At 54.9% G+C, this 57,671-nt stretch carries 49 protein-coding genes (1 of these 49 running past the window's edge); 25 read left to right on the top strand and 24 right to left on the bottom strand.

Annotated elements, in window-relative coordinates; genetic code table 11:
• Positions 1 to 3, top strand: the end of a protein-coding gene (locus GO984_RS21295) for a DUF1489 family protein (RefSeq protein ID WP_138163714.1). The gene continues 429 nt to the left of window position 1, outside the view; 3 of the gene's 432 nt are visible here — the last part of the coding sequence; its start codon lies beyond the left edge, outside the window; the stop codon is at positions 1 to 3.
• A gap of 52 nt (positions 4 to 55) precedes the next feature.
• On the opposite strand, the gene hisG is transcribed toward GO984_RS21295, so the two are convergent.
• The 3 genes from hisG to hisS are packed head-to-tail and all read right to left on the bottom strand — an operon-like array spanning position 56 to position 3,329.
• Positions 56 to 754 carry an ATP phosphoribosyltransferase gene (gene hisG, locus GO984_RS21290; RefSeq protein WP_157024566.1) on the bottom strand — a complete coding sequence of 233 codons (699 nt, stop codon included), beginning with the start codon at positions 752 to 754 and terminating at the stop codon, positions 56 to 58.
• Complete coding sequence (locus GO984_RS21285; protein WP_138163712.1) at positions 751 to 1,839, bottom strand: ATP phosphoribosyltransferase regulatory subunit; 1,089 nt, start codon at positions 1,837 to 1,839, stop codon at positions 751 to 753. Before GO984_RS21285 ends, hisG begins: the two co-directional genes overlap by 4 nt.
• Complete coding sequence (gene hisS, locus GO984_RS21280; RefSeq protein ID WP_157024592.1) at positions 1,839 to 3,329, bottom strand: histidine--tRNA ligase; 1,491 nt, start codon at positions 3,327 to 3,329, stop codon at positions 1,839 to 1,841. The genes GO984_RS21285 and hisS overlap by 1 nt, the downstream gene beginning before the upstream one ends.
• A gap of 139 nt (positions 3,330 to 3,468) precedes the next feature.
• Here hisS and GO984_RS21275 point away from each other — a divergent pair, with 139 nt between their 5' ends.
• Entirely contained in the window at positions 3,469 to 3,663 is a 195-nt protein-coding gene (locus GO984_RS21275) for a SlyX family protein (RefSeq protein WP_138163709.1), read from the top strand.
• Between the two features lie 129 nt (positions 3,664 to 3,792).
• A complete protein-coding gene (locus GO984_RS21270) occupies positions 3,793 to 4,407 on the top strand; it encodes a hypothetical protein (protein ID WP_157024565.1) in 615 nt (204 codons plus the stop codon).
• A gap of 121 nt (positions 4,408 to 4,528) precedes the next feature.
• On the opposite strand, the gene GO984_RS21265 is transcribed toward GO984_RS21270, so the two are convergent.
• Both GO984_RS21265 and dnaE read right to left on the bottom strand, forming a co-directional pair.
• Positions 4,529 to 4,960: a nuclear transport factor 2 family protein gene (locus GO984_RS21265; RefSeq protein WP_157024564.1), complete on the bottom strand. Its 432-nt coding sequence runs from the start codon at positions 4,958 to 4,960 to the stop codon at positions 4,529 to 4,531.
• A gap of 602 nt (positions 4,961 to 5,562) precedes the next feature.
• Positions 5,563 to 9,075 (bottom strand): DNA polymerase III subunit alpha, encoded by a 3,513-nt coding sequence (gene dnaE, locus GO984_RS21260; RefSeq protein WP_157024563.1) that lies wholly within the window; start codon positions 9,073 to 9,075, stop codon positions 5,563 to 5,565.
• 355 nt (positions 9,076 to 9,430) lie between these two features.
• On the opposite strand from dnaE, the gene xdhA reads away from it, so the two are divergent.
• The 8 genes from xdhA to GO984_RS21220 all read left to right on the top strand — a co-directional run bounded on the left by xdhA (position 9,431) and on the right by GO984_RS21220 (position 19,368).
• The gene (gene xdhA / locus GO984_RS21255) at positions 9,431 to 10,801 is read left to right on the top strand and encodes a xanthine dehydrogenase small subunit (RefSeq protein WP_157024562.1); all 1,371 of its coding nucleotides are present in this window, start codon (positions 9,431 to 9,433) and stop codon (positions 10,799 to 10,801) included.
• A complete protein-coding gene (gene xdhB, locus GO984_RS21250; protein WP_157024561.1) occupies positions 10,798 to 13,116 on the top strand; it encodes a xanthine dehydrogenase molybdopterin binding subunit in 2,319 nt (772 codons plus the stop codon). Before xdhA ends, xdhB begins: the two co-directional genes overlap by 4 nt.
• Complete coding sequence (gene xdhC, locus GO984_RS21245) at positions 13,106 to 14,041, top strand: xanthine dehydrogenase accessory protein XdhC (RefSeq protein ID WP_157024560.1); 936 nt, start codon at positions 13,106 to 13,108, stop codon at positions 14,039 to 14,041. Before xdhB ends, xdhC begins: the two co-directional genes overlap by 11 nt.
• A complete protein-coding gene (locus GO984_RS21240) occupies positions 14,038 to 15,555 on the top strand; it encodes an ATP-binding cassette domain-containing protein (RefSeq protein ID WP_167740461.1) in 1,518 nt (505 codons plus the stop codon). Before xdhC ends, GO984_RS21240 begins: the two co-directional genes overlap by 4 nt.
• 66 nt (positions 15,556 to 15,621) lie before the next feature.
• Positions 15,622 to 16,704 carry an ABC transporter permease gene (locus GO984_RS21235; protein ID WP_157024559.1) on the top strand — a complete coding sequence of 361 codons (1,083 nt, stop codon included), beginning with the start codon at positions 15,622 to 15,624 and terminating at the stop codon, positions 16,702 to 16,704.
• A 1-nt stretch (position 16,705) separates the two neighbouring features.
• Entirely contained in the window at positions 16,706 to 17,626 is a 921-nt protein-coding gene (locus GO984_RS21230; RefSeq protein WP_157024558.1) for an ABC transporter permease, read from the top strand.
• Positions 17,627 to 17,721: 95 nt separating this feature from the next.
• Positions 17,722 to 18,795, top strand: a complete 1,074-nt coding sequence (locus GO984_RS21225; protein ID WP_157024557.1) for a BMP family ABC transporter substrate-binding protein — start codon at positions 17,722 to 17,724, stop codon at positions 18,793 to 18,795.
• A gap of 123 nt (positions 18,796 to 18,918) precedes the next feature.
• On the top strand, positions 18,919 to 19,368 hold the full coding sequence (locus GO984_RS21220) for a DUF4279 domain-containing protein (RefSeq protein ID WP_157024556.1): 450 nt from the start codon (positions 18,919 to 18,921) through the stop codon (positions 19,366 to 19,368).
• A 285-nt stretch (positions 19,369 to 19,653) separates the two neighbouring features.
• Here GO984_RS21220 and GO984_RS21215 read toward each other — a convergent pair whose 3' ends face one another.
• Both GO984_RS21215 and GO984_RS21210 read right to left on the bottom strand, forming a co-directional pair.
• Entirely contained in the window at positions 19,654 to 20,097 is a 444-nt protein-coding gene (locus tag GO984_RS21215; RefSeq protein WP_157024555.1) for a CBS domain-containing protein, read from the bottom strand.
• A 352-nt stretch (positions 20,098 to 20,449) separates the two neighbouring features.
• Entirely contained in the window at positions 20,450 to 21,055 is a 606-nt protein-coding gene (locus GO984_RS21210; RefSeq protein ID WP_157024554.1) for a CDP-alcohol phosphatidyltransferase family protein, read from the bottom strand.
• 282 nt (positions 21,056 to 21,337) lie between these two features.
• Between GO984_RS21210 and GO984_RS21205 the strand changes: the two genes are divergently transcribed.
• Complete coding sequence (locus tag GO984_RS21205) at positions 21,338 to 22,741, top strand: MATE family efflux transporter (protein ID WP_157024553.1); 1,404 nt, start codon at positions 21,338 to 21,340, stop codon at positions 22,739 to 22,741.
• A gap of 53 nt (positions 22,742 to 22,794) precedes the next feature.
• On the opposite strand, the gene GO984_RS21200 is transcribed toward GO984_RS21205, so the two are convergent.
• Both GO984_RS21200 and GO984_RS21195 read right to left on the bottom strand, forming a co-directional pair.
• Positions 22,795 to 24,030 carry an HlyD family secretion protein gene (locus GO984_RS21200; RefSeq protein ID WP_157024552.1) on the bottom strand — a complete coding sequence of 412 codons (1,236 nt, stop codon included), beginning with the start codon at positions 24,028 to 24,030 and terminating at the stop codon, positions 22,795 to 22,797.
• Positions 24,023 to 24,472, bottom strand: coding sequence for a hypothetical protein (locus tag GO984_RS21195; RefSeq protein WP_209279454.1), 450 nt, complete (start codon positions 24,470 to 24,472; stop codon positions 24,023 to 24,025). The genes GO984_RS21200 and GO984_RS21195 overlap by 8 nt, the downstream gene beginning before the upstream one ends.
• Before the next feature lie 203 nt (positions 24,473 to 24,675).
• Between GO984_RS21195 and GO984_RS21190 the strand changes: the two genes are divergently transcribed.
• The 3 genes from GO984_RS21190 to GO984_RS21180 all read left to right on the top strand — a co-directional run bounded on the left by GO984_RS21190 (position 24,676) and on the right by GO984_RS21180 (position 26,851).
• Positions 24,676 to 25,752, top strand: a complete 1,077-nt coding sequence (locus GO984_RS21190; RefSeq protein WP_157024551.1) for an NAD(P)/FAD-dependent oxidoreductase — start codon at positions 24,676 to 24,678, stop codon at positions 25,750 to 25,752.
• On the top strand, positions 25,752 to 26,402 hold the full coding sequence (locus GO984_RS21185; RefSeq protein ID WP_157024550.1) for a DUF938 domain-containing protein: 651 nt from the start codon (positions 25,752 to 25,754) through the stop codon (positions 26,400 to 26,402). Before GO984_RS21190 ends, GO984_RS21185 begins: the two co-directional genes overlap by 1 nt.
• A gap of 113 nt (positions 26,403 to 26,515) precedes the next feature.
• Positions 26,516 to 26,851, top strand: a complete 336-nt coding sequence (locus GO984_RS21180; RefSeq protein ID WP_157024549.1) for a carboxymuconolactone decarboxylase family protein — start codon at positions 26,516 to 26,518, stop codon at positions 26,849 to 26,851.
• 81 nt (positions 26,852 to 26,932) lie between these two features.
• Here GO984_RS21180 and GO984_RS21175 read toward each other — a convergent pair whose 3' ends face one another.
• Genes GO984_RS21175 through GO984_RS21165 form a run of 3 tightly spaced genes read right to left on the bottom strand, consistent with a single transcriptional unit; the run spans position 26,933 to position 29,012 of the window.
• Positions 26,933 to 27,559: a class I SAM-dependent methyltransferase gene (locus GO984_RS21175; RefSeq protein ID WP_157024548.1), complete on the bottom strand. Its 627-nt coding sequence runs from the start codon at positions 27,557 to 27,559 to the stop codon at positions 26,933 to 26,935.
• A 10-nt stretch (positions 27,560 to 27,569) separates the two neighbouring features.
• Complete coding sequence (gene pssA, locus GO984_RS21170; RefSeq protein WP_157024547.1) at positions 27,570 to 28,316, bottom strand: CDP-diacylglycerol--serine O-phosphatidyltransferase; 747 nt, start codon at positions 28,314 to 28,316, stop codon at positions 27,570 to 27,572.
• A 3-nt stretch (positions 28,317 to 28,319) separates the two neighbouring features.
• Complete coding sequence (locus tag GO984_RS21165) at positions 28,320 to 29,012, bottom strand: phosphatidylserine decarboxylase (RefSeq protein ID WP_157024546.1); 693 nt, start codon at positions 29,010 to 29,012, stop codon at positions 28,320 to 28,322.
• 416 nt (positions 29,013 to 29,428) lie between these two features.
• Between GO984_RS21165 and GO984_RS21160 the strand changes: the two genes are divergently transcribed.
• A complete protein-coding gene (locus tag GO984_RS21160; RefSeq protein WP_245231204.1) occupies positions 29,429 to 29,977 on the top strand; it encodes an HNH endonuclease in 549 nt (182 codons plus the stop codon).
• A gap of 159 nt (positions 29,978 to 30,136) precedes the next feature.
• Here GO984_RS21160 and GO984_RS21155 read toward each other — a convergent pair whose 3' ends face one another.
• From GO984_RS21155 to GO984_RS21125, 7 genes are all read right to left on the bottom strand, one after another.
• Entirely contained in the window at positions 30,137 to 32,635 is a 2,499-nt protein-coding gene (locus tag GO984_RS21155; protein WP_157024544.1) for a GcvT family protein, read from the bottom strand.
• 231 nt (positions 32,636 to 32,866) lie between these two features.
• Complete coding sequence (locus GO984_RS21150) at positions 32,867 to 33,247, bottom strand: hypothetical protein (RefSeq protein WP_157024543.1); 381 nt, start codon at positions 33,245 to 33,247, stop codon at positions 32,867 to 32,869.
• A gap of 115 nt (positions 33,248 to 33,362) precedes the next feature.
• A complete protein-coding gene (locus GO984_RS21145; protein ID WP_157024542.1) occupies positions 33,363 to 33,626 on the bottom strand; it encodes a hypothetical protein in 264 nt (87 codons plus the stop codon).
• A 125-nt stretch (positions 33,627 to 33,751) separates the two neighbouring features.
• Positions 33,752 to 35,155 carry an FAD-binding oxidoreductase gene (locus GO984_RS21140; protein WP_157024541.1) on the bottom strand — a complete coding sequence of 468 codons (1,404 nt, stop codon included), beginning with the start codon at positions 35,153 to 35,155 and terminating at the stop codon, positions 33,752 to 33,754.
• 155 nt (positions 35,156 to 35,310) lie between these two features.
• The gene (ggt, locus tag GO984_RS21135; protein WP_157024540.1) at positions 35,311 to 37,095 is read right to left on the bottom strand and encodes a gamma-glutamyltransferase; all 1,785 of its coding nucleotides are present in this window, start codon (positions 37,093 to 37,095) and stop codon (positions 35,311 to 35,313) included.
• A gap of 99 nt (positions 37,096 to 37,194) precedes the next feature.
• The gene (thpR, locus tag GO984_RS21130; RefSeq protein ID WP_157024539.1) at positions 37,195 to 37,746 is read right to left on the bottom strand and encodes an RNA 2',3'-cyclic phosphodiesterase; all 552 of its coding nucleotides are present in this window, start codon (positions 37,744 to 37,746) and stop codon (positions 37,195 to 37,197) included.
• Between the two features lie 15 nt (positions 37,747 to 37,761).
• Positions 37,762 to 38,748 carry an NAD(P)-dependent oxidoreductase gene (locus GO984_RS21125; protein WP_167740460.1) on the bottom strand — a complete coding sequence of 329 codons (987 nt, stop codon included), beginning with the start codon at positions 38,746 to 38,748 and terminating at the stop codon, positions 37,762 to 37,764.
• Between the two features lie 283 nt (positions 38,749 to 39,031).
• Here GO984_RS21125 and GO984_RS21120 point away from each other — a divergent pair, with 283 nt between their 5' ends.
• From GO984_RS21120 to GO984_RS21105, 4 genes are all read left to right on the top strand, one after another.
• Positions 39,032 to 39,487, top strand: coding sequence for an SH3 domain-containing protein (locus GO984_RS21120; RefSeq protein ID WP_138163728.1), 456 nt, complete (start codon positions 39,032 to 39,034; stop codon positions 39,485 to 39,487).
• A 254-nt stretch (positions 39,488 to 39,741) separates the two neighbouring features.
• Positions 39,742 to 40,761, top strand: coding sequence for an ABC transporter substrate-binding protein (locus GO984_RS21115; RefSeq protein ID WP_157024537.1), 1,020 nt, complete (start codon positions 39,742 to 39,744; stop codon positions 40,759 to 40,761).
• 149 nt (positions 40,762 to 40,910) lie between these two features.
• The gene (locus tag GO984_RS21110; RefSeq protein ID WP_157024536.1) at positions 40,911 to 41,678 is read left to right on the top strand and encodes an ABC transporter ATP-binding protein; all 768 of its coding nucleotides are present in this window, start codon (positions 40,911 to 40,913) and stop codon (positions 41,676 to 41,678) included.
• Complete coding sequence (locus GO984_RS21105; RefSeq protein ID WP_157024535.1) at positions 41,671 to 42,480, top strand: ABC transporter permease; 810 nt, start codon at positions 41,671 to 41,673, stop codon at positions 42,478 to 42,480. The genes GO984_RS21110 and GO984_RS21105 overlap by 8 nt, the downstream gene beginning before the upstream one ends.
• Positions 42,481 to 42,609: 129 nt before the next feature.
• On the opposite strand, the gene GO984_RS21100 is transcribed toward GO984_RS21105, so the two are convergent.
• A complete protein-coding gene (locus GO984_RS21100) occupies positions 42,610 to 43,302 on the bottom strand; it encodes a nitroreductase family protein (protein WP_157024534.1) in 693 nt (230 codons plus the stop codon).
• Positions 43,303 to 43,479: 177 nt separating this feature from the next.
• On the opposite strand from GO984_RS21100, the gene GO984_RS21095 reads away from it, so the two are divergent.
• Positions 43,480 to 44,256: a helix-turn-helix transcriptional regulator gene (locus GO984_RS21095; RefSeq protein ID WP_157024533.1), complete on the top strand. Its 777-nt coding sequence runs from the start codon at positions 43,480 to 43,482 to the stop codon at positions 44,254 to 44,256.
• Between the two features lie 12 nt (positions 44,257 to 44,268).
• Here the strand turns inward: GO984_RS21095 and GO984_RS21090 are convergent, their stop codons facing one another.
• Positions 44,269 to 45,549, bottom strand: coding sequence for an adenylate/guanylate cyclase domain-containing protein (locus GO984_RS21090; RefSeq protein ID WP_157024532.1), 1,281 nt, complete (start codon positions 45,547 to 45,549; stop codon positions 44,269 to 44,271).
• 21 nt (positions 45,550 to 45,570) lie between these two features.
• Positions 45,571 to 45,846 carry a nitrate/nitrite transporter NrtS gene (gene nrtS, locus GO984_RS21085; RefSeq protein WP_209279453.1) on the bottom strand — a complete coding sequence of 92 codons (276 nt, stop codon included), beginning with the start codon at positions 45,844 to 45,846 and terminating at the stop codon, positions 45,571 to 45,573.
• A gap of 450 nt (positions 45,847 to 46,296) precedes the next feature.
• On the opposite strand from nrtS, the gene GO984_RS21080 reads away from it, so the two are divergent.
• Positions 46,297 to 48,192, top strand: a complete 1,896-nt coding sequence (locus tag GO984_RS21080; RefSeq protein ID WP_157024531.1) for a methyl-accepting chemotaxis protein — start codon at positions 46,297 to 46,299, stop codon at positions 48,190 to 48,192.
• Positions 48,193 to 48,476: 284 nt separating this feature from the next.
• On the top strand, positions 48,477 to 50,690 hold the full coding sequence (locus tag GO984_RS21075) for an NADP-dependent isocitrate dehydrogenase (RefSeq protein WP_157024530.1): 2,214 nt from the start codon (positions 48,477 to 48,479) through the stop codon (positions 50,688 to 50,690).
• Positions 50,691 to 50,789: 99 nt separating this feature from the next.
• Here the strand turns inward: GO984_RS21075 and GO984_RS21070 are convergent, their stop codons facing one another.
• The gene (locus tag GO984_RS21070; protein WP_245231203.1) at positions 50,790 to 52,574 is read right to left on the bottom strand and encodes a TRAP transporter permease; all 1,785 of its coding nucleotides are present in this window, start codon (positions 52,572 to 52,574) and stop codon (positions 50,790 to 50,792) included.
• 74 nt (positions 52,575 to 52,648) lie between these two features.
• Positions 52,649 to 53,608, bottom strand: a complete 960-nt coding sequence (locus tag GO984_RS21065) for a TAXI family TRAP transporter solute-binding subunit (protein ID WP_157024529.1) — start codon at positions 53,606 to 53,608, stop codon at positions 52,649 to 52,651.
• A gap of 312 nt (positions 53,609 to 53,920) precedes the next feature.
• On the opposite strand from GO984_RS21065, the gene GO984_RS21060 reads away from it, so the two are divergent.
• Both GO984_RS21060 and GO984_RS21055 read left to right on the top strand, forming a co-directional pair.
• Positions 53,921 to 56,281 carry a methyl-accepting chemotaxis protein gene (locus tag GO984_RS21060; RefSeq protein ID WP_157024528.1) on the top strand — a complete coding sequence of 787 codons (2,361 nt, stop codon included), beginning with the start codon at positions 53,921 to 53,923 and terminating at the stop codon, positions 56,279 to 56,281.
• Between the two features lie 227 nt (positions 56,282 to 56,508).
• Positions 56,509 to 57,671: Tll0287-like domain-containing protein (locus GO984_RS21055; protein ID WP_157024527.1), on the top strand; the 1,163-nt coding region annotated here is incomplete at its 3' end.

Below are 57,671 nucleotides of genomic sequence, written 5' to 3'. Positions count from 1 at the left end.
TAGAGAGTGGCGTTACCGAACCGGGAAACCTCCGGCAACGCCATTAAATCTAACCTTAGGATTCGCCGCGCAAAAGCGCCAACATCTGCTTCAGCGCAGCCTTTTCTTTGTCGGTCATCACAACCGACCGGCTGCGCCACAGGGTGGCCTGCGACTTCAGCACCGGTCCGTCGCTCAGGATCTTCAGGTGGTTGGCCCGCAGGGTTTCTCCGGTTGAGGTGATATCCGCGACCATTTCAGCAGTCTCATTCTTGACCGTGCCTTCGGTAGCCCCCTGGCTATCAACCAACTGGTAATCAGCCACACCACCGTCGGTGAGGAATTCCCGCACCAATCGATGGTATTTTGTCGCGATCCGCAACCGGTGCCCGTGCCGCGCCCGAAACGCTGAAGCCACCGCATCGAGATCATCCACCGTATCCACATCCACCCAGGACTGCGGCACCGCGAGGATCAGATCGGCCTGTCCAAAGCCCATTGGTTCGACCTGTTCGACCTGCTGTTCCCACCGCGGCAGTTTTTCGTGCACAAGATCCGTTCCCGTGACACCAAGATGAATACGCCCCGCCGCCAATTCACGCGGGATTTCACCCGCAGACAGCAGTACCAGATCAACACCATCAACGCCGTCGACCCGACCGGCATATTCCCGGTCCGAAGCGCTGCGCGACAGGGTCACACCGCGCTTTTCAAACCATTTGAAAGTTTTTTCCATCAGCCGTCCCTTGGACGGCACACCCAGTTTGAGGCTCATGACTGTGCCTCCTCTAACATCAGGATCAAATCCGGGCGCAACACGCCACCGACAGCAGGGATTTCGGCCCCCTGCCCGAGCTGTCGGGTCAGCGCATCATAGCGGCCACCACTGGCAATAGGAGGCAAGTCAGGGCGTGCCTCGGCATAAAACCCAAAGACAAACCCGTCGTAGTATTCCATCGAAGTCCGGCCAAAGGAGACTTCAAAGTCAAGGTTTTCAACTGACACACCGCGCGCAGCTAAGGCCGCAGCGCGGGCTTCCAGTCGATCCAGCGCTGGGGTGATCGCGGGCAGGTCAACAGCGATATCGCGCAGCTGCTCCAACGCATAGGGCACAGTTTCGCGCACCGCCATCAGGGCCTCAAGCGCCAGCATTTCATTCTCGGAAATTGGCGCGACTGTCGCATCTTCGCGCAAGGCTTCAACCCGCGCATCAATCTCAGCCCGGCTACGCTTGCCGATTTCAACCGACGTTCCTGTCAACGGTCCTTCCGTCGACAATAGTTTTTTGCGGCTCTCGGGCAGCTCGACCCGACCTGAGAAACGGTCCAGCAAGGCACGAAACCGGCGTGGTCTCCAGATATGGCGCATCAGTGCGGCCTTGCGTCGGTCTGTAGTGTTCAATCCCTGCACAGCAGCCATCAATATACCGATGTCGCCGGTGGCTGCCCGCAGGTTCAAACCTCGAACCTGCAATGCAATCATCGCAAACACTTCGGCATCCGCCGAGGCCGGATTGTCGCGATCAAAGATCTCGTACCCAACCTGAACATATTCATTCATCCGATCTGGATCTAATTCCTGACGCCGGAACACTTCACCCGAGTAGGTATAACGTGCTGGTTCGGCACCGTCGCGCATATGCATCTGCACAACAGGGACCGTGAAATCCGGGCGCAGCATCTGCTCACCGCGCAGCGCATCAGTGGTCACATAGGCACGAGCACGAATATCCTCGCCATATAGGTCCAGCAAAGTACCAGCCGGTTGCAACAGGGGCGGATCAACCACCAGCCCCCCTGCAGCTTCAAAACTCACGCGCAGCCGGGCGGCGCGGGCCTGAATATCAGAACGATTTGGCATTACTGATCCTGCCCATCCAGAATTTCACGTACCTTAGCAACCAGTTGGTCGCGCGGGACTTCAAACTGGCTGGGGCGCTCTTTCCATTCTTCCAGCGTTGCACTTTCGGCAATTTTGGCACCAAGGATCAGGTCCTTGATCTGCACCACGCCCTTTTCCTTCTCGTCGCCACCTTCGATAATGGCGATGGGCGAGTTCCGCTTGTCTGCATATTTCAGCTGGTTGCCAAAGTTCTTGGGGTTGCCCAGATAAACTTCGGCCCGGATGCCCGCATTGCGCAGCTCGGCCACCATGGCCTGATAGTCCGCCATGCGTTTCTTATCCATCACAGTGACCACAACCGGCCCCTTAGGATCGGCGGTAATCCGACCCTTCTCGCGCAGCGCCGCCAACAGACGATCCACGCCAATGGACAATCCAGTGGCAGGCACTTCTTGCCCGGTGAAGCGTTTGACCAGGTCGTCATAGCGTCCACCGCCGGCAACAGACCCAAACTGCCGCTTGCGCCCCTTGTCGTCTAGAATTTCAAAGGTCAGCTCAGCCTCGTAGACCGGGCCAGTGTAATAACCCAGACCACGTACAACGGATGGATCAATCTCAATCCGGTCCGGACCATAGCCACCGGCAGCCAGCAATTCACCGATCTGTTCCAGCTCGGCAATGCCTTCGGCACCCACCTTACTTTCGCCAACCGCAGACCGCAGATTATCCAGCGTGCCAGCTGCATCAGTCGCCTTTGAGGTCAAGAAAGCCAGCACCGGTGCAGCTTGTTCATCGGACAGACCAACACCGTCGATATAGGCCCCCGAAGCATCCAGCCGCCCCTTGGTCAACAGTTGCCGCACACCGGCTTCGCCCACCTTGTCGAACTTGTCGATGGTCCGCAGCACGTCGTCACGCTTAGGATCATCCGCCGCTAGGCCCATGGCCTCCAGCACACCGTTCAGAACTTTACGGTTGTTGATACGCACCAGATAGTCGCCGCGAGGTATGCCGACGGTTTCCAACGTATCCGATAGCATCATGCAGATCTCGGCATCTGCCGCCATCGACGCGGTGCCGACAGTATCCGCATCACACTGATAGAACTGGCGATAGCGCCCTGGTCCCGGCTTTTCATTACGCCACACCGGCCCCATTGCAAAACGGCGATAGGGTGTCGGCAGGTCATTGCGGTGTTGGGCATAGACCCGTGCCAATGGCGCCGTCAGGTCATAGCGCAACGCCATCCAATCGCCGTTCTCTTTTTCGTCAAACTCTTGCCAGGCAAACACACCCTCGTTCGGACGATCAACGTCAGGCAGGAACTTGCCCAGCGCCTCGACCGTCTCAACAGCGGCACTTTCCAGCGCTTCAAACCCATAGCGATGATAGACCCCGGCAATCGCATGCAGCATCTCGGTGCGCTGAGTGACCTCGGCGCCGAAATAATCGCGGAACCCCTTGGGCGTCTGGGCCTTGGGGCGTGGGGCTTTCTTTTGCTTAGCCATGGGTATGGTCCCTTTGGGAGTGGTGTCGCCGCGCGGTCTATCCGATGCATGTAACAACAGCAAGGTATAGGCAGTGGCAGACCGTTGCCCCATCAACCTTTCCCGCCTATGACAGCCCTACCATCCGCAGGAGAGCCCCATGCAAGACCTAGAAGAACAAATCGCCCATCTGACCCGCACGGTCGAAGACATGAGCGATGTAATGGCCAAGCAGCAAAGTGAAATTGCCACGCTGACCCGGCGCGTACAGATGTTGATGCAACGAGAAGCTGGCCGCGATCAGGATGCAGGCGGCAGCGCCACATTTGGCAACGAACGCCCACCACACTATTAATCAATCAGGGTTTTGACCCATTTATATTCCCCTTGATTTCTAACGGACCGCGACACAGGCTGAACTTGTTTTCTGACGCTGGCTCGCCAGCCCTGTGTTTTGTGTACGAGTATTTCAAGGAGATGTGCCATGGCACCATCCAATGATCCGGTAAAGTTTGTCGAAGAGGCAATCGTCGAGCACCAAAAACGCGTGCTCAATTTTTATAAATCGGTATGGAAGCGGGTAAAATCCTACCTGACGCCATTGCAGAAATTTTTGAAAAACGTACTTTCGGCAGCTAAAGATCTAGCCCAAACAGTTGGCAAAAAGGTCATTAGCCAGCTTACCGATACGATCCGCGCCATCTTGAACTTTCTGTCACCAATTGAAAAATTGCTAAAAGATATCATCCAACTGGGTAAGCGTATTCTGGCAACCATCCGCAAAAAGGCCGACAAAAACGAGGTCATTCGGTTTTTGAAAACCGTCGTGCGCAAGTACGTCGAAACCTTCACGAAAATTGTCGGGCTGATCACTGACCTGTGGAAAGAACTTGGCATTCTGGATGCTGTGTTGGCAGTTTTCAACAAATTCCGGTTGGTTCTGAGCATGGCATTTGGCTGGTTCGACCAAGTTACGGGCGTTCTGACTGCAATTGGGAAAGTCAGAAAACAGTTGCAAAAAGCAATGAAGTCGCTCCTGAAAGAGCGCAAAGAGGCCCTACGGCTGGTCAAAGACGTCGCCAAGCTCAAAGTTCCATAAGTTGATTGATTGCCAACTTATAGAGGCACCAAAATGTCGGACGTTAACAGAACACAGATCGAGAAGACCACTATTCTGGTCTTCACTAAGACTTGCTTGAGGAGCGCAAGCACCTACACCACTAGGCCCAGCGGAGTTTTTGCCCTGTCAAACAAGCCATCAGGGCATCATTGGGCAACTGCCCCAACTGCTCAAACAAAGCGAAACCATCAAACTTGGTGGTCATCTCAACAATGCGGTTATCCTTGATCCGCGCCATCATCAGCCCGCCCGCACGCACCGGCGTCACACCACCCAGACCATCCGCCGTCATTTCATAATCAATGCTGCACCAATCCCCATCTTCCAGACATCGGGAAATGCTGAACCGCATCGGCCCAACCAAGCTATGCATGATCTTGACCAACTCCGGCAGCTCACTTCGCGGCGCAATAACACCGTCGAACACCGTGTCTTCACCAACTTCAGGCGACAGTAAATCATCTAGCGCCGACACATCTGCATCTTCCCAAATCCGGGAAAACCAACTCTGCATAATCTCAAGTTTGGTCATGAAACACTCATCTGGTTTACAATATGCGACTCAGATACACCTATAGCCCACAAGATCGCATTCCAAGGTTAAAGGCAGGTTTAATCACATTATCAGGAACCAGCGACATCTGCTTCACAGCATCACAAGGCCCGACTATCCAGCTCCCCAAATTCATCTGCACACTCGCACCAAACGCAACCTGCCCAAAACGTGACCACCGCAAGAATTTCCAGTCCAAAAAAACACCAATCCAAGTTCGGGGAAAGGAAAACCACCCGAACTTGATTGCGCTCACGCCGCAGGGCAGCATTGTGAGGGCCATAAGGTGATCAGAAACAAACCATCCAAGTATTGTAACTGCTCACCCCTAAAAGAGACGGATTGCCTGCGTTGCCTCCTCAAGGCGCCAGCAATCAAGCGACGTCCGATAGGGAGAGGCTGGGTGGGAAACTGCCCAGCCACGCTTCCAACAGAGCACGAATCCCGGTTGTGGCCTCAGAGAAACGCCTAGAATTGGAAGCCCGGCACCGCCGGGCCGCGCCTGACCTCCCCCCCCCGGGAAGGCGCTTTGCACCTCCCCAAGGTCAGGCACGTCCCTCAGTTGAACGAAGCCCCCCAGCCTAAATCTCTTCAACATCCTCCACGCCATCAAGCGATTTAATCGCACCTTTGATCTGCGGATTGATCGGGAAGTACTGCCCCAAATCCAGTTCCACATCCCCTGGCAAAGTAGAGTCACGCAGGTACATCAGCACCTCGCCACGGCTGGCGTTCTTGGCCGCAGCGCGGGCCTCTTCCAGCACCGTCGCCACGGTCGCCACTGCGGCAGGTTCGGTCACATAAACCCGCAGACTACTATTACCGGCATCAGCCACAGCAGCGTCAATGGGGCCGACAGATCGCGCCAGCAGTTTCAGCTGGTCAGCTTCCACCGTCGCCTCGGCGCTCAGCACAACCTTGCCACCGGTCACCAGATGTTCGCGGCTTTTCTCTAGCGCTTCGGAAAATAGCGTAATCTCAAACCCGCCAGTCGTATCCGATAGTTGGGCAAAGGCAAAGCGGTTGCCACGCGCCGATTTACGCTCCTGACATCCAGCGACAACCCCCGCCATCTTGGCTAGAAACGGCCCACGCTTGGCCTTTTCAAGAACCTCATCCAGCGTCATCACGCCTTTGCGTTTCAACGCGGGCATGTAGTCATCCAACGGGTGGCCAGACAGATAAAAGCCAATCGCCTTGAACTCTTCGCTCAACCGTTCAGCAGGCAACCAATCCGGTGTGCCGGACATACGCGGTTCGGGCAGATCCTCACCCGCATCGCCAAACAGCGATACCTGGTTTGAATTCTTCTGCTCATGGATCGCATTCGAGTAGCTGACCAAGGGTTCCAAGCTGTCAAACACCCGGCGGCGGTTAGGGTCCAGCTGGTCAAAGGCCCCAGCCCGTGCCAGCATTTCCAATGGCCGCTTGCCTACTTTTTTCAAATCCACCCTGCGGGCAAAGTCATACAGGGTCGCAAAGGGTCGATCCTCGCCATAGGCACGACGCGCATCGGTCACCAGCTTCATCGCCTCAACGCCGACGTTTTTCAACGCGCCCAGCGCGTAGATCAACACCCCATCGATTACGTTGAACATCGCCTCCGAGCGGTTCACGCAGGGCGGAATATAGGGCAGACCCAGCCCCTTTTTCACCTCTTCGAAAAACACCGCCAGCTTATCGGTCAGGTGAATATCGCAGTTCATCACCCCGCCCATGAACTCCACCGGGTGGTTCGCCTTGAGCCAGCCGGTCTGGTAGGACACCACTGCATATGCCGCCGCGTGGGATTTGTTGAACCCGTAGTTGGCGAATTTTTCCAACAGGTCGAACACTTCCGAGGCCTTTTTGGGCGGCACGCCATTTGCCGCCGCGCCCTTTTCAAACTTCGGACGTTCAGCGTCCATCGCCTCTTTGATCTTCTTACCCATCGCACGGCGCAACAGGTCAGCCCCGCCAAGGCTATAACCCGCCATCACCTGGGCAATCTGCATCACCTGTTCCTGGTAGATGATGATACCTTGGGTTTCGGCCAGCAGGTGGTCGATCAGCGGGTGAACCGAGGTGATCTCTTTCAGCCCGTTCTTGACCTCACAATAGGTCGGGATGTTTTCCATCGGGCCAGGACGATATAGCGCCACCAGCGCCACGATGTCCTCGATACAGTTGGGCTTCATCCGCTTTAGCGCATCCATCATACCGCTGGATTCCACCTGGAATACCGCCACCGTTTTAGCGGCTGCATAAAGCTTATAGGTGGGGATATCATCCAACGGGATGGCGTTGATTTCGTTCACCGCGCCTTCGGGTGGATCATACAGCTGGGTGCCATCAGCGGCAATATGCAGATCACGCCCCTCGCCCTTGATCAAATCCACCGCACTTTGAATCACGGTCAGGGTTTTCAGACCCAAAAAGTCAAACTTGACCAGCCCGGCCTGTTCCACCCATTTCATGTTAAACTGGGTCGCCGGCATGTCGGATCGCGGATCGCGGTACAGCGGCACCAGCGCATCCAGCGGCCGGTCGCCAATCACTACCCCCGCCGCGTGAGTACCAGCAGAGCGCAACAGACCTTCGACCTGCATGCCGTACTTCAGCAGCCGGTCCACAACCTCTTCGTTGCGGGCCTCTTCTCGCAAGCGCGGCTCTTCCTTCAGGCTGTCCACGATGGACATCGGCTTGACGCCTTCAACCGGGATCAGCTTGGACAGCCGGTCCACTTGGCCATAGGGCATCTGTAGCACCCGCCCCATGTCGCGCACCGCCGCCTTGGACAGCAGCGCACCAAAGGTGATGATCTGCCCAACCTTGTCGCGACCGTACTTCTCTTGCACGTATTTGATCACCTCTTCACGGCGATCCATGCAAAAGTCGATGTCGAAGTCGGGCATAGATACCCGTTCTGGGTTTAGGAAGCGTTCGAACAGCAGCGAATAGCGCAGCGGGTCAAGGTCGGTAATCGTCAGCGCATAGGCCACCAGCGACCCCGCACCCGAACCGCGCCCCGGCCCCACGGGAATGTCGTGATCCTTGGCCCACTGAATAAAATCGGCAACGATTAGAAAGTAACCGGGGAATCCCATGCCTTCGATGATATCCAGCTCGAAATCGAGCCGTTTTTGGTATTCCTCAACCGTCACCGCGTGCGGGATCACTGAGAGGCGCTTTTGCAGGCCTTCGTTGGCGATACGACGCAGTTCAGCAACCTCGTCATCGGCAAACTTGGGCAGGATCGGATCACGTAAATAGGCCTTAAAGGCACAGCGCTTGGCTATCTCAACTGTGTTCTCAATTGCTTCGGGCAGGTCGGCAAACAGCGTGACCATTTCCTCTTGGCTCTTGAAGTAATGCTGCGCAGTCAGCCTGCGCCGTCCTTCGACCTGATCAACATAGGCGCCCTCGGCTATACAGATCATCGCATCATGGGCTTCGTACATCTCGGTATTGGGGAAATAGACATCATTGGTCGCGACCAGCGGCAGATCCATCGCATAGGCCATTTCCACATGGCCACGTTCGGTCAGTTTCTCCGCTTCGGGCTGGCCACCTTCACCCGGATGGCGTTGCAGCTCCACATACAGCCGGTCAGGGAATATCGCCTTGAGCCGGTCCATCAGCTCTTGCGCGGCGGGCCGCTGTCCCATCTGCAACAGCTGCCCCACAGGGCCGTTTGGTCCACCGGTTAGACAGATGACACCACCGGAATTCACCTCCAGTTCATCCAGCGTCACATAGGGTAACTCGCTCCCCTGCCGCATATACAGGCAAGAGTTCAGCTTCATCAGATGCTCATAACCCGTCTCGTTCTGCGCCAAGAGCACCATAGACGCAGGAGGCCGGGGCCGCTCACCCGGTGCGGGTTCGGCAAACCGCAAATCCATCTGGCAGCCAATGATTGGCTGCACACCAGCACCACTGGCTGAAACGGAAAATTCCAACGCCGAAAACAGGTTGTTACTGTCCGTCACCGCAATCGCGGGCATGTCATGCTTTTTGCACAAATCAGGCAGCTTTTTTAGCCGCAACGCCCCCTCTAGAAGGGAGTATTCGGTGTGGGAGCGCAGGTGAATGAATCGAGGAGTTTGGGTCATAAAGGCAAGTTAGCCCATTGCGGACACCCTGTGAAAGCTGATTATCCGAGTCGCTTCGCCCTCATTTTGACAGAATATCCACGCCCATTGTTCTGCTTTTGTTGAAAGTGTTATATAAGCGTTAAGAAGAGAAAATCCCTCAACTCTATGAAATTTAACGGGAACAACCTAAAAATTGGTCTTTTGGACACATCAATTCACCTCGTAATACTGCAGCGCAGAGTGACTTTTCCTTGCCAGACTAAGGATCTGCTTTCTACGCTAAGGACAGCAAGCGACAATGCCCGCCATTTCTTCTACGTCGCATCGAAGGATGGCAATTCGGCAAAACAATGTAACGCGACGGGTTTCAACAATGACAATCACCTTTCACTTAAACGGTGAGGAGGTAACGCTGCCGGACGCAGAGCCGACAGTGACGCTGTTGGATTGGCTTCGAGAAGAGCGCCACCTTACAGGAACCAAAGAAGGCTGCAACGAAGGCGATTGCGGCGCCTGTACAGTTATGGTGACGGATCCCAACGGCTCCAAATCCCTCAACTCCTGCATTCTATTCCTGCCACAGCTTAACGGCAAATCCGTGCGCACCGTCGAAGGTGTCGCCAGCGACACTGGTGAACTGCACCCGGTGCAGCAGGAAATGATCACCCATCACGGCTCGCAGTGCGGCTTCTGCACGCCGGGTTTTGTGATGTCGATGGTCACCGCCCACAAAAACGGCGCCACCGATCACGACGACCAACTGGCCGGCAACCTGTGCCGCTGCACCGGCTATGCCCCAATCATCCGCGCCGCCGAAGCAGTTGAGGAACAGCCAGTTCCCGTCTGGATCAAGAAAGAAGGCACCGAGCTGCCTGCCCCAGCCAACGCTGGTGAATTTTCGCCGCGCTCATCCGATGAGCTGGCCAAGGTCTATGCCGACAACCCAGATGCAGTTCTGGTCGCGGGTGCCACCGATGTGGGCCTTTGGGTCACCAAGGGCATGCGCCAGCTGGATCCGGTGATCTTCCTCGAAGGCTGCGCCGATCTGAAACAGATCGAGGTCACGGACACTCGTGTCCGTCTGGGAGCCATGGTCGACATGAACGCCATGCGCGAGGTGATCGAACCGCTGCACCCATCATACGGTGAAATGATCCGCCGCTATGCCTCGATGCCAGTCCGCAACGCCGCCACGGTTGGTGGCAATATCGCCAATGGCTCACCCATCGGGGATAACCCGCCAGCTCTAATCGCTCTGGGGGCCACTCTGCATCTGCGCAAAGGTGACAGCCGCCGCGACATCGCGCTCGAAGACTTCTTTATCGAATACGGTAAGCAGGACCGTGCAGCGGGTGAATTTGTCGAGGCCGTCAGTTTCCCGCGCCAAGCCGACACCCTGCGCGTCTACAAAATCTCCAAACGGTTTGACCAAGACATCTCGGCCGTGCTGGGTGCCTTTAACGTAACCGTGGACAACGGCACCGTTGCCTCTGCCCGTATCGCATTTGGCGGCATGGCGGGTACCCCGCACCGTGCCACCCACGTTGAAAACGCCTTGATCGGCCAACCCTGGACCGAAGAGACCGTCACCAAAGCCATGGCTGAATTTGGCAAGGACTACACCCCAATGACCGACATGCGTGCCTCGGCTGACTATCGCCTGGACAGCGCCAGCAATCTGCTGGCTCGCTATTTTGCCGAGATGAACGGCGAAACGACCTCGGTTCTGGAGGTGGCGATATGAACGACCTGAGCAACAAAGGCCCCGTCGCCAAGCCCTTGCCCCATGACGCAGCCCTGCTGCATGTGACCGGCAAAGCCCGTTATATCGACGACATACCAATGCCCGTTGACTGCCTGCATCTGGCCTTTGGCACCTCTCCCATTGCCAAGGGCCGGATCCAGTCAATGGACCTGTCCGAGGTCAAGGCCAGCAAAGGCGTGGTTGCAGTGCTGACCGCCGACGACCTGCCCTTTACCAATGATGTTTCGCCGTCGATCCACGACGAACCGCTGCTGTCTGACGGCACCGTTAATCATGTCGGTCAGCCGGTGTTCCTGGTTGTCGCCACAGGCCACAACCTTGCCCGTGCCGCCGCGAAAAAGGGTAAGATCGACTATGTCGAAGAAACCCCGATTCTGACCATGGACGAGGCGATGGCGGCCAACAGCCGGTTTGAGGATGGCCCGCGAATCTACACCAAGGGTGATCCCGCCGCCGCGATTGATGCTGCCCCACGCAGTGTCAAAGGCACGTTCGAGATCGGCGGCCAAGAGCACTTCTATCTTGAAGGTCAGGCCGCTTTGGCCCTGCCGCAAGAAGGCTGCGACATGCTGGTGTCCAGCTCGACCCAGCACCCAACCGAGATCCAGCACAAGGTGGCAGAGGCCATCGGCCTGCCAATGCATGCAGTCCGGGTTGAAACCCGCCGTATGGGTGGCGGTTTTGGCGGCAAGGAAAGCCAGGGCAACGCGCTGGCGGTCTCCTGTGCCATTGCCGCACGCCACACTGGCAAGCCCTGCAAGATGCGTTATGACCGTGACGATGACATGATCATCACCGGCAAACGGCACGAGTTCCGCATCACCTACCGCGCTGGTTTTGATAATGACGGCCAGCTGCTGGGGGTCGAATTCCATCACATGACCCGCTGCGGCTGGGCGCAGGATCTGTCCCTGCCCGTGGCCGACCGCGCCATGCTGCACGCCGACAACGCCTATGCCATCCCGGCCATTCGCATTGAAAGCCACCGCTTGAAAACCAACACCCAAAGCGCCACCGCCTATCGCGGATTTGGTGGCCCTCAGGGGATGGTTGGGATCGAGCGCGTGATGGATCACATTGCCCATGATCTGGGGCTGGATCCGGTCGAGCTGCGCAAACGCAACTACTATGACGCGCCCAACAACCGGGTTCGGGCTGACAACACCACGCCATATGGCATGGAAGTCACCGATTTTGAGCTGCACGGCATGACCGATCAGCTGCTTGAAACCTCAGACTATGCTGCCCGCAAGGCTGAAATTGCCGAGTGGAACAAGGGCCAGTCCCGGCTCAAGCGCGGCATCGCCTTCTCGCCGGTCAAATTTGGCATCTCCTTCACCCTCACCCACCTCAACCAGGCGGGTGCACTGGTGCATGTCTATCAGGATGGCTCGGTTCACCTGAACCACGGCGGCACCGAAATGGGTCAGGGCCTGTTCCAAAAGGTGGCGCAAGTGGCAGCGTCGCGCTTTGGCGTTGGCATGGATGTGATCAAGATCACCGCCACCGACACCGCCAAAGTGCCCAACACCTCGGCCACCGCGGCTTCGTCCGGGTCAGACCTGAACGGCATGGCGGTCAAGGCTGCCTGTGACACCATCCGTGACCGCATGGCCGAGTTCCTGTCCGAGCGCCACCAGTGTGATGCCAAAGCTGTCAAATTCGAAGATGGTCAAGTGATCATCGGTGACGATGTGATGACTTTTGAGGAAGCCGCCTCGCAGTGCTATCAGGGACGTATCAGCCTGTCGTCAACCGGGTACTACAAAACCCCCAAGGTGAAATGGGACCGGATCAAGGGCCAGGGACGTCCGTTCTTCTACTTCTCATATGGCGCGGCCATTACCGAAGTGGTGGTGGACCAGCTGACTGGTGAAAATCGCATCCTGCGCACCGATATCCTGCATGATGCCGGCGCATCGCTGAACCCGGATCTGGACATCGGCCAGGTCGAAGGTGCCTATGTACAGGGCACCGGATGGCTGACCACCGAGGAACTGGTCTGGGATGACAAAGGCAGCCTGCGCACCCATGCGCCGTCGACCTATAAAATCCCTGCCTGTTCCGACCGTCCCGATGTGTTCAACGTAGATCTGTGGGATGGCCGCAACCCCGAGGATACGATTTATCGGTCCAAGGCCGTGGGCGAACCGCCGTTTAACCTAGGCATCTCGACCTTCCTGGCGCTCAGCGATGCGGTATCGGCTTTTGGCGATGCCTATCCGGCGCTGGATGCGCCCGCAACGGCTGAACAGGTCTATACCACGATCCGGAGGGTCCGTGATGGGGTTTGACCTACAGGGTCTGAAATCCGCGGTGACCGCCCATGGGCGTGTCACCCGGGTTGTCATCGCCGACATTCGTGGCTCCTCCCCTCGCGAAGTCGGTGCGGCGATGCTGGTCTGGTCTTCGGGCCAGTCCGGAACCATCGGCGGCGGCACATTGGAATATGAGGCCGCCGAGACAGCCCGTTCACAGTCCAAAGACCGGGTGCTGAGCAAACACGCGCTTGGCCCCGATCTGGGCCAATGCTGTGGCGGTGTCGTTTTTCTGCTGAGCGAAGTCTACGATGCAGCGAAAGTGGCAGCACTGGACGAGGAACTCATCGCCCGACCAGCGGACCCTGCCCCAGTGCCGATGTCCGTCACACGCGTGTTGACAAAACTGCGCAATCAAGGCCAGCGCCCCGTCCCGCAGCTGATCGATGGTTGGATGATTGAACCCGTGCACAAGCCCGACACACCTTTGTGGATCTGGGGCGCCGGACACGTGGGTCGTGCCCTAGTTGATGTGCTGTCCCCCCTGCCAGACTTGGACATCACCTGGGTGGATACCGCACCTGAGCGTTTTCCGGAGAACATTGCAGAAGGCGTAACAGCTGTTCCGGCCTCTGACCCGACGCTTTTGGTTCCACACGCACCTGAAAATGCTCAACATTTGGTACTCACCTATTCCCACACACTCGATCTGGCGCTATGCCACGCCTTGTTGAAGCATGAATTTTCTTTTGCTGGTCTCATCGGCTCAGCCACCAAATGGGCGCGATTTCGCTCCCGGCTGGGTGGGTTGGGACACAGCGCCGGGCATATCGCCCGGATCACTTGCCCCATTGGCGATCCGTCACTGGGCAAACATCCGCAGATGATTGCGGTCGGCGTTGCAGGGGAAATTCTGCGCGCAGGCGCAAAGGAAGAGTTAAAGAAGGATAGACGCGCGTGACTGTTCCATTGCTGAGCCTGCAAGGGCTGACCAAGGCCTACCCCGGAGTGGTGGCCAACGACACTGTGACTTTCGATATCGGCGAGGGAGAAGTCCACGCGCTGTTGGGGGAAAACGGGGCCGGAAAATCCACACTAGTGAAAATGATTTATGGATTGGTGAAACCTGACAGCGGCCAGATGCTGTTGCGGGGCCAACCCTATGCCCCCCCTGAACCCCGCGCGGCTCGTGGTGATGGCATTGCTATGGTGTTCCAGCACTTTTCACTGTTCGACGCCCTTAATGTGTCTGAAAACATTGCGCTTGGCATGGAAAACCCACCGCCGATGAAGGATCTGGCTACCCGTATCCGCGAAGTCTCTGAGGCCTATGGTCTGCCTCTGGACCCCTACCGCACAGTTGGCGATCTGTCGGCAGGCGAGCGCCAAAGGGTCGAGATCATTCGCTGCCTGCTGCAAGACCCCAAGCTGCTGATCATGGATGAACCTACATCAGTGCTGACACCGCAAGAGGTCGAGATCTTGTTCCAGACGCTGCAGAAATTGCGATCTGAAGGCACCTCAATCCTGTACATCAGCCACAAGCTGGAAGAGATCCGCACCCTGTGTGATCACGCCACCATTCTACGACTGGGTAAAAACGTCGGTGAATGTACACCGGCCGAGACTTCGGCGCGTGACATGGCGGAGCTGATGGTGGGCTCGACCCTACACACTCCAGAACGGTCGGGTCGCGAATTTGGTGCTGCGGCTATGGATGTGTCGGGCCTTTCGGTTCCCTCCCCCTCGGCCTTTGGCACAGCGCTGAAAAACGTGCACCTAACGGTGCGCAAAGGTGAAGTGCTGGGTATTGGCGGCGTGGCTGGCAATGGCCAGGATGAATTGCTGAACGTATTGTCCGGTGAAACAGTCACCGAAGCGGATGCAGTCAAGCTGAATGGTGAAGCCATTGGTCAATTGGGCCCGGTCGCGCGACGCCGTCTGGGTGTGCTTGCTGCCCCCGAGGAACGATTGGGCCATGCGGCTGCGCCAGATATGAGCTTGACGGAAAATGCCATGCTGACCGGATCGGTCCGTCAGAACTTGGAGACCAATGGTTTTCTGAACTGGGGCGCAGCCAAGGAATTCGCCGAAACGGTGATCAAGTCCTTTGACGTGCGCACACCTGGGCCTGAAAATGCAGCGCGATCCCTGTCAGGCGGCAACTTGCAAAAGTTCGTGATTGGCCGCGAAGTGCTACAAGACCCCGACGTGCTGGTGGTAAACCAGCCCACCTGGGGTGTGGACGCCGCAGCCGCAGCTGACATCCGGCAATCCTTGCTGGATCTGGCTGCCAAGGGTGCAGCGGTGATCTGTATCAGTCAGGATCTGGATGAGCTGATGGAAATCTCGGACAGTTTTGCCGCGCTGAACGAAGGTCGCTTAAGCGCACCGCGCCCAGCAGCCGGGCTGACCGTCGACGAAATAGGCCTGATGTTGGGTGGCGCCCACGGAATGGAGGTCGCACATGATTGACCTCAAACTCGGAAAATTCGCCTTCGGCGTGAGTATTTACAACAAAAAGAAGCAAGGGGCAGCACAATGATCAGCCTAGAGAAAAGGCCACAGCCGTCGCGGGCCTGGTCGCTGGCAACCCCGCTGGTGGCGGTGCTGGCAACCATGGTGTTTGGCGGGCTGTTGTTCGCAATGCTGGGTAAGCCTCCGATTGAAGCCATCCGGACCATTTTTTGGGATCCGCTGTTTGGCGAGTTTGCCTTTTACTATCGCCCGCAGCTGCTGGTCAAAGGTGCGCCCTTGGTGCTGATTGCCATCGGTTTGAGCCTGGGCTTCAAGGCAGGCATCTGGAACATCGGGGCTGAGGGGCAATACATCATTGGCGCCATTGTTGGGGCAGCCGTTGGACTGGCCTTCTACCCTTATGAAGCTTGGTACATTTTTCCACTGATGGTGATCAGTGGCGCGCTTGGCGGATGGGCTTGGGCGATGATCCCGGCGGTTTTGAAGGTCCGCTTTGGCACCAACGAAATTCTGGTATCACTGATGCTGGTCTATGTTGCAGAGCAACTACTGGCCTCCGCATCCTTGCGGTTCCTGAAAAACCCCGAAGGATTTGGCTTTCCCGGATCACGCAACCTACAAGACTATCCCAGCGCCTTTAACGCCGATCTGATTGCGGGCTCTGGTATGCACTGGGGGGTGGTGGCAGCGCTGATTGCCGTCATCTTTGCCTACGTTTTGTTGAACCGGCACATGTTGGGATTTCACATACGACTGACGGGTGAAGCCCCCCGTGCGGCGCGGTTTGCCGGGGTCAATCCCTCGCGGTTGATCTTGTTGTGTTTGGGTATGTCCGGCGCATTGGCTGGCTTGGCTGGGCTGTTCGAGGTTTCAGGACCTGCGGGACAAATCAGCATCGACTTTAATGTTGGCTATGGCTTTACCGCAATCATCGTGGCCTTTCTGGGCCGGTTGCATCCCATTGGCATCATGTTGGCAGGCGGACTGATGGCGCTGACCTATATCGGCGGCGATATCGCCCAATCCAATCTGGGCCTGCCGTCAGCTGCTATCCAAGTGTTCCAGGGCATGCTGCTCTTCTTCCTGCTGGCACTAGACCTGCTGACCAATTACCGCATCACTTTGCATAAACCGGAGGTGGCGTAACATGGATCTGAGCGCAATCAATCCCGTCCTGCTGATCGCCTCTCTCATGGTGGCAGCAACCCCTATCCTGTTAGCTGCAATCGGCGAATTAGTGGTGGAAAAAGCCGGCGTGCTGAACCTTGGTGTCGAAGGTATGATGATTATCGGCGCCATTGGCGGCTTTGCCATTACGGTCGAAACAGGCTCACCTTGGCTGGGCTTTATTGCCTCAGCAGCCTGTGGTGCGGTGTTCTCACTTTTGTTTGTCCTGCTGACCCAAGTGGCACAAGCCAATCAGGTGGCCAGTGGGCTGGCCCTGACGTTGTTCGGCCTTGGTCTCTCAGCACTGCTGGGACAAAGCTATGTTGGTATCAAGCCACCACAAATGGGCAAGCTGGAAATTCCATTCCTCAGCGATCTACCGGTCATTGGGCCGATCCTGTTTGGCCATGACCCAATTCTGTATATTGGCATCGCCTTGACCGCAGGTGTCTGGGCCCTGCTGAAGTACAGCCGTGTCGGGCTGGTGCTGCGCGCCGTTGGTGAAAACCACGATGCGGCCCATGCCCTGGGATACAAGGTCGTACGCATCCGCATTCTGGCCATCATGTTCGGCGGCGCCTGTGCTGGCTTGGGTGGCGCCTATATCAGCCTGATCCGGGTACCACAGTGGACCGAAGGCATGACAGCCGGTGTAGGCTGGATTGCCCTGGCGTTGGTGGTGTTCTCCAGCTGGAAACCCTGGCGTGCCTTGTTGGGTGCCTATCTTTTTGGCGGCATCACCGTTGTACAGCTTAATCTGCAGGCCGCAGGCGTTGCCATCCCTGTCGAATATCTGGCAATGTCGCCCTATGTGATTACAATCATTGTGCTTGTCATCCTTTCCGCCGACAAGAGCAGCGCGCCCGCTGCCCTGGGCCGCAATTTCCACGCCTCCCGTTAAGAGGCCGCAATTTTCACGCTCCCCGGCAAACCGGGGGGCGTTCTAACCTGCCCCAATATTTTGGGGCCAATGACAATCAACCTGGGAGACTTTTGATGAAACTGACAACCCTTCTAACCAGTGCCGCGATGGCGCTGGGTCTGGCGACAACAGCCATGGCCGCAGACAAAACCAAGGTAGGCTTTGTTTATGTAGGTCCCGTCGGCGACGGCGGCTGGACATACGAGCACGACCAGGGCCGCAAGGCCGTTGTAGAAGCCTTTGGTGACAAGGTCGAAACTGTTTATGTTGAAAACGTAGCTGAAGGCCCCGACTCAGAGCGTGTGATGACCCAGATGGCGCTGGAAGGCGCTGACCTGATCTTCACCACCTCTTTTGGCTACATGGATCCAACCATCAACGTTGCGAAGAAATTCCCCAACGTTCGGTTCGAGCACGCAACCGGTTATAAAACCGCGCCAAACGTGTCGACTTACTCAGCCCGCTTCTATGAAGGCCGTGCTGTGCAAGGCACCATCGCGGGCCACATGACCGAGAGCAACATCGTTGGCTACATCGGGTCCTTCCCGATCCCCGAAGTTGTCCGTGGCATCAACTCGGCCTACATCCACGCCAAAAAGGTTAACCCTGATGTTCAGTTCAAGATCGTTTGGGCCTTCACATGGTTCGACCCAGCCAAAGAAGCAGACGCTGCCAAGGTTCTGATCGAACAGGGTGCTGACGTGATCCTGCAGCACACTGATTCAACGGCGCCTCAGGCTGCGGCCCAGACAGCTGGTAACGTGATCACCTTTGGTCAGGCTTCGGACATGTCAGAGTACGGTCCTAAACCACGCGTTTCCTCAATCATCGACAACTGGGGCCCCTACTATGTTGCCCGTACACAGGCTGTCATGGATGGCACATGGGAATCTGTGATGACTTGGGACGGCATCGGCGCTGGCATGGTTGGCATCGGCGACATCTCGGACGCAGTTCCAGCTGAGGTAAAAGCCGAAGCGATTGCTCTGCAGGCGTCACTGGCTGATGGTTCTTACCATGCCTTTACAGGTCCAATCAGCAAGCAGGACGGCTCTGCCTGGTTGGCAGACGGCGAGACAGCTGACGACGGCACACTGGCTGGCATGAACTTCTTCGTTGAAGGCATCGAAGGCGAAATCCCGCAGTAAGCGGATCGCTTGTGAGATACCGAAAGGCCCGTCATTTTGGCGGGCCTTTCTGCTTGTTGGGTCTGGTTATCTAGATCTACGTAGAGCAGTCTCGCAATAGCTGTAGGTGAAAGTGGGAATTAGATGGTCACGATATGCGAAACTGCTGCGTCTTTACGTGTCATGGGGGATACGCTCGATCCCGATGAAGTAACAAGAATGCTAGCCGGTGACCCAGACATTACCCGTTGTAAGGGCGTTACGTTCCAAACCCCCAAAGGGAAGCAGGTGACTTCCCGAACTGGTATTTGGAGGAAAACAGCGGAACGTAAATGCCCCGGTGATCTCGACATTCAAGTAGTCGAAATCTTAGAGCAACTGACCGATGATCTAGATATGTGGGCACATCTATCCCAGCACTACGATGTTGAATTCTTCTGTGGGCTGATCATGAAAGAGAGCAACGAAGGCTTGCGACTTAGATCTGAAACTATCGAGATGCTTGCAGCTCACCAGATCTCGTTGGATTTTGACATCTACTCTACTGAACCCGTTAAAAACGACGAGCTCCAAGCCAAATTTAACCGAGAATGACCTTTTCGACAAACCTGCAGCACCAGCGCCAGACCTTGGGAAGGTATGGAGGTTCTTCCCGGGGGAAGCTCAGGCGATGGCAGTGATGCTGCGCGCCCCTTGCCCCGCAAACAAGAGCCCTATCGCCTTCCAACAATAAATGCTTTGCTCTGTGGAAGTAACACCGCCAATTCAGAGTATTTGATTGCTAGCCATCGAACTATATTGCTCAACGGCCTATTGTTAGCGGTAGAGATGCTATCCTATGCCAAACAGCCCTTTTCGAACGACCTTGCAGCTGCTCTTCTAAAACAACCGAGCTGGCGCACTGGCCTTGGCGGTATTTCCGCGCAGCCGGTCGAATATGGAATTGCTTGGAGGGTTGAAGTCGCGAATAGAAACGATCCCCAAAACCTTTCCCTCGTCGCAGATCGGTAAATGTCGGAACTTGCCTTTGATCATTATCTGGTATGCTTCGATCGGTTTTGCATCCGGCGAAAGCCACTGTGGATTGGGGGTCATCACCTGCTTGACCAGTGTTGTCGCCGATGGGCGGTACACGATAACGCTGCGTTGGATGACATCTCGCTCACTAAATATCCCAACAAGCGTTCCGTTGTCGTCTACGACTGGAAGGGCGCCGACATTCACGGAGGTCATGATGATACAGGCGGTTCGCACTGTATCATTGGGGGATGTACTATGCACCTGTTGACCGGCGATCATATCACTTAGCGTTGAAGCCTTCATTGGGTACCGCCTATATTATTTGTTCAGCTCTGAACGCCAGAATAGCACGGAAAATGGCCTCTGAGTTGATGAAGAAAATACTGTTTTAGGCAAATCCGATGCAGCTATCATTTGGGAGGGAACCCTTCTTGTTTTTAATGGGGTTCTTGAATGGAAATCCGCTAAATTTTCGATATTATGAAGATCTGATGCCAACCATTCCACTTTGAGCGTGCCAAATTGACTTCGCTTCAACCGTTTCTTGGACGTGATCTACAACTACAGTTCTAGACCATTGCAGACCCTACGCGCGCGATTTTAGTTTCAATCAGTGTGACTTTACAGGAGCATTCTCAAACCTGACACTAAAACTCTAGCTAAACACCCGCCATGCCAGCCAAACCCGTGCAGCTGCGGTAACAAGACACAACGTGCCAAACACCCAGGCCAATGGTGCAAAAGCAACCGGCCAAAGGCACAGCAATACAAAGAACCCTATGGTTTCAGCCCCTTCCAGCAGTCCTCCCACATAATACAGCGTTTTTACTCCCTGTGCTTGTGTGGTCATCTTGCGCTTCTCAGCCAGTATCGCGTAGCCCAGAAAACTGGTGCCGCTGACATAGAAACTGGCCAGCAGGAATGCCCCAGCAACACCATTGGATGCGGGATCTGCCAGTACAAATCCCAGAGGAACAGCTCCGTAAACGGCAAAGTCGCAGGAGATATCCAGCAAGCCGCCAAAGTCGCTGGGCTGACTGGCCCGTGCCACCGCACCGTCCAACCCGTCTGCCAGACGCGACAACAACAGAGGCAGCAATGCCCAACCCGGTGCACCCAAAGCAATCAGGAGTGCCGCGGTCAGGCCCAGCGTCAACCCCAGCAAAGTGACCTGATTGGCACTGATCCCAAAGCGGGCCAGTTTGCGACCCTGTGCATTCAGCAGCGGGTCGATGAAGGGGCGAATACGAGCGTCTAACATGCCCCCTATTATCGCCTGCCACGCCCCAGTCACCAGTCACAATATGCGGAGCCTGTAATGTGATCCTTTGACAACAGGGCAAGACCAAGACTGAAACTCGCAATCTTGACAGGCATTCTCCAATCCCGCATCACAGGCGCACAGGGTTTGAGCCCCTGCCGTTCGCGGGATTTTCCTTGGTGAAGCCTCAAGCAGAGATATCTGACTTCCGTTTTTTTGCGGTTTGTTGGTAATGCGAGCCCCAGCCTGAAATCCGCATCCGAACACAAAACGAGGTTTTTGATGTCTAATACTGAACGCCCTGCGCATGGCGCGGGACAGGTCGCCGACACCCGGCACCCTGATAATATCTATTTGTCTGGCCCAATCATGCCGCTCTTCCTTAAAACGGCGTTGCCTATTGTACTGGTGATGCTGGTGAACGGTTTGTTCACCGTTGTTGACGCCTATTTTCTGGGCATCTACGTCGGCACCGATGCTGTTGTGGCCGTCACACTCATGTTCCCGCTCTATATGATGCTGATTGCACTTTCGACATTGGTTTCAAACGGTTTTTCATCGGTCTATGCGCGACAGACAGGTGCTGGCAATATCACCACGGCGCAAGCAGTATTTACCAGCGCCATACAACTTTCAATGCTGGTTTGTGCGATCCTTATCATTGGCTTTGCACTGTTCGGCGGGCAGTTGTCGATCTGGGTGGCAAACGGATCTGAAGTACTGGCGGATTTGGGATGGGGTTATATGGCAATCCTGATTTTCTGCTCACCACTGGTGTTTGTGCTGGCCATCAACATCGACGCGCTCCGCGCCGAAGGTCTGTTGCCTGCTATGACCTTTATCACCCTGCTGTCGGCTATCCTGAACATCGTGTTTGACTGGCTGTTTGTGGTCCAAATCCAATGGGGGGTGAATGGGTCGGCCTATGGTACAGTCTTGTCACAGATCTGCGCCATGGCGGCAATTATTCTGTATCGGCATCGTTCAAACAGCGGTCAGACCAGTTTTACATTCACGCCGATCGCCCAGTACTGGCGTGAATTGCTAGCCTTAGGCGCGCCTTCCAGCCTTGGCTACATCGGGCTGTCACTTTCAGCAGGCGTCACCCTGTTTGGTCTTCAGGTTTGGGCTGGAGATCACTTTGAACCTACCAGTGGGGCCTTTGGTATCATGACGCGCTTGATGACTTTTACCTTCTTGCCTTTGCTTGGACTCAGTCTGGCCTTCCAAACCATCGTCGGCAACAACTATGGTGCCAGACAGACCGAGCGTGCGCATAAAGCAACGTTTATTTCTGTGACCGTTGCCTTTGGATATTGCGCATTGGTGCAGTTTGCCTTTGTCCTTACCGCTCCTTGGTTGGGCGGCGTGTTCATCAATGATATGCTTATTCAGCAAGAGCTGGCACGCATTCTGCCCATTGGGACCCTGACCCTGTTCCTGTTTGGGCCTCTGATGATGATAGCCGGATATTTTCAGGCCGTGGGTGATGCTGCGCGCGCTGCAATTCTGGGACTGTCGCGCACCTATCTATTTGCAATCCCACTTACCTTTGCCTTGCCCTTTGTCATTGGCGAGCCCGGCATCTGGTACGCTGGCGTTGTGGCCGAGATAATGGTGCTTGCAGTAACAGTAGTTGTTCTGTTGCAATTGCGTTCCACACCTCAGACCAGCCCAACCACCTAAAACAAAACAGGCCCGGAGCAATTCCGGGCCTGCTTCAGTCTATTTCAGAAAAATCAGTGTCCCGAGAACACCAGTGTCTGCACCGGCAGCATCAGCATTTGGATCCTCAGTAACAAGGCATGCACAATGCCAACCGTATCGACCATATGCAGGAACAGCCACTCACCTGTGCCCAGATCTGGGTTATCCAACAGGTCGTGGTTGTTTGTATAGGCATTGGCCAGACAAGTACTGCCCGGTGGGATATCATCAGCCTGCCCTTCGTAGACGGGTTCCAAGAACACTGTAAGCGTGCCCGGGCGGCCATTATCCTGGACATCGCGCAGAACATCCGAAGGCCGCATCTGACCTGCGGAAATCACATCCTGTATCCCGACAACAACCATTGGAATGATAGTGAACGGCTTGGACAAACAGCCCATCTCTGCGTACATTCCCGGTTTGATCACATTCGCGGTCAATTGCCCAAACCCGGCTGCAAAACGCTCCCGATCTACAAATTCGGTTGGCACCAGAATACCTGCAGGACGCAAGATCGGATTGATGTAATCGCCCTCTTGCAGCTCGAACTGTTCAACACGACCCGGAACGCTGGCTTTGACAACAGTTTTAGCCAGCTCTGCCTCGGCCTGTTTCAGCGCTGCCTCGGCGCTTGCCATCTGCGCAGGGATCAGAACCGATATTTTTTCCTCAACCGATGATTTATTCGCTTCGGCAGCGTCCAGTTCTGCTTCGCGTTTGTTAACCAGGTTTTCCAGTCTCTCAATCTCAGTTTCGCGAACAGCACTAGAGCCGCGCTCACGCAGGGTCAGATTCCGCTCAAGATCGTCTCGAGCCTGCTGCAGGGCCGCCTTTACCTGTCCAACACCTGCATCTGCTGCCGCCAGATCGGTGGCAGCAACCGAAAGAGATGCAACCGTTTCGTTCACCTTTGCCTCGGCAGTGGCAACAGCTGCGGCTTGGCTGGCATCGTCGAGGCGAAAAATTACGTCGCCCGCCTCTACTAGCGCATTATTGTCTTGTAGCACTTCAATCACCCGACCACTGGTCTCAGGCAGAATAGTTACCGTACGAAAAAACGACCCAACTTTGGTGGTTGCCGGGTGGTAGTAGAAAATCGTGGTGATCAAAGAGATTGTCAGGATCGCACAGGCGGTAATTCCCCAACGCAATTCATACCAAACCGAAAACAGGTTTATCTCTTCGCCAATCCGCTTGCCCTGTGCGTAACGTCGAAAAAGGAAGTCTGGGAGAACGGTCAGCATGGAACAAAAAAGTAGCTCAAGCATTGGTCTCTCCTTCAGTTTGCCCAACCGTGGCCTCGGCTGTCTCTTGGGTTTCAGCAGGTTGTTGGGGCTGAGGTTGAGCTGGAGCCTGATCACGTTGTTTCAGATAATCGAGTGAACTGGCTATTGATTGTAACGGCGTAAGAAAATCTGGCATTCGGAAAGCCGCCACTAGCAACGCGATCACCCAGAAAATGTTGTTGTGTGTAAACAGTGCCAGCAGGGCCAGAATACCAATCACCTGCATTTGCGTGTGATTATCCTCGTGCGCCATATGCTCGGGGATCGCGTGCAGCTTGAAATAGAATGACCCAATCAAGAGCACGAGCAAGATGGTAAAGACCACCATCCCGGTGAACAGTGGATCGCTGCCATCGGCGCCTGGCAGATAGCCCGGAATATGTCCTGTCGCCATGGCGTGGGTATTAGCAGTGGATGTGGACACGGCTTTTCCTCCAGAAAATTTAAATGATTAACTATCTCTTTGGCCCATACTGACACTGGAAGAGATTGAAAACCAAGTTATAATTGCACGGCTCAGGCGACCTCTTTTCTGCTTTCCCCCGGTATTGTGACCATGCAATGGTCTGCAACCAACGCCCTCACTACCGCGACGGCAATCCAAAAGCTGAAACACAGGACCATGTAATGGCTGATTTTATCGTTATTGGCGGCGGCATCGCAGGTGTCAGCGCCGCCGCTCAGCTGTCTGAACTTGGCTCTGTTACCGTTTTGGAAATGGAAAACGCGCTTGGCTACCATGCTTCTGGTCGTTCGGCAGCATTGTTTGAGCCGAACTATGGAAATACATCAACCGTTGCGCTGAGCCGCGCCAGTGCGGACCACTTTTACCACGCAAATGGTGGCTATCTGACCCCGCGAGGCTTGATGCTACTGGCCACTGCGGATCAGACGAAACAATTTGCCACCGATCTGAAAGAATTGGACTTACAGGAAATCAGCCTTGACGACGCGATCAACCGCGTGCCGATCCTAAACCGCAAAACAGTCACTGCTGCTGCTTTTCATGATATAGCGTTGGACATCGACACCGATCGGTTGATCCACGATTTTGCGCGGATGATACGGGCGAACGGAGGAACGACGCAGACCAAAACCGTCGTGACATCTATCACCTCAACAGATGACGGCTGGCAGGTTTCCGCGGGTGAAAAGATCTATAAGGCCAAGGTTCTGATTAACGCAGCGGGAGCCTGGGTTGATCAAATTGCCGACCTGGCCGGGGTTTCCCCAATTGGCATTCAACCTCTTCGCCGTTCAATGGCGCTGCTGCCCGCCCCCGATGGGCATGACGTATCCTCATGGCCAATGATGTTAGGCGCCGGTGAGGAGTGGTACGCTAAACCTGAGGCGGGCAAGCTATTGGTTTCCCCTGCAGATACTGATCTAATGAAGCCACATGACGCCTTTGCTGATGATATGGTCTTGGCAGAAGGTTTAGCGCGCTATGAGGAAATGGTTGTCACACCGGTGACGCGAGTGGAAAGCAACTGGGCCGGGCTGCGTAGCTTTTCACCTGACAAGGCGCTCGTGCTGGGTCCTGATCCAACTGTCTCCAACTTTTTCTGGTGCGCCGCACAAGGGGGGTTTGGCTTCCAAACCGCCCCAGCCGCCGGTCGATTGCTGGCTGATTTGGTTGCTGGACGAAAACCAGAGCTGGACACAGGTATCCTGGCACAACTTTCTCCTGAAAGGTTTCATTGATGGTCGTTCGTTCTGTTCCCGGCTCAGCTTCGGTTGCCACTCCACACAACGGAGGCAAACTGTTCGCACCCTCTGCCGCCCGCAATCTGCAACCCCTGTGTGACCTGCTGACGGAGGTCGCAGCAAAGCAAGGCCGGGCACTCGAAATCGCCAGTGGTACAGGCCAGCATGTGGTGGGCTATGCCGCCTGTCTGCCAGGCCTTAGTTGGCAGCCCACCGAAGTTGAGGCGGCCCGCCGTGCAAGCATTGATGCCCATGTCGCTGAAACGACGCTCACCAATGTACTGCCTGCTCTTGAGTTGGATGCCACTGTGCCCGGTTGGGGCACTGATTTGGCCGACCAGAATTTGATTATGCTGAGCAACCTGTTGCATTTGATCAGCGAGATCGAAGCGCGCATTTTAATTTCTGAGGCAGCCAAAGCCCTGGCCGCTGGCGGCCGACTGGTGATCTACGGCCCCTTTCTGCGCAGTGACGAACTGACCAACGACAACGATGCCGCCTTTCACGCCTCGTTGATCGCGCATGATCCGGCAACTGGGTACAAGGATGATTTTGACACCATGGATTGGCTGCAAGAGGCAGGCCTGGAAATGGTCGAGGTGATCGAGATGCCAGCCAATAATCTGGCCCTGATTGCGCAGAAATAGCATCTACTCCTTGGCCATCTCTGATAAATCCAAAGACTGACCTAGATCAAAGTTCTGTGCGGCCTCCTTCATTACATATTCTGTAAATCAGATGTGTAATGAAGGAAAACACCATGAGCTGTCGCGATAAACTAAGTGACACCCGCAAAGGGCTACGCAACTTGAACAGCGCCATACCCGAAGCCGCGCAGGCCTTCGGCGGGTTAAGCAAAGCGGTAAAACAGGGCGGGGTTTTGGACTTCAAAACCAAAGAGTTTATCGCCCTTGGCATCGCTATCGCCGGACGCTGCGAAGACTGCATTGGCTTACATGTCGAGGCGCTGGTCAAAGCCGGTGCCACCCGTGCCGAAGTTGCAGATGTATTGGCGATGTCCATCCAAATGGGTGGTGGCCCGGCAATGATGTATGCCGCAAGGGCTATGACCTGCTTCGACGAACTAACAAACTAGAACTGCAGTATGGCTGCTTATCCCACATCCCTACGGGAGTGGTGGTCAAGATATTTCAGGGACTTTTCTCAGGCGGCGTTCTTACGCTGCCTTGGATTTTTCCAGCACAAGAAATGTCATCATGCCCATGGGTGGCAAGGTTTTCTTTTCGACCACAGAGAGGGTTGGCTCACCCAAAACTGTGCTGACTTCAAAGTCAGAATGCCAGCCCAACAGATTGGAGAACGGTGCCGAGATCCGCTCAACGGCAGCCAGAAAGCCCTTATCGCGGGCAAAGTGGTTGGTGATGACGATATGACCTCCAGGTTTGCAAACCCGCGCCATCTCAGCCACCACGCGCTCTGGCTCTGGCACAACTGACACAATGTGCATGGCTGCGACGGTATCAAAATGGTTGTCTGGAAAATCAAGATCCCGCGCATCCATTTGCCGAAGGCTTTCGACATGGCTTAGGTCTTTCTTGCGCACCTTTTTGCGTGCCTTTTCCAACATGTCATCACTGAAATCGATACCGGTGACGTTCAATTTTGGATCATAGAATGGCAGTGCCAGACCGGTTCCCACCCCCACTTCAAGCACCTTGCCCGCGCTGCGTCCGTTGACGTAGGCGACAGAACGACGGCGACCAACATTGGTGATCGCGCCAAACGTCTTGTCATAAACCGGTGCCCACCTCGCATAGGAGGTCTTCACAGCGTTGATGTCCATGGATCTACCTTTATTTGGCCTTGGTCCTGCCCGAGCGGCGCAGCGCCCAGACAATACCGACAATGTAAACAATATTCAGAAGTACAAGCGTCGCCCAGAGATAGGTGAGCAACGCCGCTGCAAGCAACACAGCGCCAAGCACAAAAAACTTGGCCTGATCACGCATAATCGCCATATTTTTGAACGAATAGGTTGGAATATGGCTGATCATCAGTAGGCCAACCAAGACTGTGAACAAAGCCACAACGAGTGGCGGAATCTGCGGAATTTCCGGAAACAAAAATGAAATGAACATCGGTAGCATCACCAGAAATGCACCAGCCGGTGACGGAACACCGACAAAATATGAAGGGTCCGTATCCTCGTCGTCAGATTTGCTGGAAACGTTGAACCGCGCCAGCCGCAGCACACAGCACATTGCGTAGGCAAGTACCGCGATCCAACCTGCACGGCTCATCTCTTGCAAGCCCCAAGCATAAAGGATCAGTGCAGGTGCGACGCCGAAATTCAAAAAATCGGCAAGCGAATCCAGTTCAGCCCCGATTTTTGACTGGGCCTTGAGCAGCCGTGCCAGACGGCCATCAAATCCATCCAGAACACAGGCCAATAAGATCAGGTAGACCGCCCGTTCAAAATCCCCTTCAAAGCCAAACCTAATAGCCGTCAATCCGGCACAGATGGCCGCAAAAGTCAGAAGATTGGGCAAGAGGTGGACAATTGGAACGTCCGTCTTTGGGGTATGTGATCCGTCGGCCATGAGTCAGACTGTCCGCGCTACACGAGCAGTTTCCTCTGACGTGAAATCTGCCAAAACGGTTTCGCCGGCAACCATAGTTTGACCCAAGCTCACCAAGGGCTCGACGCCCTCTGGCAGATACACATCCAGACGGGAGCCGAAGCGGATCAAACCAAAGCGTTCACCCGTCTGCATTTGCTGGCCTTTACTGACAAAACAGACAATACGACGTGCAACCAGCCCTGCAATTTGGACGACAGCGATCTGACGGCCATCTGCCATCTCGATACACAGGCTGTTGCGTTCGTTGTCTACACTGGCCTTATCCATCGAGGCATTCAGGAATTTACCGGGACGATAGGCAATAGCTGCTACTTTACCAGCAATTGGTGTCCGGTTCACGTGGCAGTTAAAGACGCTCATGAACACGCTGACACGGGTAAGTGCCTTGTCTTCCATCCCAAGTTCGGCAGGGGGAACGGCCTTTTCGATCAGCGAAACAATGCCGTCCGCAGGGCTGACCAACAACCCTTCACGGGTCGGAGTGGCACGTTTGGGATCGCGGAAAAAGTAGTAACACCAGACAGTCAGACCAACGCCGATCCAACCCAAGAATTCCGCCAACAGGAACAATACAAATGTGATCGCCGCAAAAATGGCGACGAATTTGCGGCCTTCGGGGTGCATCGGTTTAATAAATGTATCGCGCATCCGCATGGAGCATGTCGCCTTTTGGTAAAGGATAGTCGCTTTTTGCCCGATCTCGTAGAAAGGTACAACACGATTAATCTCATTTTCATTTTGACCGCCTAAGGGACGGGCATTTCTCTTTGTTCGATACCTTTGTCGGACGTTTGGGGGAAGGAAAACTTCACTTAATGTCTACTTGCCCTCTCTCGTCAGGCCTGGCAGCCTCGAAGTGAATTCGATTTGAGAGTTATATGCGACGCAATTGGACAAAGCCCGAGGTACGACTAGCACTTGCGTTGTATCTGAGGCTCGAATTTGGAAAGTTTCACAAAGGTAACAGAGAGGTCAAAGCCCTCGCGGCCGTTGTTGACCGCACCCCCAGTGCCGTCGCACTCAAACTTGGCAATCTGGCAGCGCTAGATGACAGTCTGCCACAAGGCGGAATGAGCAACGCCTCGGCCACTGATCGCATCGTCTGGCAGGAATTCCTACAAACCCCAGAAACAATTATTGATGCATCACTCCCAGTACATCTCAACACCTCAGGTTTTGGATTTGCGGACAACGCTACCGCCTGGAAAAGCCGGACAGGAAATGATGTCTCCGCGCCTACAACAGCTAGGCGTGGGCAGCAGTTCTTTCGGGACATGATATTGACCGGATATCAAAATCGATGTGCTTTGACCGAAGTAAATGATCCCCGCCTTTTGAACGCTAGCCATATTGTTGGTTGGGCTGATGCCCCAAAACTGCGCCTTAACCCCACTAATGGTCTTTGCTTAAATACCTTGCATGATCGAGCATTTGACCGGCATCTAATCACCTTCGATGAAGACTACCAAATGCAAGTGGCATCTGATGTACCTTGGGATGCACGCAAGAGCCTCGAGAAGGTGGATAGTCGCAGACTAACAATGCCAACCAGATTTCTACCGAATCAAACCTTTCTGGAGCAACACCGTCGCCGTTTCTATAACCGGTTGCTGGAATAGTATTGAATTGCGCCGCGCGATGCGCGTCGCCACAGGCCAAGCAGGCCGTGCCTTTGGCGCGGCCTGCTTGGCCCAACGGGAACCTTCAGATTTCATATCTGAATGGTGACGGGCGGGAGACCTGGATTACAGCTCCCTTCCCGTCTCAAAGGACTGTAATCAGCCCGTCACCCGAATAGCCTCGTTTTTCGGATCATAAGGGCTGTCTACCGTCACTTCGGCATCCCATAGCTGGTCCATGATCTTGACCTTCAGCTTGGTACCCGGCACTGCCAGTTCGGGTTTAACGTAACCCATACCGATGCTTTTCTCGAACGCGACCGAATAGCCGCCCGAGGTCAGACGCCCAACGCGCTCGCCTTCTGGCGTATACAGCACTTCTCGGCCCCAAGGGTCGGCATCTGCCGGGCCCTCGATCAGCAAGGTGCAGCATTTGACCCGCACGCCGGTTTCAACCATGGCATCCTTGCCATGAAAGTCTTTGGACAAGTCGATAAACCGCGGCAGGTCGGCCTCGGCTGGGGTGGCATCACGGCCCAACTCGGTGCCAAAGGCGCGATATGACTTCTCGAGACGCAACCAGTTCTGGGCTCGGGCACCGACCAGCTTCATACCGTGTTTTTCACCGGCTTTTTCCAGCAGATCGAATAGGTAGTTCTGCATTTCAATCGGGTGGTGTAACTCCCAGCCCAGCTCGCCGGTATAGGCCACGCGGATCGCGTTGACCGGACACATGCCCAGCTCAATCTGGCGGGCCGACAGCCATGGAAAGCGTTTATTCGACAGGGCTGTGTCTGGATCGGCGTCGACGATGATCTCTTTCAGCACATCACGCGACTTGGGGCCAGCGATGGCAAAGACGCCCCACTGGGTGGTGACATCCTGGATCTCGATGTAGCCAAACTCCTCCATCTTGTCTTCGGCAGACTTGCGCAGGAAGTCGGCGTCGTATTCTGTCCAAGCCCCGGCCGAGACGAGGTAGTAGTTGTTCTCGTCGTTGCGCACGATGGTGTATTCGGTGCGGGTGGTACCAGCCGCCGTTAGCGCATAAGTCAGGTTGATGCGGCCCACCTTGGGCAGCTTGTTGCAGGTGAACCAGTCAAGAAACTGAGTGGCACCTGGCCCCTTGACCACATGCTTGGTGAACGCGGTTGCGTCCACAAGACCAACGCCTTCGCGGATTGCTTTGGCTTCCTCTACCGCGTGTTTCCACCAGCCACCACGACGGAAGCTGCGGGACTCGGCGTCGTTGAACCCAAGCGGAGCGTAATAGTTGGGGCGTTCCCAGCCGTTGACCCAACCAAATTGCGCACCGCGTTCTTTCTGGCGGTCATAGGCTGGAGAAGTACGCAGGCCCCGTGCTGCGGGGCGCTCTTCGTCCGGGTGGTGCAGGATGTAAACGTGCTCGTAGCACTCTTCGTTTTTGCGCGCGGCAAACTCGGTGGTCATCCAGTTGGAGGAGTAGCGTTTCGGGTCGAGCGAGGCCATGTCGATTTCGGCTTCGCCGTCGACCATCATCTGCGCGAGGTAATAGCCGGTGCCGCCAGCAGCAGTGATGCCAAAGCTGAAGCCCTCGGCCAGCCACATGTTACGCAGGCCAGGTGCCGGACCAACCAATGGGTTTCCGTCAGGAGTATAGCAGATCGGGCCGTTGAAATCGTCTTTCAGGCCAGACTCGGCGCAAGACGGCACCCGTTCGGTCATCGCCATGTACTGCTCGGCAATCCGGTCCAGATCGAGCGGGAACAGATCGGCGCGGAAGCTATCTGGCACGCCGTGTTCAAACCGCGCAGGCGCGCCGTGTTCGTAGATACCTAGAATCCAGCCACCACGCTCTTCGCGGGCATAAGACTCAGAGTCGGCATCGCGCACAACAGGGTGTTCCGGGTTGCCCTCTTCGCGCCATTTCACCAACTCGGGATCTTTGTCCATGACGATAAAGGTGTGTTCCACCGGGATCGCGGGCATCTTGATGCCCAGCATCTTGGCGGTGCGTTGGGCGTGGTTGCCGGATGCGGTGACAACGTGTTCGGCAGTGATGACGAACTGTTCGTCGCTTGGCACGAGGTTGCCGCCCTTCTCCACCATCTTGGTGCAGGTGACTTCCCAGTGGGTGCCGTTCCAGTGAAAGGCATCGGCCTGAACCTTGCGCTGGATGTCGACACCGCGTTGACGCGCACCCTTGGCCATCGCCATGGTCACATCGGCGGGGTTAATATAGCCGTCCTCAGCGTGATAGATCGCGCCTTTCAGATCGTCAGTGCGGATCAGTGGCCAACGTTCCTTGATCTGATCAGCAGTCAGCCACTCGTAATCTACCCCACAGGTTTCAGCGGTCGAGGCGTAGAGCTTGAATTCATCCATGCGCTCTTCGGTCTGGGCCATGCGCAGGTTGCCAACTACTGCAAAACCTGCGTTCAAGCCGGTTTCTTCCTCGAGCGATTTGTAGAAATCGACCGAGTATTTGTGGATGTGTGTTGTCGCATAGGACATGTTGAACAGCGGCAGCAGGCCTGCGGCGTGCCAAGTCGAGCCCGAGGTCAGCTCGTCGCGTTCGATCAGCATGACATCGTCCCAGCCTGCTTTGGCCAAGTGATAGGCAATTGATGTGCCTACGGCACCGCCACCGACAACCAGGGCTTTGACTTGAGTTTTCATGGGGCCGCTCTCCGACAAATATGACTCGCTTGGATACGGTTATGCCCAAGCCAAAGGTCTTGGGCCAAATCCAGCCGACGCAAAAACCGGCAAAACCGACCTCTCGCGCCACTCATCGGCATATTTTCCAGGAATGGTTCGGAACTGGAGTCTTTTGTGCAATGGGAAATCATCAGCTTCTGTCAGGCGTTCAGATCAGGACTTTCGTATTTTAGGATCTGTAGCGGAGCCTTAGCAGTTCAAGATAGTCCCGCGCCGGACGCAGCCTGCAGCGCTGGCGCGCGAAGAGGGACCGGCTACCCCCTTGTTGACGCGGACCCCGATTCTGTCTTCGCGCTGGTCTGGGTTGGCCATCACTTGTGGCATTGCTGGGTCGATTGGCTCTTCACCGTTGACCAAAGACCAGTTCGCAGTCATGTCGGCAATGGCAGTCAAATTGATTTTAGGGACACCCTCGATTGACTGGAATCGGTTGCTGAACACTGCAACGTATTGCACCGCACCCATTTGTCCAAAGGGGAGCTGGGCTCGACGTGACTGCTGACCGTAATCAGCGACAAGAACGACGAGACCGCAGGTCGCAGCGAAACAGATATTCTGAGCAATCGCCATCAGGATTCTCCATAAAGGCGCGTTAGTTAAAGGTTAATTTTAATTGCTCATAAAGCTGAGAAATCCGGCAATTTTGCGGCGTGGGCAAGGCATCTTTGATTGGATTCAGTTGGCTCTATTGGCAGTTCAACGACGTGCCGCGGCGGACACAGACGGGTGTCGGCGGCGCATCGCTGCCCTGCCCCCCCTGTTGGACCGCGCTCAAGCCTGAAGCCGTAACCGTTGGAGTGTTATAGCGTGCCTGAACAATGGCACTATAGGCCTTCATGCTCAATTCACCGGGGCCGAGCCCGGCCTGTTGGCTCTGCATGTTGTAATCGACAACCACAACCACCTGCGTGCACACGGCAATGATCCCTAACGATTTACGCAACCCCATCTGCCTGCTCCTACAACAACACCCTGCACAGTCTGGTACAGGGTGAACTGGTGCAAAATTATGGCAGGCTGAAGGAGGCTATTTCGCGCTACCTAAGCGATCAGGGCGCACTACAGACCAGTATTTTAATCGATCAGGATCTTGCCGGGGTTCAAGATATTATCAGGGTCCAACGCCGCCTTGATCGCGGCCATATAGCGAGTGGTCTCTCCCAATTCCACTTTGAGATAAGGGCGTTTACCCTGACCGATACCGTGTTCTCCAGTACAGGTGCCATCCATGGAAATCGCCAATTGATTCAGCCAGGCCACATAGTCATCCGCCCTTGCGCGTTCTTCGGCATTGTCCATATCTATCAATAGCAACGCGTGGAAATTGCCGTCCCCGACATGCCCCACGATAGGTGCAATCAACCCTAAGGCATCTGCCTTTTCCTGAGCCGCGCCGACACATTCCGCCAACCGCGAGATTGGCACACAGACATCTGTCGAGATCCCCTTGGCGCCCGGGCGAATTTGCATACAGGCCCAATACATATCATGACGCGCCTGCCACAGTTTGTTCCGTTCTTCGGTAGAAGTGGTCGTGGCAGTGTCAAAGCCTCCAAACTCCTCGGCAATAGAGCTGAACATCTCGGCCTGTTCAGCGACACCAGCCTCAGAGCCATGGAATTCCATCAGCAACAGCGGTGTTTCAGGCAACTCCAGTTTGGAATAGGCGTTGGCGGCCTTGACACTTAGTTCATCCAGCAACTCAATCCGAGCAACCGGGATACCGTATTGGATGGTCATCATCACCGCACGACAAGCGTCATCAACGGTGCGGAATGAACAGCGGGCAGAACTGATCGCCTCGGGGATGCCTTGCAATTTCAAGGTCAGTTCGGTGATTAGACCCAGGGTCCCTTCGGAGCCTACCATAAGGCGGGTCATATCATACCCTGCCGAAGACTTTTTGGCCCGTTGCGCGGTGCGGATCACGGCCCCATCCGCCATCACTACCTCGAGCGCGATGACATTGTCTTTCATGGTGCCATAGCGCACCGCGTTGGTGCCCGAGGCGCGTGTCGCTGCCATACCGCCCAGCGAGGCATTGGCGCCGGGATCAATGGGGAAGAACAGCCCTTGATCACGCAAGAAGGTATTGAGCTGTTCGCGGGTGACGCCCGGCTGCACCACAACATCCAGATCTTCAGTGTGTACCGCTAAAATTTGGTTCATTTGGGTTGTATCAACCGAAATACCGCCAGCCGGAGCGTTTACGTGCCCCTCGAGCGACGTGCCGGTGCCAAAGGGTATAATGGGCACGCCATACTCAGCGCAACATTTGACAATCTGCGACACTTCGTTGGTATCTGCTGGGAACACCACTGCGTCCGGCATCTGGTTGTTAATCCATGTGGTGGTGTGACCATGCTGCTCGCGAATGGCGTCGCTGGTTTGCAAACGGTCGCCGAACAGCTGCTTCAACACACTGATGGCGGCTTTGATACCGGATTCGTTGCGCGGCAATGAGGTGGCTTGCACCATGATCGGCTCCTATTTCTGTAATGAGGCCATGGTGTCACCTTGGCCTCGCAGGTACAATAGAACCCAGGGTAGTTACCAAGTGCAACCAACTATTAAGTCGTAAGTGTCGTGCCCAGACGATGGGAGCTCCCCGACCGGACACAACAGTGTTCTAATTAATCGCCCAGCGCGATCCCTTCACGTCTTGGATCTGCAGCCCCTTGCAGACCGTCGCCAATTTCGATGGCGTGAAGTCCCGAATTAAGTGCGCGGAGTTTGACTTCGTAACCCATGTCGATCAAGGCCTCCTCCTGAACAGCGGCCTCAGTCCCCTCTTCCAAATCATAGGTGCCAAACCGGTTGACCGCATGTGGCAGTGCAATCGCCTGTTGCAAATCCATGCCCCAATCAGCCCAGGCAATGATCGACGTGGCGACATAACCAATGATCCGGCTGCCACCGGGTGAGCCGATGGCCAGCACTGGCTTACCCTCCTGCATCACAATTGTTGGGGCCATTGATGAGCGTGGGCGCTTGCCCGGTTCAATACGGTTGGCAATCGGCACCCCGTCACGGTGGCTGCGGAATGAGAAATCGGTGAGTTCGTTGTTCAGCAGAAATCCTCGCACCATCAAGCGCGAGCCAAAAGCGTTCTCTATCGTTGTCGTCATCGACAGCACGTTGCCGTACTGATCAACAATCGAGATATGCGAGGTTGATGGTAGCTCAATCGACTCGTCATCAGCCCAAAGCGCGTGGTCAAATTCAGGCGAACCTGGCGCCACCTCGGCCAATGCATCGTCACCCGATAGCAAGGCAGCCCGTTGGGTCAGGTATTCAGCGTTCACCAGACCGTTGGTAGGCATTGGGACATAGTCACTGTCAGCCATGTACCTACCCCGGTCGGCAAACGCGAGCCGCGAAGCATCTCCGATCAGCCGCCAGCTTTCAGGATTGTCAGCGCCCAATGTGGCCAGATCATATTGACCAACCATGCCCAAAATTTGCCCAACCGTCAGAGCCCCAGAGGATGGCGGGCCCATGCCACAGACCTCAAAAGATTGGTAAGCTGCACAGACTGGTGCGCGCTCTTTGACCTTATACAAGGCCATGTCCATTGACGACAAAACACCGGGATTGCCTGGAGCATGGGTCACTGCGCCGACCACTTCATCCGCGATACGCCCAAAATAGAAGCCTTCCGCGCCCTTGTCCGCCAAAACGCCGAGCGTATGTGCGTATTCTTCATTGGTCAGCACATCACCTGCCTGCAATGGCATTCCGCCGGGAAGGAAGTAATCCGCAGTACGGGGAAATCGGGACAAACGCTCGGCGTCCCGTTCGATCAACCCAGCAAGACGCGGTGACACGGTAAATCCATCTTTGGCCAGCTGCGTTCCTGCCTCGAACAGTGAGGACCACTCAGATCGCCCCCACCGGCGGTGAGCTTCAGCCATCAGCGCCGGTGTCCCCGGTGTCCCCACGGATCGCCCGCCTACAACCGCATCGAAGAATTTCAAAGGCTCTCCGTTTTCGTCCTGAAACAGGGTTGGCGTTGCGGCCAGTGGCGCGGTTTCGCGGCCATCTAATGTTGTCAGTTTCCCGCTTGCAGCATCATACCAAACCAAAAAGGCGCCGCCGCCAAGACCCGAAGACTGTGGCTCAACCAACCCCAACACGGTTTGCACCGCAACCATCGCATCAGCGGCAGATCCACCTGCACGCAAGACTTCGGCTCCGGCCTCAACCGCGTGCGGGTTAGCCGCTGAAATCATCCAGTTGTCCGATTTGACCACCTGCCCAGCCAGTTTGGCCTCAAGGGAGGCTGCAACGGCAGGTGAAATAGCCTCAAATTCGCCAGAGGTCGCCGCCTCGGGGGCTACGGCGTCCGCCGCTTGCTGTGCATAAGCTGGAAACACCAGTGTTGAGCTTGTCAGCAGCCCTAGAAATATCCGTCTCATAATACCCTCCAAACAAATCAAACAACCGCAGCCTAGGTCTTTAACTGAAAAAACTGCAACACCTTATCGATGTATGGGTCGTAACGTCCTGGGATGGGATCAAGCCTGTCCTGCAAATTCGTATTCGGCAAGTTGATGGTGAAGTGCACCTTCTTGGTGCAACTGGGATTCAAACAGTGAAAATGTGTTCACTGGGAATGTCGGCAAGGTCAGAGACACATGATCGGCGACAAACACCGCCAGTTGATCCGCGTCGCGCCAATGTACACCACGCCCAAATCGGGCCAGTGTCACATGTGGCTTATAACGCTCCCTCGCCAACACTATTCCTGCACGGTGGGCTGCGCGGCGAATCTGACGGTGCAGGTCCATCAGCGCGGCATTGTCAGTAATCCGCGCAAACAGGATTTTGGGTGCACCGGAGCCAAAACTGCCCAACCCGTCAAAACCCAGTTCAAGCTGGGGTATTTGCAAATCGAGGAGTTCATAGTGCAGCTGTTCTAACTCGTCCTCACTTCGATCGTCCAGAAACGCTAGTGTAAGGTGCAGGTTGTCTTCGGACACCGGGCGACCGACTGGCAAAGCCAAAATCACCTGCATAAGTGCAGAAACAACAGGCTCGGGCAGATCGATCGCCAAAAAGGCACGCATTCCAGAATTTCGCTTCTATAACATTGACGGAACAACCTGATCCGGGGGCCTGTGGCCATCTTCAAATGTTTTGATATTCAGCAGTACCTTTTCACCCATCTCTATCCGCCCCTCAACGGTTGCTGAGCCCATGTGAGGCAAAAGAACCACATTAGGCAGCTCGCGCAGGCGCGGATTGATGTTGGTGCCGTGTTCATAGACATCCAGTCCCGCCCCGGCGATTTCGCCAGCCCGTAACATCCGGGTGAGCGCCATTTCGTCAATCACCTCACCGCGTGAGGTGTTGACGATCACTGCATTGGGTTTCATCAGTTTCAAACGGCGCGCGTTCATCAGGTGGAATGTCGATGGCGTCGATGGGCAATTGATCGAAATCACATCCATCCGCGCCACCATCTGATCCAAGCTCTCCCAATAAGTGGCTTGTAGTTCAGCTTCGGTCTCACTGCGGAGCCGACGACGATTGTGATAGTGGACTTGCATGCCAAAAACAGCAGCGCGGCGCGCGACAGCCTGACCAATGCTGCCCATACCCAATATCCCGAGACGGCGGCCTGTCATGCGCCCGCCCAGCAATGCAGTTGGCGCCCAACCCTGCCAGTCACCTTTTTGCATGATTCCCAGACCCTCGGGGATGCGGCGCACCACTGCCATAATCAACGCCATGGCCATGTCAGCCGTATCATCGGTCAGAACACCGGGCGTGTTGGAGACAAGAATGCCGCGCTGACGAGCGGTGGCGACATCAATATGATCCACCCCAGCGCCATAATTGGCAATGAGTTTAAGGCGTTCGCCCGCCTGAGCCAGCAACCGTGCATCGATGGTGTCCGTCACGGTGGGGATCAACACATCCGCTCGCGCCATAATCTCGGCCAGCTGGGCACGGGTTAGCGGCGTATCCTCAGTGCGTAGGGTGACATCAAATAATTCGCTTAGGCGGGTCTCAACCACTTCTGGCAACCGTCGCGTTACGACAACACTCAGACGTTCTCTTGCCACTTGCCCACTCCTATTTCTTTTCATACTGGCCTGTTCTGTGCCATCGTGGCGTAGGATGGCAAAGGGCACAAGAACCCTTCCACCCCATCGACGCCAAGTGACGCAGTTTTCTGGAACCAGCCCGCGGGGAGACCCGGCAGAGGCAACGGCATGAAAAACGCTTCGGCCCGGTGGTAAACAGGCAACGAGAAAAAAGAGCGAGCAGGCAGTGACATTTTCGGTTTTTAGATTGCGCCCATTGGTGGCAGCGCTTTTTGTGCTGCTGGTGTCTTCCCCTTCTGTAATGGCAGGCAATCCCGCGCCCGGTCAGGAACGTGGTCAGGTGACCAACCTACCGCTACCGCGCTATGTTTCCATGAAAGCCTCCGAAGGCAATGTCAGACGAGGCCCGTCGCTGACACACCGTATCGACTGGGTATTCAAGCGTCGTGACATGCCTCTGGAGATCACAGCCGAATATGGCCACTGGCGCCGGGTCCGCGACCGTGATGGCGCTGGCGGTTGGGTCCACTATGCGCTGTTGTCGGGCAACCGCACTGTATTGATCGAAGAAGACATGCTGACCCTGCGGGCACAGCCCAGCGAGAACGCTCAAATCACCGCAGCTTTTGAATTGGGTGTCGTGGCGCGTCTCGGCAGTTGCTCGCAGGATTGGTGCCGTATTTCAGCTGGCGGTTACCGCGGTTGGGTCCCCAAACAGAAACTGTGGGGCGTTACACCAGCCGAACTGCGCGACTGAACCAGATTTTCGTCGCACAACGCAGCTTCGTCCCAAACATCAGGGACTCAACCTGATACTGTATGCATTTCGCCCTTCCGAGTGCGAGATGCGCACAACTCTATGTGCTGTAACAAATTTATCTGATCGAGTGCATCAACCCTATGCGCAGCGATTGACTCCAAGACCGGAGCGGTTGAGAAATAAGCACTAATTGCCGAGCCCGGCCCAAAGTGTAGTCGCGGCATATGGATGTGCATTTTGAGAGGGATACCATGACAACTTTGAACCGCCGCAAGGCACTGGCTCTGATGGGCGGCACTGTTGCTGCCGCCGGTCTTTCCACTCCAGCACTGTCGCAGGGTCGCAAGATCAGGGTTGGCGCGCTGCGCTTTACCAGCCATTCCGCCAGCTTCATCGCGCTCCAGCGTGATTATTTCAAAGAGGCCGGTTTGGATGTCGAGCTGAAGTTCTTTCAGGCGGCCACACCAATGGCCGTTGCGATCGCCTCGGGTGATGTCGACTACGCCGTGACAGCCATGTCTGGCGGTCTGGTGTCGCTGGCCGATAAGGGCGCGATCAAGATCATCGGTGGCGCACTGTCCGAGGAAGCAGGCATCGACGGTCAGAAATACCTGGTCTCAGACGCCGCATTCCAGACCGGCGTAACCAGTCCTGCTATGCTGGATGGCAAAAGCTATGGCATCACCAGCGCCGGTTCCTCGTTCCACTACATGGGCTCTAAGCTGGCGCAAAAAGAAGGCATCTCGATGTCTTTCAAACCGCTGCAAAAGGTCGGCGCCATCATAGGCGCGCTGAAATCGGGCCAGATTGATGCATGGTCAATTGTCCCGCATATCGCAAAACCGCTGGCCGGTTCCGGTGCCGTCCACATCATCGGCAACGTGTCCGATGTTCTGCCCGACTATCAGGTTACCACCGTGTTCACCTCGGCCAAAAACGCTACTGATGAACGTGGCATGACTGGTGATTTTCTGGCTGGCTTTTCCAAGGGTGTCGCAGATTACAACTCCACCATGATTGACCGTGCCCACGGCGATGACGGCGTAAACGAGATGGTCGATTTGATCCATAAATATGTCTACGCCGATAAACCACGTGAAAAGGCCGCCAAGTCGATCATCAATGGCACCATGCGCCTGAACGAAGGCGCCGCGATGAACACCGCATCGCTACAGGATCAGCTAAGCTGGTTCCAGTCCGAAGGCCTGGTTGATGGTGACATCACGCTGGATACAGTTGTGGACAGCAGCTACGTCAAGACACTGGGCTAATTTCAAAAGTTTTATGCCCGGCTGACAGGCCGGGCAGCGCCTGACTTTCCGCACGGGAAGGCGCTTTGCACCTCCTCAAGGTCAAACGCCGCCCTACCAGCCAGAGTCTCAGGGCGTTTTCAGATCCAACCCCCACAGGACAGCACCCCATGGACATCCGCCTATCAGGCGTCAGCCACCGCTATGACCAAACCGAAGTCTTGCGGGACATTTCGCTTGAAATCCCATCCGGCAAAATCGTCTGTATCGTCGGCCCATCGGGTTGCGGAAAATCCACTCTTTTGCGATTGATTGGCGGGCTGGAACAGCCCAGCGCGGGTGAGATCTTGCAGGTCGGCACTCCACCCGCCGATTGCCTGAACCCGCTAACCTATGTCTTTCAGGACTTTGCCCTGCTGCCCTGGCGCACTGTGCACGGCAATATCTCATTGGTACTAGAGGATCACGGCATTCGCATCCAAGACGCCGATGACATCATCCAGAACGTTCTAGCCCGCACCAAGCTGACTGATTTTGCCGAGGCCCTGCCCAAGCAACTGTCCGGCGGCATGAAGCAACGAGTGGCAATCGCACGCGCACTGGCTGTGAACCCAGCTGTGATGCTGATGGACGAACCCCTGTCTGCGCTCGATAGCCAAACCCGTGAATTACTGATGGATGATCTGGTCAACCTCTGGACCCGCACGCCATTTACGGCCGTCTACGTGACCCACAATCTGGCCGAGGCCGTGCGGCTGGGCCACTCCATTGTCGTTATGTCCCGCCGCCCCGGAGAGATCCGCGAGATTGTGCACTTGGACCAACCACTGGAACAACGTGGGCTGGGCAATGCCGAGCTGGAAGAGAAACAAAAATACCTGTGGCAGCTGATGCGCGAAGAAGCGCAGGCAGCAGATGCGGAGCTGATCAATGTCTGATCTCACAAACTCCGGCGAAACTCGCCCTGTCCCTTTTCGTGGCGGCGGCTTTGCCCCCTCCTCGCGCCGTTGGGTTGGCTTGGTGGTCTTTGTCGTACTGATCACGCTGGCCGAGATGGGGACCCGACAAGGGTGGATTTCGGCACTGACCCTACCCAAACCCTCGGATGTGCTCAAAACCTTTGGCGAGCTCTACAGCACAGGTTTGCTGTGGAAACATCTGAGTGTGTCGCTATCTCGGCTTATCGTCGGCGCCGCACTGGGGGCCAGCGTCGGTATCGCGGTTGGTGTGATGATCGGGTTGTTCTCTTATGTCCGCGCCGGGTTAGTGCCTCTGGTGGCCGCCCTGTTCCCAATCCCCAAAATCGCACTGCTACCCCTGTTTGTGATCTGGTTTGGCATCGACGAAGGATCCAAATACGCGCTTATCGCCTTTGGCACTTTCACCCCCACGGTGGTGGCCACCTATGGCGCAGTGGACAATGTCGACCGCGGGCTGATCCGCATGGGGCAAAGCTTTAACCTCAGCTGGTGGTCGATTGTCCGCAAGATCGTGCTGCCCGGCGCCATGCCCGGCATCCTGTCCGGGCTGCGGATCAGTCTGGCAATTGCCATCATCCTACTGGTCGCGGCTGAAATGCTGGGTGCCGAGTACGGCATCGGTGCCTATATCCTCGAGGCCGGATCACTGTACGATCTGGAGCGACTGTTTGCTGGGGTCACAATCTTGTCGATACTAGGTGTCACGCTGAGCATTTGCATCGGAATGATTGAACGCCGACTATTGCGCTGGCGGGTTTAGGTTTTTTCCTAGGGCCATCCCCCCCAAAGGAGACATTCTTGGCTTGTCCCTCAACTGGTCGGACAATCCAGACTACTGGAGCCACACTTAAAGCTTGTCTCCCGGTCACAAAGTAACCGGGAGATGGGATCATTCAGCCACTGTTAGAATTTCATCGAGGGGCTTTTTCATCTTGGCCACTTTTGGCACTTTGGCATCTGCGGTAGGGTGACCAACCGCTACAATCATGATCGGTTTTTCTGACGCTGGGCGGCCCAGCATTTCGTTCAAAAAACGCATCGGGTTGGGCGTATGGGTCAAGGTGACCAGCCCCGCACAGTGCAATGCGGTCAGCAAGAACCCCGAAGCGATTCCGACACTTTCCGGAACATAGTAATTCTTGAACCGTTCACCATCATCAAAATGCCCCCACCGTTGGGCAAACACCACAATTAGCCAAGGGGCCTGATCCAGATGTGGTTTATCATCATTGGTGCCGATGGGTTCCAACGCCTTCAACCATTCGTCCCCTGCTCCGCCCTCATAGAACTTGCGCTCTTCTTCTTCAGCAGCCAAGCGGATGCGATGTTTGAAAGCCGGATCCGAAATCGCCACAAAATGCCACGGCTGATGGTTGGCCCCAGATGGCGCGGTTCCCGCAGCACGAATGCACTCCTCAATGACCTCACGAGGAACTTGACGATCTGTGTAGTCCCTCACTGTGTGTCGACGCTTGATTTTGTCGTAAAACGCCTGTGCCTCAGTCAGCATCTCGGCATCGCTCAACTCGGTGCGATCTGGTAGATCAACAGCTTCATATTCGATGTGATCTTTTGCAAACATGGTTGCACTCCTTGGTCATCTGCAGCACGTGATGACATCTTACTACGCCCATATCGCCCATTGGTGCATTCCTCATTAGTGAGGACTTTTGACGCCAAATACAGATCGTGTAATGGTCTGATTTACACATATAGCCCTGGCTTCCAGTCAGCCATTTTTTGTGGTTGGAGAACGACAATGATCATTGACCGCAAATTAAGCGAAGCCCTGCCAAAAGCTGCCTTTGACGTTCGCCCCTTGTGTGAGCTTACGGCGACCATCGGGACGCCGACATATGTTAAAGCAGCGCTAGATTTTGCAAAACAAATAACCGGGGCCAGCTTTATCTCAATGTTTTGTCAGGGTGACCGTGATCATCCCCTATTGGTTGGAACGGCTTGCTGTCTGGGACAACGACGGGCCGAACAAGCCGCCAAGGGCTATGAACGTTATAGTGCGAATGACAAAAACGCTGCCTTGTTGGCAGGTGCTTCAGGGCTTGGCGATTTTCTGACTATTCAACACGCCGCCAGTATAAAGGACTTTACCTATCGGCGGGATTGCTATGAGCAACCGGGAATTTCGGCACGCGTTTCCCTAATCCGGCGCACACAGACGTTCGGACTATCGGTTAGTCTGTATTCCAGCGCCGAAGATGGCGCATTTTCACCCCAAATGCACGACCCGGCAACCGCCGTTCTGAGCCTGCTACTTGCTACGACAGAACGCCATGTTGCCTTTTCTCTAAAAGGGAATACTTGGCAAGGTCAGGATATCCAAACTCGACTGGCAGTCAGCTTTCCCGATCTGACCAAACGCGAGCGCGAAGTCGCGGCAATGACCATTAAAGGACGCACTGCAAGCGAAATTGCCGAGATCCTCGGGTTGGCTGAGACCACGATCATCACGCACCGAAAAAAGGCGTACAAACGCATGAACGTGCGCTCATTAAGGCAATTAATGGCCACAATTTGAGCCACCCATTTGCTAACTATCCAGTTGCCGTTCGAAATCTTGCTGAATTCGACGCAGCTCTTCTATAGCGGCGCGGATGTTACTACTGTCGATCACGTTCACTTCGACGTGGCTACCACTCCGTGAAAGTCTTCGCCGTAACATTCGGTCACGATGTTCTGCAGAGCGGAATTCCAACACCTTGAACACCTCAACCGGACGCGCAAACCCCTTTGGATTTATCTCTCCAACGGGTTCACAAGCAACATGTTCTGAAATCAGGTTGCAGGTGCTCTCAGATATCAACACACAGCCCGGCTCAGCCAATCCTTCAAGCCGTGATGCCAAATTCACAGGGCCACCCAGGACAGTGTAATCAAGCCGTTTCTCTGAGCCAAAGTTACCGACAGTGCAAAAACCAGAGGTAATTCCCATGCGCACTCTCATCTGCTTTGGCACACCTAGCTTTTTCCAATGGTTCTGCAACTCGCCAACACGTTGCTGCATCAACAGTGCCATCTCAACAGCCTTTAACGCATCTTCCTCCTCACCATCACTCTCTGGGTCCCCAAAGAAAACCATCACCGCATCGCCGATAAATTTGTCGATGGTTCCACCGCATTGAATGGCAATTGCAGACATTTCCGAGAGGTAGGAATTGATCACTGATGTCAGACGTTCTGGCTCTAACGTGTCAGACAAGTCCGTGAAGTGTTCAATATCAGAAAAGAAAATGGTCAGGTTTTTACGCTTGGTTCTGGTGCTACCGTCCTGTTTGCCTGCAAAAATGCTCTCATATATCTGCGGTGAGAGATATTTCGCCAGACGTGTTGCAAGATGTTCCAACTGGGAGCTTTTCTCTTCAATGATCTCACGGTCGCGGATTTTCTGCTCCAGCAGTTCCTCCCGCTCATGCCGCAGAGCCCATTCTTCGGTGCGATCGACAAACTGACCCTGGATGCCATTGAGATAAGAAAAACTGGGATCTTTCGTACGTGCCGACATCAGCGCATAGACCCGGCTGTTTCCATTATCAGAGATGTGTATCTCAGGAATTCGCACCGATCCGTCTTCACGGATACCTGTGATCCAGGTATCAATTTGAACGCCCGGAACACCCAGTTGCTCCAAAACATCTGGAAAATATGCGTTGGAGACATTTCCCAACACCGGAAAAAAGTGCAGGAAGTTGTCGTTTACCTTGAGGATCTCAAAATCCTCGTTGGCATAATATGCCGCTGTTATAGCGTTGCGAAAATTGAAGAAACTCAGTTCGACGATATTCTTTTGGTTGAATAGATCCTCAACTTTCATGATAACTCCCTAGAACACACATCAGCCATCTGTCTTTGCCGAAAAATCAAGCTGCCATTGGGCACGCTTACCCGTCACCGCCCCCCAAGTGGTCACACAGAAAGGGGTTAAATAGGTCAGCAGCACCTTCCACATTGGTGGTAATTCTCCCGCCAAGACTAGGTCCCCATGATTGATCAAGGTCAAAATGGTACCGACGACCAATGCGGTCATCAGCGCCTTTCTTGGGGTTCCGTCACCAAATACCATGTGCCGCAAAGATGGAGCGGCTTGATAGGTTGCTTTGGGTTTGGTCATCAAAAGCCCCTTAGAAATTATCGTGCTTGGTCAAATCCCCGTACCAATTATCAGGCAGGTCACGGCCTGTAGTGTCTTTGTCAGTCTAATGAAGACCTCAGAAAAAGCATGAACTAATTTCTGGGGGCTCAATTGCATCGAATTCAGACCTCAGCCTAAGGCGTGGGTCAGGCCATTTATCCTAGGCAACAAGATACCGACGACTTGACCATTTTTGGCTTGGTAAAGCGAATCTGCTGCATGAATTCTGCATCACAGCATTTTTGGCTCAACGCGAGCGCGAAGCTAGCACGCCAAACGAGTAACGTGTTTGGGAAATACACCTTGGTAGAGAGAAAAGCCTTTTTCCGTAGGGTAAAACAATTTTTTTCTCCGGCATCTAAGGAAATATTAGGAGCCGTTTCCTAGGTGCTGTTCGAATATCGAACACCGCAAAGGAAACAACTTACGATGCCTGCTGCACTTTATCGCCTATCCACCCGCATCTATGCGGTGATTGCCCTCTCGCTGATTATGATCGCCTTCCTCACCGTTATTCTACTGTCTCGCGCAGTCGACAACGCCTACTCGATGCGTGAAAACGAGTTACACCATGCCACTGATACCGCCATCAGCCTTTTGACTGCCCTTGAAGCGCGTGTTGAATCAGGAGAACTGTCGCGTGATGATGCCAAGAAAATTGCCCATGATCAGTTGAACAGTCTGCGGTTTGGAACTGCCGGGTATTTTTTCGTCAACGATGTGGACAATATCGTGCAGGCGCACCCATTCAAGCCTGAATGGGAAGGAACCAACAAAGCCGATCTGGAAGACATCAATGGTTTGAAGATCTTCGAAGAGATGAACAAGGTGGCCCAAAGCCAGGCTGGTGCTGGGGCAGTACGATACTGGTTCCAAAAACCAAATGCAGATCAGCCTGAGCAGAAAATTGGCTATGTACAGCTGTATAAACCCTGGGGATGGATTATTGGAACCGGCTCTTATGTCTCTGATATCGAAGCCAGTCTTAGCTGGATGCGCAAGGCCGCAATGGCCACAATGGCTGTTTGTCTCCTGCTGCTTGCAGGAGCAGGCTATGTAATCGCCCGCAGCGTAACCGCCCCCTTGGGTGCATTGCAGGTTCGCATGCAGGGAATGGTGAACGGGGAAACGGAAACGGAAGTTCCGGCAACGCAGGTACGTAGCGAAATCGGGTTGATGGCCCAGACAGTTGAAGTGTTCCGCCAATCACTTCAGAAACAACGTGAAATGGAACGTGGCCAGGAAGCCCGAGATCAAGAAAGACGTGGTGTGGTCGAAACCTTAAACCAGCGCCTATCTGCATTGTCCGACGGCGATCTCACAGGGCAAATCACCGAAACATTCCCCGAAGGTTACGAACAGCTGAGGCTTGATTTCAACCAAACCTTGGAGACATTGAACGGTACAGTGGTCCAAGTGATTGAAGCCTCTGAGAGCATCCGCAGCGGTGCGAATGAGATTAGTCAGGCGTCTGATGACCTATCACACCGCACCGAAAGCCAAGCTGCGACACTGGAAGAAACCGCTGCTGCGCTGGAAGAAATGACGGCTAGCGTACGGTCAGCTGCTGAAGGTGCCAGAAGTGTTGAAAACTTGATGCAGGAAGCCAGAAGCGAAGCACAAGACAGCGGAACTGTGGTGAAAAATGCCGTCGAAGCGATGCACGAGATCGAAAATTCCGCCCATCACATTTCGCAGATCATCGGGGTCATTGATGATATCGCTTTCCAGACCAATCTTCTGGCTCTCAACGCCGGTGTTGAGGCCGCGCGTGCGGGCGAAGCAGGCCGTGGCTTTGCTGTTGTCGCCTCCGAAGTGCGTGCTCTGGCCCAGCGGTCCTCGGATGCGGCCACTGAAATCAAAACCCTGATTGGAAACTCCTCGCAGCAGGTTGAGCGAGGTGTAGACCTTGTCGGCAAGGCCGGCGGTGCACTGGACCGTATTGTTCAGCGTGTTACGGATATTTCCCAACAGATTTCCGGCATTGCCGAAGGGGCCAGTGAACAATCGACAGGTCTTGGTGAAATCAACATGGGTGTTAGCCAATTGGATCAAGTAACGCAGCAAAATGCTGCAATGGTGGAACAGGCGACCGCCGCAGGCCATTTGCTGAATACCGACGCCACCAAACTGTCTGGGTTGGTGTCCCGCTTCACGATCACTGGTGGATCAAGTACACCAATACTTGCAACAGCGGCTCCGACGAACTCAATTTCTGGTCCAACTTCTCACGGCGAGGATGGCTGGGATACAGCCGCCGCTATCCCAGTGGCAGCCGCAATGTCCGAAGGATCCGCAGCGAAGGACCTTTGGCAGGATTTCTAGTCCTTCTCCTTGAATTCCACTCGAGGAACACCCGCAAATTGGCATCCCTCCATCGTTCAGGCGATGGGGGATTTCCGTCTTTATGTCAAAGCGCGGCAATATGTTCGGTCGTTTTTTCCTCCAGACGATTGAACGTCAGCGCTCCTTGTTTTACATGAGGCGCATAACGTAGGCCGCAAGAGTCGCAATTCGCGCCCCTTGACCGGCAATATGGGATCAATTCTGGGTGCAGCGTGTTGCATCGATTTACCAAAGTTTCCGAAATCGCTGAAAGGTTGAGAATAATGGCAGAAAAATCAAACTCCGATGTATTGTATACCATCGTAGACGAAGCGCCTGAGTTGGCCAGTGCCTCACTGTTGCCGATCATTCGCACCTTTGCCAGCGCCGCCGGCGTGAACTTTGGCACCAAGGACATTTCACTGGCAGCCCGTATTCTTTCGGCGTTTCCAGACAGTTTGACAGAAGAGCAGCGTCAGTCCAACGATCTGGCTGAACTGGGTACACTGGTGAAAACACCAGAAGCCAACGTCATCAAACTTCCAAACATCTCGGCTTCGGTACCTCAGCTGGTTGCCGCGATCACCGAGCTGCAGTCACAGGGCTACGCCCTGCCCGACTATCCCGAAGAGCCATCAACAGACGAAGAAAAAGCTGTTCGTGCCGGTTACGACGCCATCAAGGGTTCCGCTGTGAACCCGGTTCTGCGCGAAGGCAACTCGGACCGTCGTTCAGCACGCGCTGTGAAAAACTACGCCCAAAACAACCCTCATTCGATGGGTGCATGGGCCAGCGATAGCAAGACCAAAGTCTCGTCCATGCCGGGCAATGATTTCTACGCCAACGAAAAATCCGCGACGATCACCGCCGCACAGGCCGGTGATGCGAAAATCGAATTTGTCGCCAAAGACGGTTCTGTCACTGCGCTAAAAGACAGCTGGCCACTGGAAGAAGGCACCGTTGCTGACGCGACATTCATGTCCGCCAAAGCACTGGCATCCTTCTTGGCAGGTGCGATTGAGGACACCAAGGCCGACGGCACCATGTTCTCGCTGCACATGAAGGCCACCATGATGAAGGTCTCGGACCCGATCATCTTTGGCCACGCGGTTAAGGCATGGTTGGCGCCGGTCTTCGAGAAATTCGGTGCTGAGCTGGATGCTTTGGGTGTAAACGCAAACTCTGGCATGGGTGACCTGCTGGACCGCGTTGCCGGCAATGCCGACATCATGGCTGCGATTGACGCTGTAACTGCGGATCGTCCGGGCATGTATATGGTCGACAGCGACAAAGGCATCACCAACCTGCACGTTCCGTCCGATGTGATCATCGACGCCTCGATGCCTGCTGTGATCCGCGCTGGCGGCAAAGGCTGGGATGCTGCAGGAAATAAGGGCGACACCAACTGTGTCATCCCTGATCGTTGCTACGCCACCATCTATGATGAGACCATCAACTTCTTCAAAGCCAACGGTGCTATGGATGTGACAACTGTTGGCTCTGTCGCCAACGTTGGCCTGATGGCGCAAAAGGCTGAAGAGTACGGCTCGCACCCAACCACTTTTGAGGCCCCAGCCGACGGTGTGATCCGTGTGGTTTTGGCCAATGGCGACACACTGCACAGCCACGACGTGGAGGTCGGCGATATCTGGCGTTCCTGCACGGCCAAGAAAGCTCCGATCCTGAACTGGATCGAACTGGCCATGGACCGTCAGCGCCTGACAGGTTCCGAGGCGATCTTCTGGCTGGACGCAAACCGCGCCCACGATGCTCAGTTGATCGAATATGTGAAACCTATTCTGGACGCTGCTGGCGTTGCGGACAAGTTCCAGATCATGGCCCCACGTGAGGCAACAGCCCAGTCGCTGAAAACCATCACTGCAGGCAACGACAGCATCGCCATCTCTGGCAACGTGCTGCGGGATTACCTGACCGACCTGTTCCCAATTCTGGAACTGGGCACCTCGGCCAAGATGCTGTCGATTGTGAAACTGATGAACGGTGGCGGCTTGTTTGAAACCGGTGCTGGCGGTTCTGCCCCCAAGCACGTTCAGCAGTTGGTCGAAGAAAACCACCTGCGTTGGGACTCGATGGGCGAATTCTGCGCATTGGGTGAAAGCCTGAACTTCCTGGCTGACAGCCAAGGCAACGCCAAAGCTGGCGTTCTGGGTGTTGCTGCCGAGGCTGCGACGCAGGGCATTCTGGACAACAACCGTTCGCCATCGCGCAAAGTTGGCCAGCCTGACAACCGCGACAGCCACTACTGGTTCGCCCGCTACTGGGCCGAAGCTTTGGCTGCACAGTCCGATGACGCTGAACTGGCCGCGCACTTTGCTCCGATTGCAGCTGAACTGGGTGCAAAGGAAGAGCAGATTACTGCGGAGCTGGCTGCTGCGCAGGGCAAACCTGCTGATCTGGGCGGATATTTCCACACAGACCCGGCCAAGACCGCAGCAGTGATGCGGCCCAGCGCGACGCTGAACGCAATCATTGGCTAAACTTTGGCCATGGTCAAACAAGATAAGGCGCCCAAATCTGGGCGCCTTTTTTATGGGTCCAACAAAAAGGCCCAGCCGGACCAATCGCCAAACAAAGATCTAGAAGACTACACCAGACATAACGATAGCCAGCCCTAGCAAGCCAACACACACCTTGGCGTACAGGGCGGACAAGGCGATCAAGCCATAGCTTAGCACCGCCAAGCCAACTGCCATGCGCAAAAAGGCAAACAGTGCGGCCATAGGGGTTTCAGCCAGCCGTAAAATGTCTGGATTGGCTATCATCCCCAAAGGAATGACATAAAGACCAACGCCCAGCGCCATTGCAGTTAGCGCAACCTTGATCCAGTTTTCGCCAATCATCCCTGCGGCGATGAACACCGCCCCACAGACTGGTGGAGTGATAGTGGACAGCAACGCAAACCAGAACACAAACAGATGCGCCTGCAGTGGCTCCAGCCCCTGCTGGATCAGCGCTGGCCCCGCAACAGAGACGCAGATGACATAGGCAGCAGTGGTCGGCACCTCCATCCCCAGAACCAGACAGGCTATTGCGGTCAGCAGTAGAGACGGCCACAGCAACCCACCTGACCCAGACAGGATCAGTGAGGTGATTTTCACGCCCAGCCCGGTAATCGACAACACGCCAATGATGATAGACGCGCAAAAGATGATCGAAGCGATCATCCCGATCTGACGTGCCGCATTCAGCAGAGCCGAAGACAACCTTGCGGCAAACTGACTGCGGTCAAACCGGGCTTCACGGTTAAACATCAACAATACCGCTCCGGCAAGTATCGCCATACAGGCGGCGTATTGGGGGGTATATCCGGCCCCAAACATACCCCAAAGAAGAACCGAAAATGGCACCAGAAAAAACCCGGATGTGATCACTACGTCGCGCGTTGCGGGTTGTTCGCTCGCGTCAATACCACGCAACTTAAACCGGCTGGCATAAGCGTTGATACCCACCCAGACAGCAAAGAAAAACAGCACTGCAGGCAGGATGGCGGCGCCCATGATCGAGGTGTAGGGAACACCTGTCAGCTCAACCATGACAAAGGCACCTGCCCCCATCAATGGCGGCATAATTTGTCCACCCGACGACGCCACAGCCTCTACCGCAGCGGCCAGACGTTTAGGATAGCCAAGTTTGGTCATTGCGGGCAAAGTGATAGCGCCCGTTGAAGCAACATTGGCCGAAGCAGAACCCGAAATGGAACCAAACAGCGCTGATGAAATCACCGAGACCTTGGCCGCCCCACCTTTAAGACGCCCGGCCGCTGCTGCAGCAACATTCATAAAACCCTGCCCGGCCTCACCCGCGTTCAAAACCGCGCCAAAAATCACAAAAATCGACACCACCCCGACGGAAACTGCGGTCAGGCTTCCCCAAATTCCACCCTCCGCTATTGTCATGGTGCCCAGAAAACTAGGCAAGGGGGTGCCTGAGTGCCCAAATTCGCCCGGGATAGCGTCACCAAACAGTGCATACCCCAATGCTGCAACTGCGACCAAGGGCAGCGGCCAGCCAATTGCACGGCGCGCGGCTTCGATCACGCAGACCAAAAGGGTTAAAGCCACTGCGGTCTGAAAGTCCCCCTCAAGAAAGCCGTACTGGTCACCTAGCATGTCATGGTTCAGCGCTATCCACAGTGCAGAAGCCCCCCCCAGTACTGTCAGCACCCCACCCGAGATCAATTGCGCCCGAGATTTGGCAGCAAAAACAAAAACCCAAGGTAATACGAAAGTTAAATGCAAAGGGCGGCTGACGAGATTAGGGACCAGCCCCCAGAAAATCAAACCCAGATGAAACATCACCATTAGGGCTGCCAATCCCAACCAAATAGGATGCTGGGTCATACGTGACTGTGTATCGATCATATTTTCTGGGGCCTTTAGATAACAGGACCGGGCAATTGCCTGCCCGGCCGTTTTTCTCTGACGATCAGGTCAGCTTATTTTTGCGCGTCACTCAGTTCAAACCCAGCTTCAGTGTAATACTTCAACGCACCTGGATGAATTTTACCCGTAATATTTGCCATCAGGCCGCGGTCCACACCGTTCCACCACGGGGCTGCAGCGCCCATATCGGCTTTGCCTTCCCAGTAAGTTTTAGTCAGCGCATAAGCGGTAGCCTCGTCCATCTTGGTGGTGGTGAAGGCGACAACGGGCAAGGACGTTGTAACAATGTCTCTGTCCTGACCCGCGTAGGTGCCAGCCGGAATGACCAGCCGGGCGCGCTTGCTGGCTGCAATTTGCTCGTCATTCAATGACAGGACTGAAACGCCCGTTGACGCGGCGGCCTCGATCACGTTGGGGGCTGGGTATGATCCAGCAGTGACAAAACCATCGATCTGGCCATTTTTCAACGCAGGAACAGCACCAGAGAGCTCAACATCCGCAATCTCAACTTTGCCCTCAAGGCCAAACAGCTTGAGATATTTTTCCCCTTCACGAGCACCAAACGATCCCTTGCCCAACAGCAGCGTTTTACCTTCCAGACTTGCAAAGTCGGTCACGCCTGACGCATCGGACATGACAAAATGCATTGTCAGTGATGGAATTGGGAACAGGGCACGGATCTCGTCAAAGGCCGGGTCGCTCTTGTCCTTGAACATCGCCTTGCCGCCTTGTGCCAGACTGACCAGGACCGGCGGAGTGGTGAACACATAGTCACCATTGCGGGCTTTTACCTCCATCACGTTCTGCACCGAGCCTTGGCTTTCCTCGACCGTAACAACAATATCGCCATCAGATCCGGCCTTCATTGCCTCGGCAATCTGAACCGCCATCTGGTAATATGACGATGTGGTTTTGGCGGATTTATAAGTCACGCGGGTCTGCGCATAAGCCGAAGTCGCGGCCAGCCCGGTAACGATAGCGGCGGCAACGAACGGTTTAAAAAGTTTGATCATTGGTCTCTCCCAGATAAGGCATATGGGTTTCTATCAAGCCTCACAGGAAAATCGAGCTGTTCTTTGCACTCGACTGTCCCGCGAGCAAGCCACACCATTCGCGGGCTTCCCGTTCCAACGGGTCAATTCCGTCTCTCGCAAAGACCCTTACCCATATCACAAGTACCTGCTTGCAATCTATAATTGAAGTTTATTCACGGAAATCTCCCAACTTAACGCGCCCGAAACATATTTTGGGCACGATGAGCGCAGGCCTCCCCCTTTTTTGTTCGGCCACTTAAAAAGTAACCTTTTGATGAGAGATCCGCGATCATGACCAGCATATTCACTCTGTGGAACAGACTAAAGCTCAGTAAAAAGCTGCCTCTGTTGATTGCTCTGCCAACAATCCTACTAACCATGGCGTCAGGTCTTATGTATGCTTGGCAGACCCATACAGTGCTTCAGACTAACCGCGAAGCCGCGTTTTACACTTTGCTGTCCGAGCGCGAGCACGCTCTTAGCGATTGGCTTGAACGGATAGAAACGGAGACCCGCGCCTTAAGCGCAAGCAAAAGTGTGGAAACCGCGCTCGTTGAATTCGACTCGGCCTGGCAACAACTGGGTGACAGAGCAGGTGAGCATCTCCGCACCGCCTATATCGCAGATAACCCAAATCCGCTTGGTAAGAAGGACGAACTTCTTAAGGCTTCTGATCAGTCACTTTGGTCCGACCTGCATGAACAGTATCACTTGGGTTTCCAAAGTTTCCAGCGCGAGCTGCATTACTATGATCTCTTCCTTTTGAACCCCAATGGGGATCTTGTTTACTCAGTGTTTAAGGAAGATGATTTTGCGACGAACTTCCGGACTGGACTTTATAGTTCCTCGGGTCTTGGCGAAGCGTTTCAATCGGCCATAACTCTGCAAAAGGGTGAGGTGCATTTCACGTCCATGGACGCCTATGCGCCAAGTCATGGTGCACCGGCCATGTTTATTTCTACCCCTGTCATTCGCAACGGCGAATTGTTGGGGGTCTTTGTACTGCAAATCCCAATTGACCAGATGGCCAAAATCTTGTCCCAATCGGATATTCTAGGTGAATCCGGGCTGGTCTATTTGGTGCGTGAAGACGGTGCCGCATTGACCGCGTCACCTCATCCAGAAGGTCACCAGATATTGGATGCTTTGCCCAACTTGCCCCAAATTGAGGAATCATTCCTTGAAGGTCACCATGCCCTCTCAGGCGTGACAGGGCTGAAAGGGCAATCGGTCGAAGCTGAATCTATTCCTTTCACTTTCGACGGAAAAACCTGGGGCATTGTTCTTGAAATCGATAGTGGAGAAGCCCTCACCTCCGAACACGAAATGCTACGATCATCTGCCGTTCAGGTCTTGGTGGTTTCGTTGATCGTTGCGCTTCTTTCATGGTTTGCTGCCCGCGGCATTGCCCGCCGAGTTGGAGCATTGGCCCAAAGCGTAGAGCGCATTGCAGATCAGGATTATGACAGCGAGGTTGCCGGCACCGAGGCCGGCGATGAATTCGGCACCATCGCCGTCACTCTGGAAGGCTTTAAAGCCGACCTAAAAGCTGCCTCCGTTGCGCAAACCCAACTTGCAGTCCAGCAGGAGGAGCAACGCAATATGGTCGACAAGTTAAGCCATGGGCTGGTCAACCTGGCAGACGGCGACTTCACAAAACCATTGATTGAGCCCTTCCCAGAAGGCCACGAACAATTGAGAAGTGATTTCAACCGAACCCTGAAAACCCTGAGTTCAACCATAGTCGAGGTGATTGGGTCATCCGACAGCATCCGCAACGGTGCAACCGAAATCAGTCAGGCCTCTGATGATCTGTCTCGACGCACTGAAAGCCAGGCCGCAACACTGGAACAAACTGCGGCAGCACTCGAAGAAATGACCGCAAGTGTCAAATCTGCGGCGGAAGGCGCCTTGAGTGTGGAAAACATTGTCAACGAAGCCAGAGATGAGGCCGTGGAAAGCGACAAGGTGGTCCAAAATGCGGTGACCGCTATGACGGGAATCGAGGACTCGGCGCGCCATATCAGTCAAATCATCAGCGTCATCGATGACATTGCCTTCCAGACCAATCTGCTGGCGCTCAATGCGGGTGTCGAAGCCGCCCGTGCCGGCGAAGCAGGTCGCGGCTTTGCGGTTGTTGCCTCTGAGGTGCGGGCCCTTGCCCAGCGCTCCTCGGACGCTGCCATGGAAATCAAAACCCTAATTGGCGACAGTTCAAAGCAAGTGGAAGAAGGCGTTGAGCTGGTCGGCAAGGCAGGCACAGCCCTGATCAGCATTGTGGACAGGGTTGGTCACATCTCGCAGCTGGTTTCTGAAATGGCCGTTGGATCGTCAGAACAGTCCACAGGTCTGGCTGAAATCAATATTGGTGTGACCCAGCTGGATCAAGTGACTCAGCAAAATGCCGCCATGGTGGAAGAGGCCACCGCCGCCAGTCATTTGCTGAACACTGACGCAGGCAAACTGTCCAATCTGGTGGCCCATTTCACCATTGATGAAAAACAAGCTTCTTCTTCGCGCAATCTAGACGCCGATGAAGTGGTTTCACCAACGGCTCATGGAGACAGTTGGGACACTGTTCCAGAAGACCTGCCTGAGAAAAAAACAGTCAATGCGACATCAAGTACTGCTGATATCTGGAAAGACTATTAATCTCAGACCACTAAGGACTGCATCACGTCCCCAACATAAGGGTCCGTGGTGCAGTTCCTATTCTGACAGTGGTCATATTTGCGATAGCTTAATCGAAGGGTAAGAGAATTACCCTACTTCTGCACTCCCCAAATATGATGTGAGCCGAAAACGTACCCGCTCAGAACGATACCGTTCTGCGGCCAGAATGGATGTGGTACCGGTTTGGCTAAGATGGAGCGCCAGACATGCAGAAGATGCTTAAGTCGATTGCCTTTAGATTGACCTTTCCAATCCCACTTTTCATACTCTTGTGCCTTGGCATTGCCTGGCTATCCATTCCTCGAATTCTTGAAAAAAACACCATTGATTTTGCCACCACTTCCGCAACAGGAGTAGTCAATCAAATCAAGGCAATCCGCGGATACTACACAAGAAATGTAATCAAGGATGTAAAGCAATCTGCGGATATGTCCGCAGGGATCGATCATGCCAACGACCCCAGCGTGATCCCCCTCCCTGCCACATTTGTGCATGATGTCAATGCACTGCTTGCTGAACAGGGCACCAGCTTATCGCTCTATAGTCCCTTCCCTTTCCCTGGCCGTGTAGGGCGTGAAATGGACAGCTTCATGCAAGACGCATGGGAGTATTTGAGCGCCAATCCCGATGGAACATTCAAACGACAAGAAATCGAAAATGGCGAAACCTACCTGCGCGTTGCAGTCGCTGATCCAATGGTCGCCGAAGGCTGTGTGTCCTGCCACAATGCCCACCCAGACACGCCCAAGTCCGATTGGGAAATTGGCGATGTGCGCGGCGTCCTAGAAGTACGCGAGAACATTCAGGCACCTCTGCTTGCTTCGCAAGATCTGACCCGTAATATTCTGATTGGCGTGGCCCTAGCTGGACTAACCTTGATGCTTATCGCATTGTTCACCATCCGTACCATCACGCGTCCGATCACAAAAATCTGTGAAGACATGGACGAAGTGGCCGCAGGTAATCTGGACGGTGAAGTTGCATCGGCTAGCCGTGGGGATGAACTGGGTCAAATCGGTAAGACACTGGTTAGTCTTCGGGATGACTTGAAACGCGCCCGGGGTGCTGAGGAAGAACGGGCCGAACAGCAAAGAGAACAACATGACGTTGTGGAGAAGCTAAGCCACGGGCTGGTGGATCTGGCCAATGGTAATTTCTCGAAACCGCTGACAGAACCCTTCCCGGCAGATCACGAACAGCTGCGCAGTGACTTCAACCGGACCCTGACAACACTCAGCTCAACGATTTCTGATGTCATCAACTCAGCTGACAGCATTCGCAATGGCGCGACGGAGATCAGCCAGGCGTCGGATGATCTGTCTCAGCGCACCGAAAGTCAGGCGGCAACGCTGGAACAGACGGCCGCAGC

Source organism: Parasedimentitalea huanghaiensis, assembly GCF_009753675.1.
GTDB lineage: Bacteria > Pseudomonadota > Alphaproteobacteria > Rhodobacterales > Rhodobacteraceae > Parasedimentitalea > Parasedimentitalea huanghaiensis.
Note: the sequence above shows the minus strand (reverse complement) of the source record. Positions and strands in the feature narration are given on the sequence as shown.

What these genes read in the sequence shown, in the direction of transcription:
- hisG (WP_157024566.1), bottom strand. Translation starts at nt 754, where the DNA reads ATGAGCCTCAAACTGGGTGTGCCGTCCAAGGGACGGCTGATGGAAAAA.
- GO984_RS21285 (WP_138163712.1), bottom strand. Translation starts at nt 1,839, where the DNA reads ATGCCAAATCGTTCTGATATTCAGGCCCGCGCCGCCCGGCTGCGCGTG.
- hisS (WP_157024592.1), bottom strand. Translation starts at nt 3,329, where the DNA reads ATGGCTAAGCAAAAGAAAGCCCCACGCCCCAAGGCCCAGACGCCCAAG.
- GO984_RS21275 (WP_138163709.1), top strand. Translation starts at nt 3,469, where the DNA reads ATGCAAGACCTAGAAGAACAAATCGCCCATCTGACCCGCACGGTCGAA.
- GO984_RS21270 (WP_157024565.1), top strand. Translation starts at nt 3,793, where the DNA reads ATGGCACCATCCAATGATCCGGTAAAGTTTGTCGAAGAGGCAATCGTC.
- GO984_RS21265 (WP_157024564.1), bottom strand. Translation starts at nt 4,960, where the DNA reads ATGACCAAACTTGAGATTATGCAGAGTTGGTTTTCCCGGATTTGGGAA.
- dnaE (WP_157024563.1), bottom strand. Translation starts at nt 9,075, where the DNA reads ATGACCCAAACTCCTCGATTCATTCACCTGCGCTCCCACACCGAATAC.
- xdhA (WP_157024562.1), top strand. Translation starts at nt 9,431, where the DNA reads ATGACAATCACCTTTCACTTAAACGGTGAGGAGGTAACGCTGCCGGAC.
- xdhB (WP_157024561.1), top strand. Translation starts at nt 10,798, where the DNA reads ATGAACGACCTGAGCAACAAAGGCCCCGTCGCCAAGCCCTTGCCCCAT.
- xdhC (WP_157024560.1), top strand. Translation starts at nt 13,106, where the DNA reads ATGGGGTTTGACCTACAGGGTCTGAAATCCGCGGTGACCGCCCATGGG.
- GO984_RS21235 (WP_157024559.1), top strand. Translation starts at nt 15,622, where the DNA reads ATGATCAGCCTAGAGAAAAGGCCACAGCCGTCGCGGGCCTGGTCGCTG.
- GO984_RS21230 (WP_157024558.1), top strand. Translation starts at nt 16,706, where the DNA reads ATGGATCTGAGCGCAATCAATCCCGTCCTGCTGATCGCCTCTCTCATG.
- GO984_RS21225 (WP_157024557.1), top strand. Translation starts at nt 17,722, where the DNA reads ATGAAACTGACAACCCTTCTAACCAGTGCCGCGATGGCGCTGGGTCTG.
- GO984_RS21220 (WP_157024556.1), top strand. Translation starts at nt 18,919, where the DNA reads ATGGTCACGATATGCGAAACTGCTGCGTCTTTACGTGTCATGGGGGAT.
- GO984_RS21215 (WP_157024555.1), bottom strand. Translation starts at nt 20,097, where the DNA reads ATGAAGGCTTCAACGCTAAGTGATATGATCGCCGGTCAACAGGTGCAT.
- GO984_RS21210 (WP_157024554.1), bottom strand. Translation starts at nt 21,055, where the DNA reads ATGTTAGACGCTCGTATTCGCCCCTTCATCGACCCGCTGCTGAATGCA.
- GO984_RS21205 (WP_157024553.1), top strand. Translation starts at nt 21,338, where the DNA reads ATGTCTAATACTGAACGCCCTGCGCATGGCGCGGGACAGGTCGCCGAC.
- GO984_RS21200 (WP_157024552.1), bottom strand. Translation starts at nt 24,030, where the DNA reads ATGCTTGAGCTACTTTTTTGTTCCATGCTGACCGTTCTCCCAGACTTC.
- GO984_RS21190 (WP_157024551.1), top strand. Translation starts at nt 24,676, where the DNA reads ATGGCTGATTTTATCGTTATTGGCGGCGGCATCGCAGGTGTCAGCGCC.
- GO984_RS21185 (WP_157024550.1), top strand. Translation starts at nt 25,752, where the DNA reads ATGGTCGTTCGTTCTGTTCCCGGCTCAGCTTCGGTTGCCACTCCACAC.
- GO984_RS21180 (WP_157024549.1), top strand. Translation starts at nt 26,516, where the DNA reads ATGAGCTGTCGCGATAAACTAAGTGACACCCGCAAAGGGCTACGCAAC.
- GO984_RS21175 (WP_157024548.1), bottom strand. Translation starts at nt 27,559, where the DNA reads ATGGACATCAACGCTGTGAAGACCTCCTATGCGAGGTGGGCACCGGTT.
- pssA (WP_157024547.1), bottom strand. Translation starts at nt 28,316, where the DNA reads ATGGCCGACGGATCACATACCCCAAAGACGGACGTTCCAATTGTCCAC.
- GO984_RS21165 (WP_157024546.1), bottom strand. Translation starts at nt 29,012, where the DNA reads ATGCGGATGCGCGATACATTTATTAAACCGATGCACCCCGAAGGCCGC.
- GO984_RS21160 (WP_245231204.1), top strand. Translation starts at nt 29,429, where the DNA reads ATGAGCAACGCCTCGGCCACTGATCGCATCGTCTGGCAGGAATTCCTA.
- GO984_RS21155 (WP_157024544.1), bottom strand. Translation starts at nt 32,635, where the DNA reads ATGAAAACTCAAGTCAAAGCCCTGGTTGTCGGTGGCGGTGCCGTAGGC.
- GO984_RS21150 (WP_157024543.1), bottom strand. Translation starts at nt 33,247, where the DNA reads ATGGCGATTGCTCAGAATATCTGTTTCGCTGCGACCTGCGGTCTCGTC.
- GO984_RS21145 (WP_157024542.1), bottom strand. Translation starts at nt 33,626, where the DNA reads ATGGGGTTGCGTAAATCGTTAGGGATCATTGCCGTGTGCACGCAGGTG.
- GO984_RS21140 (WP_157024541.1), bottom strand. Translation starts at nt 35,155, where the DNA reads ATGGTGCAAGCCACCTCATTGCCGCGCAACGAATCCGGTATCAAAGCC.
- ggt (WP_157024540.1), bottom strand. Translation starts at nt 37,095, where the DNA reads ATGAGACGGATATTTCTAGGGCTGCTGACAAGCTCAACACTGGTGTTT.
- thpR (WP_157024539.1), bottom strand. Translation starts at nt 37,746, where the DNA reads ATGCGTGCCTTTTTGGCGATCGATCTGCCCGAGCCTGTTGTTTCTGCA.
- GO984_RS21120 (WP_138163728.1), top strand. Translation starts at nt 39,032, where the DNA reads ATGGCAGGCAATCCCGCGCCCGGTCAGGAACGTGGTCAGGTGACCAAC.
- GO984_RS21115 (WP_157024537.1), top strand. Translation starts at nt 39,742, where the DNA reads ATGACAACTTTGAACCGCCGCAAGGCACTGGCTCTGATGGGCGGCACT.
- GO984_RS21110 (WP_157024536.1), top strand. Translation starts at nt 40,911, where the DNA reads ATGGACATCCGCCTATCAGGCGTCAGCCACCGCTATGACCAAACCGAA.
- GO984_RS21105 (WP_157024535.1), top strand. Translation starts at nt 41,671, where the DNA reads ATGTCTGATCTCACAAACTCCGGCGAAACTCGCCCTGTCCCTTTTCGT.
- GO984_RS21100 (WP_157024534.1), bottom strand. Translation starts at nt 43,302, where the DNA reads ATGTTTGCAAAAGATCACATCGAATATGAAGCTGTTGATCTACCAGAT.
- GO984_RS21095 (WP_157024533.1), top strand. Translation starts at nt 43,480, where the DNA reads ATGATCATTGACCGCAAATTAAGCGAAGCCCTGCCAAAAGCTGCCTTT.
- GO984_RS21090 (WP_157024532.1), bottom strand. Translation starts at nt 45,549, where the DNA reads ATGAAAGTTGAGGATCTATTCAACCAAAAGAATATCGTCGAACTGAGT.
- nrtS (WP_209279453.1), bottom strand. Translation starts at nt 45,846, where the DNA reads ATGACCAAACCCAAAGCAACCTATCAAGCCGCTCCATCTTTGCGGCAC.
- GO984_RS21080 (WP_157024531.1), top strand. Translation starts at nt 46,297, where the DNA reads ATGCCTGCTGCACTTTATCGCCTATCCACCCGCATCTATGCGGTGATT.
- GO984_RS21075 (WP_157024530.1), top strand. Translation starts at nt 48,477, where the DNA reads ATGGCAGAAAAATCAAACTCCGATGTATTGTATACCATCGTAGACGAA.
- GO984_RS21070 (WP_245231203.1), bottom strand. Translation starts at nt 52,574, where the DNA reads ATGATCGATACACAGTCACGTATGACCCAGCATCCTATTTGGTTGGGA.
- GO984_RS21065 (WP_157024529.1), bottom strand. Translation starts at nt 53,608, where the DNA reads ATGATCAAACTTTTTAAACCGTTCGTTGCCGCCGCTATCGTTACCGGG.
- GO984_RS21060 (WP_157024528.1), top strand. Translation starts at nt 53,921, where the DNA reads ATGACCAGCATATTCACTCTGTGGAACAGACTAAAGCTCAGTAAAAAG.